This window comes from Streptomyces sp. NPDC055189, from assembly GCF_053606765.1.
In genome coordinates this window covers 56,172-96,698 of sequence record NZ_JBSGSG010000028.1, presented here as the reverse complement: position 1 = coordinate 96,698, position 40,527 = coordinate 56,172, and the positions used below count along the sequence as shown (strand labels likewise).

At 71.0% G+C, this 40,527-nt stretch carries 34 protein-coding genes, 1 pseudogene and 2 riboswitches; of the genes and pseudogenes, 13 read left to right on the top strand and 22 right to left on the bottom strand.

The features are described 5' to 3' along the window. Positions 1–56 precede the first annotated feature (56 nt). Positions 57–284: a type A2 lantipeptide gene (locus tag ACWFR3_RS21510; RefSeq protein ID WP_453736196.1), complete on the bottom strand. Its 228-nt coding sequence runs from the start codon at positions 282–284 to the stop codon at positions 57–59. Positions 285–639: 355 nt separating this feature from the next. Continuing rightward, entirely contained in the window at positions 640–1,647 is a 1,008-nt protein-coding gene (locus tag ACWFR3_RS21505; protein ID WP_453736195.1) for a TauD/TfdA dioxygenase family protein, read from the bottom strand. A gap of 552 nt (positions 1,648–2,199) precedes the next feature. Here ACWFR3_RS21505 and ACWFR3_RS21500 point away from each other — a divergent pair. Continuing rightward, positions 2,200–2,658: an RrF2 family transcriptional regulator gene (locus tag ACWFR3_RS21500; RefSeq protein ID WP_365861120.1), complete on the top strand. Its 459-nt coding sequence runs from the start codon at positions 2,200–2,202 to the stop codon at positions 2,656–2,658. Here the strand turns inward: ACWFR3_RS21500 and ACWFR3_RS21495 are convergent. Together ACWFR3_RS21495 and ACWFR3_RS21490 are read right to left on the bottom strand one after the other, a co-directional pair. Beyond that, entirely contained in the window at positions 2,615–3,067 is a 453-nt protein-coding gene (locus ACWFR3_RS21495) for a hypothetical protein (RefSeq protein WP_453736194.1), read from the bottom strand. The genes ACWFR3_RS21500 and ACWFR3_RS21495 overlap by 44 nt on opposite strands. Before the next feature lie 26 nt (positions 3,068–3,093). Continuing rightward, a complete protein-coding gene (locus tag ACWFR3_RS21490) occupies positions 3,094–3,315 on the bottom strand; it encodes a hypothetical protein (protein WP_453736193.1) in 222 nt (73 codons plus the stop codon). Positions 3,316–3,531: 216 nt separating this feature from the next. Here ACWFR3_RS21490 and ACWFR3_RS21485 point away from each other — a divergent pair, with 216 nt between their 5' ends. Beyond that, positions 3,532–4,761, top strand: a complete 1,230-nt coding sequence (locus ACWFR3_RS21485) for an acyl-CoA dehydrogenase (protein ID WP_453736192.1) — start codon at positions 3,532–3,534, stop codon at positions 4,759–4,761. A 135-nt stretch (positions 4,762–4,896) separates the two neighbouring features. Then, the gene (locus ACWFR3_RS21480) at positions 4,897–5,679 is read left to right on the top strand and encodes a thioesterase family protein (RefSeq protein WP_453736191.1); all 783 of its coding nucleotides are present in this window, start codon (positions 4,897–4,899) and stop codon (positions 5,677–5,679) included. Positions 5,680–5,718: 39 nt separating this feature from the next. Here the strand turns inward: ACWFR3_RS21480 and ACWFR3_RS21475 are convergent, their stop codons facing one another. Continuing rightward, positions 5,719–7,149, bottom strand: coding sequence for an aldehyde dehydrogenase family protein (locus tag ACWFR3_RS21475; RefSeq protein ID WP_453736190.1), 1,431 nt, complete (start codon positions 7,147–7,149; stop codon positions 5,719–5,721). A 103-nt stretch (positions 7,150–7,252) separates the two neighbouring features. Here ACWFR3_RS21475 and ACWFR3_RS21470 point away from each other — a divergent pair, with 103 nt between their 5' ends. Together ACWFR3_RS21470 and ACWFR3_RS21465 are read left to right on the top strand one after the other, a co-directional pair. Further along, entirely contained in the window at positions 7,253–7,849 is a 597-nt protein-coding gene (locus tag ACWFR3_RS21470) for a TetR/AcrR family transcriptional regulator (protein WP_453736189.1), read from the top strand. A gap of 184 nt (positions 7,850–8,033) precedes the next feature. Beyond that, positions 8,034–8,855, top strand: a complete 822-nt coding sequence (locus tag ACWFR3_RS21465; RefSeq protein ID WP_453736188.1) for an endonuclease I family protein — start codon at positions 8,034–8,036, stop codon at positions 8,853–8,855. 67 nt (positions 8,856–8,922) lie between these two features. Here the strand turns inward: ACWFR3_RS21465 and ACWFR3_RS21460 are convergent, their stop codons facing one another. Continuing rightward, positions 8,923–9,900 carry a 2-hydroxyacid dehydrogenase gene (locus ACWFR3_RS21460; RefSeq protein WP_453736187.1) on the bottom strand — a complete coding sequence of 326 codons (978 nt, stop codon included), beginning with the start codon at positions 9,898–9,900 and terminating at the stop codon, positions 8,923–8,925. Continuing rightward, on the bottom strand, positions 9,897–11,072 hold the full coding sequence (locus tag ACWFR3_RS21455; RefSeq protein ID WP_453736186.1) for a lactate 2-monooxygenase: 1,176 nt from the start codon (positions 11,070–11,072) through the stop codon (positions 9,897–9,899). The genes ACWFR3_RS21460 and ACWFR3_RS21455 overlap by 4 nt, the downstream gene beginning before the upstream one ends. Before the next feature lie 137 nt (positions 11,073–11,209). Here ACWFR3_RS21455 and ACWFR3_RS21450 point away from each other — a divergent pair, with 137 nt between their 5' ends. After that, positions 11,210–12,442 carry a PucR family transcriptional regulator gene (locus ACWFR3_RS21450; RefSeq protein ID WP_453736185.1) on the top strand — a complete coding sequence of 411 codons (1,233 nt, stop codon included), beginning with the start codon at positions 11,210–11,212 and terminating at the stop codon, positions 12,440–12,442. A 29-nt stretch (positions 12,443–12,471) separates the two neighbouring features. On the opposite strand, the gene ACWFR3_RS21445 is transcribed toward ACWFR3_RS21450, so the two are convergent. From ACWFR3_RS21445 to ACWFR3_RS21410, 8 genes are all read right to left on the bottom strand, one after another. Next, positions 12,472–13,269 (bottom strand): ABC transporter ATP-binding protein, encoded by a 798-nt coding sequence (locus ACWFR3_RS21445; protein ID WP_453736184.1) that lies wholly within the window; start codon positions 13,267–13,269, stop codon positions 12,472–12,474. Beyond that, positions 13,256–14,293 (bottom strand): taurine ABC transporter substrate-binding protein, encoded by a 1,038-nt coding sequence (locus ACWFR3_RS21440; protein WP_453736183.1) that lies wholly within the window; start codon positions 14,291–14,293, stop codon positions 13,256–13,258. The genes ACWFR3_RS21445 and ACWFR3_RS21440 overlap by 14 nt, the downstream gene beginning before the upstream one ends. A gap of 73 nt (positions 14,294–14,366) precedes the next feature. Next, on the bottom strand, positions 14,367–15,212 hold the full coding sequence (locus tag ACWFR3_RS21435; protein WP_453736206.1) for an ABC transporter permease: 846 nt from the start codon (positions 15,210–15,212) through the stop codon (positions 14,367–14,369). A 56-nt stretch (positions 15,213–15,268) separates the two neighbouring features. Continuing rightward, positions 15,269–16,378 carry an LLM class flavin-dependent oxidoreductase gene (locus tag ACWFR3_RS21430; RefSeq protein ID WP_453736182.1) on the bottom strand — a complete coding sequence of 370 codons (1,110 nt, stop codon included), beginning with the start codon at positions 16,376–16,378 and terminating at the stop codon, positions 15,269–15,271. Positions 16,379–16,864: 486 nt separating this feature from the next. Continuing rightward, positions 16,865–17,992 carry an LLM class flavin-dependent oxidoreductase gene (locus ACWFR3_RS21425; RefSeq protein WP_453736181.1) on the bottom strand — a complete coding sequence of 376 codons (1,128 nt, stop codon included), beginning with the start codon at positions 17,990–17,992 and terminating at the stop codon, positions 16,865–16,867. A gap of 14 nt (positions 17,993–18,006) precedes the next feature. Further along, positions 18,007–19,428 carry an NtaA/DmoA family FMN-dependent monooxygenase gene (locus tag ACWFR3_RS21420; protein WP_453736180.1) on the bottom strand — a complete coding sequence of 474 codons (1,422 nt, stop codon included), beginning with the start codon at positions 19,426–19,428 and terminating at the stop codon, positions 18,007–18,009. Between the two features lie 18 nt (positions 19,429–19,446). Then, positions 19,447–20,685: an LLM class flavin-dependent oxidoreductase gene (locus ACWFR3_RS21415; RefSeq protein WP_453736179.1), complete on the bottom strand. Its 1,239-nt coding sequence runs from the start codon at positions 20,683–20,685 to the stop codon at positions 19,447–19,449. Positions 20,686–20,780: 95 nt separating this feature from the next. Continuing rightward, positions 20,781–20,900, bottom strand: coding sequence for a putative leader peptide (locus tag ACWFR3_RS21410; RefSeq protein ID WP_453736205.1), 120 nt, complete (start codon positions 20,898–20,900; stop codon positions 20,781–20,783). 65 nt (positions 20,901–20,965) lie between these two features. Next, positions 20,966–21,078: riboswitch (SAM riboswitch) on the bottom strand. Between the two features lie 196 nt (positions 21,079–21,274). Beyond that, a riboswitch (SAM riboswitch) is annotated at positions 21,275–21,419 on the top strand. Between the two features lie 361 nt (positions 21,420–21,780). Between ACWFR3_RS21410 and ACWFR3_RS21405 the strand changes: the two genes are divergently transcribed. Next, a complete protein-coding gene (locus ACWFR3_RS21405; RefSeq protein ID WP_453736178.1) occupies positions 21,781–22,533 on the top strand; it encodes a glutathione S-transferase C-terminal domain-containing protein in 753 nt (250 codons plus the stop codon). A 93-nt stretch (positions 22,534–22,626) separates the two neighbouring features. Here the strand turns inward: ACWFR3_RS21405 and ACWFR3_RS21400 are convergent, their stop codons facing one another. Next, entirely contained in the window at positions 22,627–24,579 is a 1,953-nt protein-coding gene (locus ACWFR3_RS21400; protein WP_453736177.1) for a M13 family metallopeptidase, read from the bottom strand. Between the two features lie 60 nt (positions 24,580–24,639). Next, positions 24,640–26,904 (bottom strand): ATP-binding cassette domain-containing protein, encoded by a 2,265-nt coding sequence (locus ACWFR3_RS21395; RefSeq protein ID WP_453736176.1) that lies wholly within the window; start codon positions 26,902–26,904, stop codon positions 24,640–24,642. Between the two features lie 252 nt (positions 26,905–27,156). On the opposite strand from ACWFR3_RS21395, the gene ACWFR3_RS21390 reads away from it, so the two are divergent. Together ACWFR3_RS21390 and ACWFR3_RS21385 are read left to right on the top strand one after the other, a co-directional pair. Beyond that, complete coding sequence (locus ACWFR3_RS21390; protein ID WP_453736175.1) at positions 27,157–28,302, top strand: S1 family peptidase; 1,146 nt, start codon at positions 27,157–27,159, stop codon at positions 28,300–28,302. Positions 28,303–28,486: 184 nt separating this feature from the next. Continuing rightward, positions 28,487–29,467, top strand: coding sequence for a DUF3048 domain-containing protein (locus ACWFR3_RS21385; RefSeq protein WP_453736174.1), 981 nt, complete (start codon positions 28,487–28,489; stop codon positions 29,465–29,467). A 94-nt stretch (positions 29,468–29,561) separates the two neighbouring features. Here ACWFR3_RS21385 and ACWFR3_RS21380 read toward each other — a convergent pair whose 3' ends face one another. After that, on the bottom strand, positions 29,562–31,805 hold the full coding sequence (locus ACWFR3_RS21380) for an MMPL family transporter (RefSeq protein ID WP_453736173.1): 2,244 nt from the start codon (positions 31,803–31,805) through the stop codon (positions 29,562–29,564). A 368-nt stretch (positions 31,806–32,173) separates the two neighbouring features. Between ACWFR3_RS21380 and ACWFR3_RS21375 the strand changes: the two genes are divergently transcribed. Together ACWFR3_RS21375 and ACWFR3_RS21370 are read left to right on the top strand one after the other, a co-directional pair. Further along, positions 32,174–33,268: a hypothetical protein gene (locus ACWFR3_RS21375; protein WP_453736172.1), complete on the top strand. Its 1,095-nt coding sequence runs from the start codon at positions 32,174–32,176 to the stop codon at positions 33,266–33,268. A 176-nt stretch (positions 33,269–33,444) separates the two neighbouring features. Next, positions 33,445–34,473 carry a tetratricopeptide repeat protein gene (locus tag ACWFR3_RS21370; protein WP_453736171.1) on the top strand — a complete coding sequence of 343 codons (1,029 nt, stop codon included), beginning with the start codon at positions 33,445–33,447 and terminating at the stop codon, positions 34,471–34,473. Between the two features lie 10 nt (positions 34,474–34,483). Here ACWFR3_RS21370 and ACWFR3_RS21365 read toward each other — a convergent pair whose 3' ends face one another. The 3 genes from ACWFR3_RS21365 to ACWFR3_RS21355 all read right to left on the bottom strand — a co-directional run bounded on the left by ACWFR3_RS21365 (position 34,484) and on the right by ACWFR3_RS21355 (position 37,204). Beyond that, entirely contained in the window at positions 34,484–34,876 is a 393-nt protein-coding gene (locus ACWFR3_RS21365) for a PPOX class F420-dependent oxidoreductase (protein WP_453736170.1), read from the bottom strand. A gap of 147 nt (positions 34,877–35,023) precedes the next feature. Continuing rightward, positions 35,024–35,524, bottom strand: coding sequence for a hypothetical protein (locus tag ACWFR3_RS21360; protein WP_453736169.1), 501 nt, complete (start codon positions 35,522–35,524; stop codon positions 35,024–35,026). A 216-nt stretch (positions 35,525–35,740) separates the two neighbouring features. Next, on the bottom strand, positions 35,741–37,204 hold the full coding sequence (locus ACWFR3_RS21355; protein ID WP_453736168.1) for a helix-turn-helix domain-containing protein: 1,464 nt from the start codon (positions 37,202–37,204) through the stop codon (positions 35,741–35,743). A gap of 222 nt (positions 37,205–37,426) precedes the next feature. On the opposite strand from ACWFR3_RS21355, the gene ACWFR3_RS21350 reads away from it, so the two are divergent. After that, on the top strand, positions 37,427–38,779 hold the full coding sequence (locus ACWFR3_RS21350; protein WP_453736167.1) for a M64 family metallopeptidase: 1,353 nt from the start codon (positions 37,427–37,429) through the stop codon (positions 38,777–38,779). A 55-nt stretch (positions 38,780–38,834) separates the two neighbouring features. After that, positions 38,835–39,326, top strand: coding sequence for a GNAT family N-acetyltransferase (locus ACWFR3_RS21345; RefSeq protein WP_453736166.1), 492 nt, complete (start codon positions 38,835–38,837; stop codon positions 39,324–39,326). A 79-nt stretch (positions 39,327–39,405) separates the two neighbouring features. On the opposite strand, the pseudogene ACWFR3_RS21340 reads toward ACWFR3_RS21345, so the two are convergent. Further along, positions 39,406–40,442 (bottom strand): annotated as a pseudogene (locus tag ACWFR3_RS21340) (GlxA family transcriptional regulator). Positions 40,443–40,527 lie beyond the last annotated feature (85 nt).

Genomic DNA, 40,527 nt, shown 5'->3' with positions numbered 1-40,527 from the left:
CCCGGAACCAATGGTTCCGGGGCTCGCGAATCATGGCGTCTCAGTGAGCTGGATGCTCAGAGACCGGCGGTCAGGCCGCCGGCGAGGCCGGTGACGGCGCCGGTGTTGAGGCCGGTGGCACCCTCGACCGTGCCGAGGACGCCGCCGACGACGCCCGAGACCGGGGCGATGGAGTCAACGGTGTCCGTGACGTTGCCCGCGACACCGGCGACGAGGCCACCGGAGACGTTGTCGAGGTCGGCGTCGGAAATCTCGAGGGTCTCGACCTGGGGGGTGTAGTTCATGGTGTGAGCTGCCCTTCTCATGAATGTTGCAAAGGTGTTTCCAACACTGCGGAATCCGGGGTGCGAATTCCGCGGTGGCCAGGATCAAAGCACGTTCGCACGTCGCACATCCAATCGACGAGGCGACGCCCCACAGCACTTGCGACGACGAATCACCGCTGCGTGCAGGCATGTTCACCGCCCGGGAGCAGCTCCTTCACAATATTCACAGACGGAAATCCCGCGAGCGGAAGGACTCCTTCCAACAAAGCGGACACACGCGCACCAAAACGCAAGTTCTGTGGTCAATACACAAGAGCGCTATGTGCAGCGGACGCCGAATAGCGTGACTGGGCTGCGCATTCGATGTGCAGGTTTATTGAAGGCGTGCCGAATCCTGGCCGAAGGGGACACCGGACTCCCCCTCCGCGACCACGCCGTCGGCGGAGGCGCCGGAGGCGATTCCGTGCACGGGCTCCGGCACCGACTGCGGGGCGAGAAGCACCGAGCGGCGGCCGTCGACGCCGACCGGCACATCGCCGTCGATGGTGACGCGGCGCAGGGTGCGCTCGTGGTCGTCGGAGTCGTCGACTCCGTAGTGCTGCGTGGCGCGGTTGTCCCAGATGGCGACGTCACCCGCGCGCCACTGCCAGCGCACCGTGTTCTCCGGGCGCTCCACGTGCGACTGCAGTACGCCGATCAGGGCGCGGGAGTCGGCGCCCGTGAACCCGCTGAGCTTCTGCAGGAAGTTGCCCAGGATCAGGGTGCGTTCAGCGGTCTCGGGGTGGACGCGGACCACGGGGTGCTCGGTCTGGAACTTGACCGCGGTGAAGACCTTGCGGTGCTGTTCGAGCGCCGCCGAGGAGGCGCCGGGGCGGGTGGCGGCGTAGTCGTAGTCGTTGGTGTGCACGCCGCGCACGCTGTCGGCGAGGATGCGCAGCGGCTCGGGCAGGTCCTGGTACGCGGCGGCGGTGTTGGACCACAGGGTGTTGCCGCCGTACGGCGGGATGACCTCGGCGCGAAGGATGGAGAACGCCGGGTACGCGGGCACGAAGGTGACGTCCGTGTGCCACTGGTTGGCGCGGCCGCCGCGTTCGTTGTCGATGCCCAGGGCGTAACGGCCGTCCACGGAAGGCACGGTGGGGTGGGCGACGGGGGTGCCGAGCAGGCGGGCGAAGGCCTCGTGGCTCTCCGCGTCGAGGTGCTGCTGGTCGCGGAAGAAGACGACCTTGTGCTCGAGCAGCGCGGCGCGCACGGCGGCCACGGTCGCCTCGTCCAGGTCACCGCCGAGACGGACTCCGGACAGGACGGCGCCGATGCGGCCGTTCACTTTCTGGACGGTGAGGGTGGGGGTGGCCAGTGCGGGTGCGGATGCGGAGGTCATGGAGGCCCCTTCGGCGGGTTCGGTGAGGCGGACGTGAGGTGTGCTCGGAACGGAGAGGAGCGGGCGCGCCGCAGGGCAGCGCGGATGGCATCGCCGTCCGGACGGGGCCGGGCCCGTGAGGACGCGAAGAAGAGGTGGAGAGAAAGGGAAGGTCAACTACCCGCGCGGCGGCAGCGGCAGCGGCAGCGGCAGCGGCAGAAGATGAAGGCGGCGGTCAGGCCACGCGCAGACGACACGCCGCGGATGCGAGGCGGCCCAGGTCTACGTGGAGCCGCGGGACGAGGAAGGTCATCGCGGTCATGTCCAGGAGCATGGTCGCCCGCCGAAAGCGTGGCAAGCCCTTGCCCGCCCGCTTCACGACCCTGCAATGAGCCCGGCTTCGCGACCCTGCAATGAGCCCGGCGCCGGCCGGCTCCTCGATCCGGGGTGTCACGGAGCGGCTGGCTGAGATCCGCGCCGCCCGACCGGCCGCCCACGGGTCAGCTCCCGGCGACATCACCCCATGACCAGGGGCGATACGTTCCGTTCCGGGCGGTGCAGCATAATGCGGCCATGCGGATCTCAGCCAGGGCGGACTACGCGGTACGTGCCGCGCTGCAACTCGCCGCGTGCCAGGACGACGGGCCGCTGAAGGCCGAGGCCATCGCCGACGCCCAGGAGATCCCGCACAAGTTCCTCGAGGGCATCCTCAACGACATGCGGCGCGGCGGTCTCGTCCTCAGCCAGCGCGGCGGCAACGGCGGCTACCGCCTGGCCCGGCCCGCCGCGGGCATCAGCATCGCCGACGTCATCCGGGTCGTGGAGGGCCCTCTGGTGTCGGTACGCGGAGTGCGCCCTCCGGAGCTTGCCTACAGCGGGCCGGCGGAATCACTGCTCCCTTTGTGGATCGCGCTGCGGGCGAACGTGCGCCAGATCCTTGAGGGCGTATCGCTGGCCGATGTCGCGGGCGCCGAACTGCCGACCCCCGTCACGGAGCTTGCCGCGGACCCGGCGGCCTGGACGAACCCTTGACGCCTCGGAGAAGAGCGGGCCGCATGAGGTCGAGGCACAGCTCGTTCCCCCAGTCGTTGACGAAGACGGCGGACGTTCCCTCGTACCGCACGGCCCGGAACGGGTTGGAGCAGAACATGAAGGCGACCCACCGCAGGGAGCGGTCGGCGTCGAGCCGGGCGAGATAGCCGATGTTGCCCATGCCGCCGCCACCGCCGGACACCCACCCCGCTCCGTCGGGCAGCGGGCTCTCGAAGCAGGGATCCGCCTCGGTGACGCCGTACTCCTCTACAGCCTCAAGGACGTCGATCGGCTCTCCGAGACGGAAGGGGATCGGCTGCCCGGCGTCCGGGTGATAGGCCCCCGGCCCCTCCACGTGCACCGCGAGGCCGGTGTCGTCCGGCCGGTACAGGCCGTCGTGGCAGGGCATCTCCCCCACCGCCCACAACCGCGCGATCAACGCCGGTTGCGCGGGTGGTTGCGTGCGGTGCGCTCATTGCCGTGCTTGTACGCGCCCGTCCAGCGGGCCATCACCAGCTGGGCATCGCCCGACTCGACCTCGGCGAGGAACTTCTCGGCCCGCGCACCGCGCAGCGTCCCGGCCGCGCGGCCCTGGTGGGTAATGCTCACGCCGGCGTCGGAGTGCTGCTCGTAGGTGAATCCAGAAGGTCTTGGCATGGTCGGATGCTAGGCATCCGGACCGCGGTTCCGGAACCGAATTTCGGTGCGCCCCCAGGGAGATCGGCGGAGCAGACCCCCGGCCGTCCACCCTTCGGAGTCCCATACAACGAGACGCGGCCGTCCGCCCCTTGAACACCCTCTTGCCGCGTCAGGAGTTCGTGACCAATATTCCTATCAATCAGGTAGGGAAACTAGGAAACTGTGAGGCGTCCCGTGACAACGCTGTCCTCTTCCGCCTCGCCGCGCGTCGTCCGGGAGCTCGCCGACGACCTCGCGGTCGACGCGGACCTGCGCGACCGGGCGGGCAAGCCCCCGTTCGACGAGGTCTCGCGGCTGCGCGAGGCAGGACTGCCCGCGCTCCTGACCCCGTCCGCCCAGGACGGACCGAAGGGCACGGACGGCGCGGACGACCGGGGCAGCGACTGGCGCACGGCGTGTACGGCGGTCAGGGACATCGCGGCGGCGGACAGCTCCATCGCCGAACTCCTCGCACACCACCACTCCCTGTCGTGGAGCCCGCGCCTCTTCGCCGCGCCGGAGAACGCCGCCGCGCTCGAACTGCGCGCCGCGCACGAGCAGTGGCTCTGGGGCGGCGATATCGACCTGCCGGACGCGCAGACGGGCACCGACCTGGCCCTGACACCGGCCGCGGACGGCTATGTCCTGCACGGTCGGCGGCCCCTGACCGCGGGCGTCGCCGTCGCGGACCGGCTCGTCCACACGGCGCGGCGCACGGACAGCGGCGAATGGGTGGTCGTCCACGTGAACCCGGCCCACCCCGGCGTCTCCACCGAACCCGCGCACGACCTGCTGGGCCAGCGCCTCAGCGGCGCGGGCGCCGTCAGCTACGACGACGTACCGATCGCCGCTCACCAGGTGCTCGGCACGGTCCCCGTCGACGAGCACGAGATCTCGCCGTTCACCGCGCTCGCACCGCTGACCCGCCGCCTCCTGCTCGTCCAGGTCGGTCTGGGCAACGCGGAGGGCGCACTGTCCGAGGCCCGCGACATCAGCCGCGCCCTGCCACGCCCCGCCCTGGTCGGGGCTCTCGACACCGGCGCGGACTGCGGGCCGCCGCCCACGGACCCCTATCTGCTGCTCGCCTACGGGGAGTTGGCGACGGCGGCGCACACGGCCGCAGCGGTGGTCGAGCGCGCGACGGACGCGTTGGCCAGGGGCCTGGAGACGGGGGCCGCGCTCGGCGCCGGCGAACGGGCCGACATCGCGTTCCTGGTGGGCGCGGCCGAAGCGGTCACCGCCAAGGCCGCCCTGCACATCACCACCCGCGTCCTCGAACTCACCGCCGACACGCCAGCGCCCTCCCCTTCGGCCGACCCCGGCCTCGACAGGTTCTGGCGCAATGCCCGCGCCCTGACGGCCCGCAGTTCCGCCGAGCACCGCCTGCGCGACATCGGGGAGCACTACCTCAACGGGCTGAATTAGCCGTCCGCCCCGCCCTCGACAGCCATCCGCCCCGCCCTCGACTCCGGCCAGTACGATCTTCGGATACCGGACCCCGGACAGCTCAGCAGCCCGTGGCCGACCCGTTCCGCACCCGCAAGGCCGAGAGGGACCCCGTTGAACACCGGCAGCTACTTCGAGCCCATCGACGAGCGGCGCTACAAGCCCACGCCCCACGCCGGCGGTGCCTGGGACACGGACGAGATGCACTTCAGTCCGCTCGGCGGGCTCATCGTGCACGCCATCGACCGGTACCTGGCCGACCGGCCGGACAACGGTCTCGTCATGGCCCGGATCAGCTTCGACATCCTCGGGCGCCTCGCACTCGACGAGTGCGAGATCCGGGTGGAGACCGTCCGGCCCGGCCGCACCATCGAACTGATCGAGGCCGTCGTGCTCATGGCCGACCGCCCGGTGGTGCGGGCCAGGGCCTGGCTCCTCGCCTCCGGTGACACCGGTGCCGTAGCGGGCGGCGGTGCGGACAGGCTCACCCCGCCCGGGGAACTCGCTCCCTGGCACATGGCTTCCGTGTGGCCGGGCGGGTACATCGCCTCCGTGGACGTCCGCCCGGTCGCTCCCCCGCAGCCCGGCCGTACAACCGCCTGGATCTCCACCCCTCTCGATCTCGTCGCCGGGCAGACCGCGAGCCCCCTCGCGTCGTACGTCGCGCTCGTCGACACCGCCAACGGCATCGCCGTACGCCAGTCGCCCACCGAGTGGATGTTCCCCAACGTCGACCTCACCGTGCACCTGCACCGCCAGCCGGAGGGCCGCTGGACCGGGCTCGACACCACGGTGACGTTCGGCCCCACCGGCCAGGGCATCACCAGCACCGTCCTGCACGACGTCAACGGCCCGGTCGGCCACGCACAACAGATCCTCACTGTCAGGCCCATGTAGCCCGGCCCCTGCAGACCGGCCCTTGTCGACCGGCCCGGGTCACATGAAGCGGCGGATCAGTCGCTCCCCGGCCGCCGTGAAGGGCGGGTAGAGGGCCCGGACGGGGTCGGGGAACAGCGGTTTGTCGAGGACCGCCTTCGTGTGGCTGAAGGTCTCGATCGAGTACTGGCCGTGATAGCTGCCGAAGCCGCTCTCGCCCACGCCGCCGAACGGCAGGCCGGGCAGGGTCAGATGGGCGTTGGGGAGTCCGAAGCCGACCGCGCCCGACGATGTCTCCCTGAGCAGCCGTTGCCGGGTCTCCCGGTGGGGCGTGAAGGCGTAGAGGGCGAGCGGCTTGGCCCGGGCGTTGACGAAGGCGATGGCCGCGTCCAGGTCGGCCACGGAAAGGACCGGCAGTACGGGGCCGAAGATCTCCTCGGTCATCACAGGGGCGGCGGGGTCGACGTCGGCGACCACGGTGGGCGCGAGATAGCGCGAAGCGCGGTCGTGGGTGCCGCCGGTGACCAGGCGTCCGTGCCCGAGGAGGGCGGTGAGCCGGTCGAAATGGCGGTCGTTGATGATGCGGCCGTAGTCGGGGCTGCGTGCCGGGTCCGTGCCGTACATCGACGTGATCGCGTCGGCGAGGTGGTCGGCCAGCGGTCCCGCCGTGCCGCCGATGGCCAGGACGTGGTCGGGGGCGGTGCAACTCTGGCCCGCGTTGAGGAACTTGCCCCAGGCGATCCGTCGCGCGGCGGCGGCCAGGTCGGTGCCCGGCTCGACAAGGACCGGGCATTTGCCGCCCAGTTCCAGGGTGACGGGGGTGAGGTGGCGGGCGGCGGCGGCCATCACGATGCGGCCCACGGTGCCGTTGCCGGTGTAGAGGATGTGGTCGAAGCGCTGCTCCAGGAGGTGTCCGGTCTGCTCCGCGGCCCCCTCGACGACCGCGACGGCGTCCGGATCCAGGTAGCGGGGCAGGAGGCGGGCCAGCGCGGCGGAGGTCGCCGGTGCCAGTTCGCTCGGCTTGAGCACGGCGCAGTTCCCGGCGGCCAGGGCACCCACCAGCGGCGCGAGTCCCAGCATCACCGGGTAGTTCCACGGGCTGATGACCAGGACCACGCCGAGCGGTTCGCGCACCGTCCGCGCCCGGGCCGGGCGCAGCATCAGGGGGACCGGGACGCGGCGCGGGCGCAGCCAGCGTTCCAGATGGCGCAGCGTGTGGTCGATCTCGTTGACGACGAAGCCCAGCTCCGAAGTGTGCGTCTCCACCGGGCTCTTGCCGAGGTCGGCGGCGAGTGCCGTGGTGAGCGCGGGCGCCTGTTCGGTCAGCAGCGCGCGCAGGGCACGCAGTTGCCCGCGGCGCCACGCAGCCGGCCGGGTCCGGCCCGCGTCGAAGGTCGCGCGCAGCCGGGCGACCGTCCCGGCGGCATCCGGCCCTCCGGAGCCGGCCGCGCCCAACTCCCCTGCCCCGCCCGTGAGTAGTTCCTGCCGCATGATGCCCCTCCCTACAAATGCAACGGAGCGTTGCACTTCAGCGACCGTAGCTCGCCAACCGTCCGTATGCAACGCACCGTTGTGTTGCATTAGGCTCCGGGACATGACGACGAACCCCCGCCCGCAGTCCACCACCGCCCCGGGAGGCGGCCCGCGCCGCAGGCAGCAGATCTTCGACGCCACCCTGCGGGCCCTGGCGCGTGACGGCTTCGAGTCCATGACGATCGAGGGCATCGCGGAGGAGTCCGGCGTCAACAAGACGACGATCTACCGCTGGTGGCCCTCCAAGTCCGCGCTCCTCGGGGCCGCCCTGATCGACGCACCGCTCCTGGATCTGCCCGTCCCCGACACCGGGCATCTCCGCGGCGATCTGGAGCACCTCGTCGACAGTCTCGTCAGGCTGCTGACCACAGAGCCCTCGGGCGCGGCGGCCCGGGCGGTGCTGGGAGCGGCAGTCGGCGATCCGGGGCTCGCCGACTACACCCGGGGCTTCTTCGCCGACCGCCTCGCGCGCGAGCAGTCAGTGATCGACCGCGCCGTCGCGCGCGGCGAACTGCCGTCCGGCACCGACACGATGCTCCTGATGGACCTGCTCGCCGGTGCGGTCTGGCTGCGCGCGGTCTTCCGCCGCCTGCCGCTGGACGAGGACTTCGCCCGTCGTACGGTCGCCGCCGTGCTCGATGGTGTGCACCCGTCATGAGATCGACCCATTCGCCGCGCATGTCGTGTCCACGACATCGTCACAGTACCGACGCGCAACGTTCATACAGTGATGTGCCCGCCCGTGCCACTCTCCCGGTTGACCCACTTGTCAACTCGCGTAGAACGCTGGTCCTGTTGGAAGGATCCGCGCCGCGCGAGCCTCCGGGAGAGGACACCCCCACATGCCCGTCCCTCACATACGCCGCTGGAAACCGCTGGCCATGACGGCCGCCGCACTTCTCGTCGGGATCACCGTCCCGGCCGCCGCCGACGCCGCGACCACGGACCCCACTCCGTCCGCGGCAGCCGCCGGCGCCTATGACGACACGTACTACAAGGACGCGCTCGGCAAGACCGGCCCGGAGCTGAAGAGCGCCCTGCACACGATCATCAGCGACCAGACCAAGCTGTCGTACTCCCAGGTCTGGGACGCGCTCAAGGTCACCGACCAGGACCCGGACAACAGCGGCAACGTGATCCTGCTCTACACCGGCCGCTCGCAGAGCAAGGACAGCAACGGCGGCGACCCGGACCAGTGGAACCGTGAGCACGTGTGGGCCAAGTCCCACGGTGACTTCGGTACTTCGACCGGCCCCGGCACCGACATCCACCACCTGCGCCCGGAGGATGTCTCGGTCAACAGCATCCGCGGCAACAAGGACTTCGACAACGGCGGCAGCGCGGTCGGCGAGGCGCCGGGCAACAACACCGACTCGGACTCCTTCGAGCCCCGTGACGCCGTCAAGGGCGACGTGGCCCGCATGATCCTCTACATGGCCGTGCGCTACGACGGCGAGGACGGCTTCGCCGACCTCGAGCCCAACGACAAGGTCTCCAACGGCAGCGCCCCCGCCATCGGGCGCCTGTCCGTGCTCAAGCAGTGGAGCGACGAGGACCCGCCGGACGCCTTCGAGAAGAACCGCAACGACGTCATCTACGACCAGTTCCAGCACAACCGCAACCCGTTCGTCGACCACCCCGAGTGGGTCGGGGCGATCTGGTAGATCACGGCCATCGGTTGTGGCAGCGGCGGCCTGAGGCACGCTGCCACAACCGCTGGCTGATGCGGCGTCAGGAGACGACGTCGCCCAGCGGCTTGCCCTCCAGGTGGCCCACGACGTTCTGGATCGCCGCGAGACCGATGCGCACGAGCGTCTCGCGGGTGACGCCCGCGACATGCGGGGAGAGCACCACGTTCGGCGCCTTGAGCAGACGCAGGGCGGCCGTGGGCGGTTCGGGGTCGAAGACGTCGATGCCCGCCCCGGCCAGCGTGCCGGCCGTCAGCGCGTCGGCGAGGGCGTCCTGGTCGATGAGCGCGCCCCGCGAGGTGTTGACGACGAAGGCCGTCGGCTTCAGGAGAGCCAGACGCTCGGCGTCCAGGAGGTGGCGGGTGTCCTGCGTGAGCGGGGCGTGCAGGCTGACGTAGTCGGAGGTGCGCAGGAGTTCGTCGAGTTCGACGTGGCGCGCGCCGCCCAGCCGGGCCTCCGTCTCCGCTGCCGCCGGCCTCGGCCCTGCGTAGACGATGGTCATGTCGAACACGACCGCGCGGCGGGCCACTTCCTCGCCGATGTGACCGAGCCCGACGATGCCGAGCGTCTTGCCGGAGAGCTCCGTGATGGACTGCTGGAGGCGGGGCAGCGCCCAGTCGGCCTCGGTGAGGGCGGTGTGCGCCGGGATCAGCTGCTTGGCGAGGGCCAGCATGAGGGCGAAGGTCTGCTCGGCGACGTTCTGCTTCTCGGCGCCGCTGGAGCCGATCGAGCAGACGTGGATGCCGCGTGCGCGGGCCGCGTCCAGGTCCACGTAGTCGAAGCCGTGGCTCGCGCACTGGACGACTTCCAGGTCCGGGGCTGCGGCGATGTGCTCGGCGGTGACGGGCGCGAGGCCGGTGATGATGACGTTTGCCGTGCGCAGGGCCGCGGGGTCCTCGTCGGCCGACTCGACGACGGTGACGTGCGCCGATCCGGGAAGCAGCCCGGCGAGGGCGCCTCCCGCCGCGCGGCCGCCCACGTGGGGCGAGACGATGGCGAGGACGTTCTTCACGGCGGTCATGCGGTCTCCTCGATCAGGTCGTCGGGGGTGAGGGTGGCGGGTCCGGCGTGGCCGGACAGGCCCAGGGTGAGGTCGAGTTCGGCGAGCAGGCAGCGGATCACGTGGTCGACGCCCGCCTGGCCGTCGAGGCCGAGCCCGTAGGCGTACGGCCGTCCCACGAGCACGGCCTCGGCGCCGAGCGCGAGCGCCTTGAAGATGTCGTCACCGGTGCGGATGCCGCTGTCGAACAGGACGCTGAGCCGGTCGCCGACCGCCTCCACCACGCGGGGCAGCGCGTCGGCCGCCGCGACGGAGCCCGCGACCTGGCGCCCGCCGTGGTTGGAGACCACCACGCCGTCCATGCCGGCGTCGGCGGCGCGGCGCGCGTCGTCCGGGTGCAGGATGCCCTTGAGCACGATCGGGCCGTCCCAGTTCTCGCGCAGGAACGCCAGGTCCGGCCAGGTCTTCGCGGGATCGGCGAACATGCCGACGAAGTGCATCACGGCCGCGTTCGGGTCCTCGTGCACCGGCTTGGCGAGCCCGGCTTGGAACGCCGGGTCGCTGAAGTAGTTGGCGGTGCCCACGCCGTGCAGGAACGGCAGATACGCCTGGTCGAGGTCGCGCGGCCGCCAGGCGAGGAGCGGGGTGTCGAGCGTGACGACGAGCGCCGTGAAGCCCGCGGCCTTGGCCCGGTCCAAGAAACTCTTGGTGACGTCACGGTCCTTGGCCCAGTACAGCTGGAACCATCGCTGCGCGTCCCCCATCTCCTTGGCGACCTGCTCCATGGGGGTGCTGGAGGCCGAGGACAGGATGTACGGGACGCCGCGGGCCGCGGCCGCGCGGGCGGCGGCGGACTCGCCCTCCGGGTGCATGATCGACAGGACGCCGACAGGTGCGAGGGCGAGCGGCGCGGGCAGCCGGTGGCCGAGCACCTCCACGGACAGATCGCGTTCGTGTACGTCGCGCAGCATGCGCGGCACGATGCGGCGCCGCTCCAGTGCCTCGCGGTTGGCGCGGGCGGTGCTGCCGTTGCCCGCGCTCCCGGAGACATAGCCGACGGGGCCGGGACCGAGCCGCTGCTCGGTCAGCTCCTCGAGGCGGGTCAGATCGGTGGGAAGGCGGGGTACGGCGCCCGTCATACCGTTGAGATAGATCTCGTACTGGAAGTCCGCCCAGTTCGGCGTCGTCGTCATGTGGTGGTCCCGTCCGGTGGCCGTGAGACTGCGTGATGAGACTGCGTGGGACAGCACTCTCTACCCGACGATCCTTGCCACAGTGACAAGCCCCGTCCATGGTCGTACGCACCCTTTTCCGATGGGACTATCACCTTGTGACAAACAAGCGGGAACTCGTCCGGCAGGAACTCCTGGCCGACCCGCGTCTGGTCGAGGCGATCGTCGACGCGGTGCACGAACAGGTTCCGGCCTACACGGCGCTCGACGGCAGCCGGTTCCCCGAGGTGCGGGCCATCGCGGCCTGGGCGACGGACCGCCTCCTGGACCACTGGGCCACGGACGGTGCGATCGACCCCGCCGATCTGCGGCGCTTCCGCGGCATCGCGGCGGCGCGGGCGGCGGACGGCCGCCCCCTGCAGGCCGTCCTGCGCGCCTACCGGGTGGCCGCCGCCGTACTCGCGGACGAGGTCGCCGCCCGCGCGCCCCAGCTGTCCGCGCAGGACGCCTTCGCCCTCGCACAGCTCCTGCTCACCGCCATGGACACCATCTCCGAAGAGATGACGACGGCGTACGCGGCCACCAGCGAGCGCCTCTCGGGGGACCGCGACAGATCACTCCAGCTGCTGCTCGACGACCTGATCGCGGGCCGGCACGCCTCGCTGGGTGCACTCGGCGCGCGGGCCTCACGTCTGGGCGTGCAACTCCCCGAGCGCTACAGCCTCCTGGTGGCAGAACCCGCTGAACCGGCGGAGCTCGCGGAACCAGCGGAACCGGCGGATGCCACCGCCCCGGACGGCACCCCGTCCGACATCTCCCTCACCACCTCGACGGCGCTGCTCGCGTCCCTGGGCGGCGGCGGGGCGCGCGGGACGTCCCTGGCGACGACGCACGGTTCGCGGGCCGTACTGCTCGTTCCGGTTGTGTCCGCCGACGCCGTACCGGAGGTCCTGCGCCGCCACGCCTGGCGCGGCTGCGTGATCTCGGGCGAGAGCCTGGACCGCGTCGCGATCGCCCACCGGCTCGCCGCGGGCGCCCTGGACACCGCTCCCCCGCACGCCCACCGCCCCGACCGGGTCCTGACCGACGCCGACGCACACGTCCTCGCACTGCTCGCGGGCCACCCCGTGGCGAGCCCCGACCAGATCGGCCGCACCGTCCTCGGCCCCCTCGTCGACAACGCACAGCGCCACCTCCTGGAAGCCCTCACCGCGTACATCGACACCGGCTCCGCCAACGCCGCGGCCCGTGCACTGCACCTCCACCCCCAGTCCGTGCGCTACCGCCTGCGCCGCGTCCGCGACATCACGTCCCGCGATCCACGGGACCCGTGGCAGCGGCTCACCCTGGACATCGCGCGGACGATCGTGCTCGGAGGCCGGAACGGCTGAGGCCACCAGGACCGCACGGGGCGGCCCCGCTAGGCGGTCGCCGCCTCCCTCGTGGCCTCCGCCAGTTCCGCGCGCAGGGCGGCGAACCGAGGGGTGCCGCGCAGGGCGGCCACGTCGGTCGCCGCCTCGCGCGGCAGCGGGACCGCCACCTCGTCGATCACGCGCCCCGGCCCCGCCGCCATCACCAGGACCCGGGAGCCGAGTAGCACGGCCTCCTCCGCGGAGTGCGTGACGAACAGGACGGTGGTGCCCGTGACGGCGGCGAGGGTCCTGACCTCTTCCTGGAGGCGTTCGCGGGTGAGCGCGTCCAGCGCGGCGAAGGGCTCGTCCATGAGGAGGACCTGCGGTTCGGCGGCCAGGGCCCGCGCGATCGCCACGCGCTGCTGCTGTCCCCCGGAGAGCTCCCAGGTGCGCCGCCCCGCCATGCCGGGCAGCCCCACCAGGGCCAGCAACTCCGCGACGCGGGCTGCTCGTTCGGCCCGTACGACACCGTGGCGGGCCAGGGCGAAGGAGAGGTTGCCGCCGACCGTGCGCCAGGGGAACAGGCGCGGCTGCTGGAAGACGACGCCCACCTTCCTGCGCACCTCCACCGTGCCGGTGGCGGGCCTCTCGAAGCCCGCCACCAGGCGCAGCAGTGTCGTCTTGCCGCACCCGGACGGGCCGACGAGGACCACGAACTCGCCGGGCTCCACGGTCAGGGACACGTCCGACACCGCCGTCACCGCGGCCTTGGCCGGACCGAAGCGGACACTGACACCCGCCAACTCAATGTCGGATTGCGGCAGTTGGCCGCCGGGTGCCGTCTCAGCGACCTCAGCCCGCGACACGGGAGAGCTCCTTCACGGCGAGGTCCTTCTCGAAGGCCGAGCGGGCGGGAACCGCGTCGATGGCCTTCTGCGCCTTGAGGAACCCGGCCGCGTCGTGCAGGCTCCCGGCCAGCTTGCCCGGAGCGCCGGGCTTGCCGATGTACTCGGCTCCCTGCTGCTCCTTCGCGGTGAGCAGCACCAGTTGGGCGAGCTGCTTCTTGGCGTCGGCGGGGCTCAGGTTCAGTTCGGCGCCGATGGCGGTGGCCGCCTTGTCCGGGTCGCTCTTGGCGAGCTTCACGGCCTGGTCCTCCGCCTTGAGCCAGGCGTCCACGATCTTCGGGTGCTTGGCCGCGAAGTCCTCGGTCACCACGCCCAGGTCGGCGGTGGGCTTACCCTGCTCGGCGATCTCGCGGCTGGTGACCAGGACCTTCCCGTCCTTCTTCAGCTCGGTGAGCGAGGGCGTCCACACGTACGCGGCGTCGATGTCCCCACGCTGCCACGCGGAGAACGCGTCCTGCGGCTGGAGGTCGACGAGCTTCACGTCGGAGGCCTTGAGACCGGCCGACTCCAGTGCCGCAAGGAGCGAGTAGTGGGAGGTGGATCCGAAGGGCGTGGCGATCTTCTTGCCCTTGAGCGCCTTGACGGACGAGATGCCCTTCTTGGCGACGAGCGCCTCGTTCTCGCCGATCAGGTCATGGATCCACAGCACCTTGTACGGGATGTCCAGCGGCTCGGAAAGTCCCTTGGCGACGGGGCTGGAGCCGGCCAGGGCGAAGTCCACCGCCCCGGAGATGACGGCGGTGTTGACGTCGGCGCCCGAGTCGAACTTCACCCACTTCACCTCGGCGTCGGGCAGCGCCTTCTCCAGCAGCTTGTGGTTCTTCACCACGAGATCGGCGTTGGGTATCGACTGGTAGGCGATGCGCACCTGTGTCTTGCCGCCCCCGGTGGCGGCGTCGGCGCCATCGCCGCAGGCGGTCGCGGTCAGGGCCACCAGGGCGGTCGCGGCGGCGGGCAGGGCGATGCGGCGGAGATGAGAGGGCACGGCGGTTCCTTCGTACGGAGAGATGGGGAGTAGGGAGGGACGGGGGACGCGGGAGGGACGGGGAGGGCGGGTCTCAGACGCGGCCGCGCCACGGCACGGCGATCCGCTCCACCCCTTTGAACAGGGCGTCGAGGAGGATCCCGGAGATTCCGATGGCGATGATCCCGGCGATGACGACGTCGGTCTGGTTGTAGCGCTGGGCGTCGCGGATCATGCCGCCGATGCCGGGCACGCCGTTGACCGTTTCCGCCGCGACGACCGAGGTGTACGCGATACCGACCGCGATCCGCACGCCGGTGAGGATCTCCGGCAGGGCGGCGGGCAGCCGCACGGACAGGAGCAGCGCCACGGGCCCGGCGCCGAGGGCCCGCGCGGCCTCCACGAGATCGCCGGGCACCCCGCGGACGGCCGCGGCGGTCGCCGCCGCGATGGGCGGCAGCGCGGCGATGACGAGCAGCCAGATCTTGGGGGTCTCGTCGATGCCGAACCAGATGACGAGCAGGGAGAGGTACGCGAGCGGCGGCAGCGTCCTGAGGAAGGTGACCGCCGGTTCCAGGACCACGGCGAGCGGTTTGATCACCCCGATGAGCAGGCCCAGCGGGATCCCGGCGAGGGCCGCGTACGCGGTGCCGATGCCGATGCGGCGCAGGGAGACGCCCAGGTGCTCCAGGAGGAGGTGGCCGCTGTAGCCGCGCACTCCGTCGTGGACGGTCGACGCCTGGACGAACGCGTGCCACACGTCGCCCGGCGACGGGACAAGGACGCGCGGCCAGACCCCTGCCGCGACCACCGCCTGCCAGGCCGCGACGAGCACGGCGAGGGCCACCAGACGCAGCGCCGTCCAGCGCAGGGCGGCGGCGGTGACCCACGTACGCCGTGCGCGACCCGGTTCCGCCACCGGCAGGGGCGCGCCGGGTATCCCGGTGCTCTTCGTTGTCCCGGTGTTCTTCGAAGTCCCGGTGTTCTTCAGCAGAGTCACGCCGCCGCCTCCGCGAGTGCCTTCAGCCGGGGGGCGACTTCTTCGCCGACCCGGTAGGCCTCTTCCAGGTGCGGATAGCCGGACAACACGAACTCGTCGATGCCCAGGCCCCGGTATTCGTTCAGCCGCCGGGCGACCTCGTCGTGCGAGCCGACCAGGGCGGTGCCCGCGCCTTCGCGTACGAGGCCGATGCCTGCCCACAGATTGGGGGCGACGGTCAGGTTCTCCGCCGAGCCGCCGTGCAGGGCGGTCATCCGGGCCTGGCCGGTGGAGTCCATGCGGGCGAAGCGCTCCTGCGATGCGCGGACCGCCTCGGGGTCGAGCCCGGCGAGGATGCGGTCGGCTTCCGCCCATGCCTCGGCGGCGGTGTCGCGGGTGATGACGTGCAACCGCAGACCGAAGCGCGGGGTGCGGCCGAGCCGTGCGGCCTTCTCCCGCACCCTGATGATGCGCTCGGCGAGCGCGGCCGGGGGCTCGCCCCACAGGAGCTGCACCTCGGCGTGGCGTGCCGCGACGTCCTCGGCCTCCGGTGACGCGCCGCCGAAGTAGAGGGGGACGGGCGAATCCGTGGCGGGCGTGTCGAGGCGGGCGCCCTCCACCCGCACGTGCCGGCCGTCCAGGTCAACGGGCTTGCCGTCTAGCAACTCCCTTACGACCTGCATGAGTTCAGCGGTTCTGACGTAGCGCTCGTTCTTGGGCAGATGGTCGCCGTACGCCCGCTGCTCGGCCGGGTCTCCGCCGGTGACCACGTTCAGGGCGATGCGGTCGCCGAACAGGCGGCGGAAGGTGTCGGCCTGCTGGGCGATGAGCGTGGGCCGGGCCAGGCCCGCGCGGAAGGCCACGAGGAACCCGATCCGCTCGGTGACCGCGGCGAGCGCCGGGGTCAGCACCCAGGGATCCACGCAGCCGAGCCCCACGGGGGTCAGCAGCTTGGCGAATCCCGACTGCTCGGCGGCGCGGGCGACTTGGGCGAGATAGCCGAGGTCGGCGTCGCGTCGGGTGGCGGTGGCGGTACGGCCCTGGACGGCGGTGACTCCGCCGGGGTCGCGGCCGTCGCCGCCGGTGGGCAGGAACCAGTGCAGCACGGGGGCGGCAGGGGAGGACATGCTGGGGCACCTCGGAGGGGAGCGGACACGGGCGGCCCCGCCCCTCGCGCCGGGCGCGGGGGTGTGGCCGGCTGCCCTGGAGGCCAGGGATGTGTCCGGGAGGGAGAATTCAGGAGCGGCGACGGCCGCCGGTCGCCGCGAGGGCGCCGTCAGCGGCGTGTGATGTCGTCAGCGGCGTAGCGTTGCCGTCAGCGGGGCGAAGGGGTGCTCAGGCTCGGTGGAGCGCTCAGCAACAGGCCGCGCGACAACAGGAGGTGACCCGACACAGCATCCCCGAGACACGCAGAAGGTCCACGTGGCGGCGGGATACGAGGGCGGGGTTCATGCGTGCATCCTGACCGGGGCGCCGTGTCACCGACAAGCGGGTTCCGCCATGTGGACAGCATCGTCTCGTATCCCGGCAGTCGTCTCCCGTGCGACTCCCGTGTGACTCCCGCGTGACGCCTGGTGTCCGCCGGGCGTGGGGGCGCCCGGCGGACGGTCCTGTCACCTGCGCCGCCACTCCTCGGCCAGCAGCTCGTAGGAGCGCACCCGGTCGGCGTGGCCGTGGGTGATGGTGGTGATGAGCAACTCGTCGGCGCCGGTGGCTTCCTGGAGCTGTTCCAGGAGGTCCGCGACGCGCCCCGGGGAGCCGGTGAACTGGGTCTCGGTGCGGTCTTGGACCAGGGCGCGGTCCGCGTCGGTCCAGTGGTGCGCGCGTGCCTCTTCCGGCGTGGGGAACTGGATGGCGCCCTCGGCCGTGCGGATGCTGCGGACCCAGGGGCCGTAGCCCGCGGCGAGTTCGCGGGCGGTCTCGTCGTCCTCGGCGACGACGACGTCCGCCGAGACACTGACGTAGGGCTTGTCGAGTACGTCGGAGGGCTTGAACGCGGCGCGGTACCCCTCCGCGGCTTCGAGCACCGTGCCCGGACTGACGTGGTAATTCGCGGCGAAGGGCAGGCCGTTGCGCCCCGCCACGTCCGCGCTCTGCCCGCCGCTGCTGCCCAGGATCCACACCTGGATGTCGGCGCCCTCACCGGGGACGACATGCGCTTCGATGCCGTCCTCGGACCGGTAGGTACCCGCGAGGAGCGCCAGGATGTCGTCGATCTGCTCCCCGTAGTCCTGGGATGTGGCATTGGGCTGCTGGAGCAGTTTGCGCTGGAGGGCGACGCGGGGTGAGCCGAGCAGGTGCTCGTAGGAGAACCGGGGCGGGATCCGCAGCCCGTTGGGGGCGCGGCCGTCGACGACCGGCGTCGCGGAGGGCGGCGCGGCGGCCGGCGCGGCGGGCGGCTTGCCGCCGGAGCGGCCGAGCCCCAGGTCCAGGCGTCCGGGATGCAGCGCGTCGATCAGGCCGAACTCCTCGACCGTGGCGAGGGCGGTGCGGTGACCGAGCTGTACGGCACCTGCGCCGAGCCGGATCGTCGAGGTGGCGGCGGCGGTCAGGGCGAGGACGACAGCGGGCGAGGTGCCGGCCACGCCCGGATTGAGATGGTGCTCGGCGAACCAATAGCGGGAGTAACCGAATTGCTCGGTCCGCCGGGCCAGGTCGATGGAGTTGTGCAGCGCCGCACTCGCGGTGGAGCCGGAAGAGACCGGAACCAGATCGAGGACGCCGAGAGGGATGGCAGGCATGTGGGTGGTCCTCCTCAGTGGTCGGCCGACGCGGGCACGGGCGTGGGTACGAACGCGGGCTCGGGGTCACTCGCCCCGGCGTCAGGGTGAGCGAGCCCGAGGTGGTCGCGCAGGGTGGTGCCCTCGTACTCGGTGCGGAACACGCCGCGCTCCTGGAGCAGCGGGACCACGGTGTCGGCGAAGGCGTCGAGGCCGCCCGGGGTGATGTGCGGGACGAGGATGAAGCCGTCGGACGCGTCGGCCTGGACGAAGGAGTTGATCGTCTCGGCGACGGTGGCCGGGGAGCCGACGAAGGACTGGCGGTTGCCGGTCTCGATGACGAGGTCGCGGATGGACCACTTGTTCGCGGCGGCGAGCTCACGCCACTCGCGCGCGGTGGCCAGCGGGTCGCGGTACATCCGCACCTGGGCGCGCCCGCGGGCGATGGTGTGCTCGCCGACGTCCGGATCGATGTCGGGCAGCGGGCCGTCCGGGTCGTACGCGGAGAGGTCGCGGTTCCAGACGAACTCCAGGTGCTTGATCGCGGTTGCGCCGCTGACCTGCTTGCGCCGCACCTCCCGGGAGAGTTCCTCCGCCTCGGCGTCGGTGTCCCCGAGGACGAACGTCGCCGCGGGCAGGATGAGCAGCTGGTCGTGCGTGCGCCCGTGGCGGGCGAGGCGCCCCTTGACGTCCGTGTAGAACGCCTGGCCTTCCTTGAGCGTGCTGTACCTGCTGAAGATCGCGTCCGCGCCTTCGGCGGCGAACTCGCGCCCCTCCTCGGAGTCGCCGGCCTGGAAGATCACCGGTCGCCCCTGGGGGCTGCGCGGGACGTTGAACTGCCCCTGGATGTCGAAGTGCTGCCCCTGGTGGACGAAGGCTCCCGCCTTGGCGTCGTGCAGGAAGGTGCCGCTCTCCCGGTCGGCGGCGATCTCGTCGCCGCGCCAGGAGTCGAAGAGTTCGCCCGCCGTGCTGAGGAATTCCTTCGCCCTGGAGTACCGCTCCTCCTGCGGGAGGAATCCGCCGCGGCGGAAGTTCTCGCCGGTGAAGGCGTCCCAGGAGGTCACTACGTTCCAGGCGGCGCGCCCGCCGGAGAGGTGGTCGAGGCTGGCGAACTGGCGGGCCACTTCATAGGGCTCGTTGAAGGTGGAGTTGATGGTGCCCGTCAGGCCGAGGCGCTCGGTGACGGCGGCGAGCGCAGTGAGTACGGCGAAGGTGTCGGGCCGGCCGACGACGTCCAAGTCGTAGATCTGTCCGCCCTGTTCGCGCAGCCGCAGGCCCTCGGCGAGGAACAGGAAGTCGAATTTGGCGCGCTCGGCGGTGCGTGCGAAGTGCGCGAAGGAGCTGAACTCGATGTGGCTTCCGGCTTCGGGGTCGCTCCATACGGTGGTGTTGTTGACGCCGGGGAAGTGCGCCGCGAGGTGGATCTGCTTGAGCGGCTTGTCCGGTGACTTGCTCATGTCGGGATTCCTTCCGGCTCAGGCGGTGGCGGCGTAGCGGTTCGCGGGGCGAGCGAGGCCGAGGAGGCCGCGCAGGGTGTCGGCCTCGTACGCGTGCCGGAAGGCGCCGCGGCGCTGGAGTTCGGGCACCAGACCCCGGGTGATCGCCGGGAGGTCGTGCCCGACGACGGCGGGGCGCAGCCGGAATCCGGTGAGCCCCGACTCGCCCAACTCCTGCAACAGATCTGCCAGTTGCACGGGCGTGCCGGTGAAGACGCGCGCGTCGCTGGTGTACGGGTGACCGGCGAGGGCGTCCAGCCGCTCCCGGCGTGCCGCGGCGGCGGCCGGGTCGTCGTCGAGGAACACCACCAGGTCGCCGAAGAGGTGCAGGCGCTCGCCGGTGCGCCCGGCCGCGTCCTGCTCGGCGCGGACCGCGGCAACGATGGCGCGGGCGTGCCCGGCGTCGCGCGGGGTGACGTATCCGATGTCGGCGGAGCGGCCCAGGAGCCGGAACGGGGCCTCGGTCGGGGTCTCGTGGGCGAGCGCGCTGACCACGGGCAGCCCCTGCGGTGGCCGGGGCGTGATCGAGGGGCCCTTGACGCTGAAGTGCTTGGACTCGAAGTCGATGTAGTGCAGCTTGTCGCGGTCGATGAAGCGGCCGGTGGCGACGTCCCGGATCTCCGCGTCGTCCTCCCAGCTGTCCCAGAGCCGGCGCACGGCTTCCACGTAGTCGGCCGCCTCGTCGAAGAGGTCGAGGGTCAACTCCCGTACGTCCGGCCTGCCGAGGTCCTCGACGGCGTCGAGGGCGGGAAGCGTGCGGCGTCCGAAGTGCGCGGCCTCGTTGCGGCGCGCGGACACCTGGACCCGTACACCCGCGCGGCCCGTGCTCACGTAGTCCAGCGTGGCGATCGCCTTGGATATGTGGAAGGGCTCCGTGTGGGTGGTCACCACGGTCGGCACGAGGCCGATGTGGCGGGTCAGGGGGGCGACACGGGCGGCGATGAGGACGGCGTCGAGCCGTCCGCGCACCTGGTCGGTGCGTCCGTCGGGTTCGGTGAAGTGCGAGGACTGGAGCCCGAGCCCGTCCTCGATCGTCACGAAGTCAAGCAGTCCGTGTTCGGCCTCGGTGACCAGGTCGGTCCAGTATCCGGCGGTCAGCAACTCCGCGGGCCGGGCCACCGGTTCACGCCAGGCGGCCGGGTGCCAGCCCGCGCCGTCCAGCGCGACGGCGAGGTGGAGCGGGGCAGAGGGAGTAGACGAAGGTGACGAATGGGGCAAAGAAGGTGATGACGACACGAAAGGTGTGCCTTCCTGATCGACCGTACGAGATCACCGGCCCCTCGGCTCCGAGGGTGCGGCGGCGGGGTGACGGGTCAGGAACAACAGAGCGCGCCGGCGACGCGCTGCAGATCGATGTGCGGCCGGGAGTACAGATGCACCCGCGGGCTCGGCGCGATCACCTTGACACGGGGTGCGGACGACGCGGACAACATGGGCGGTGCCACTGGCACGTCCCCCACCTCCGCCCTTCCGGCCCGGCGGGCCGGGGGCCTCGCCGGTCTCGCGCTTGCGGAGCCCTGATCGGGCCCGCCTGGTCCTCACCTGGAGCACCCCGCCGCGTGGGAGGGTTGCCGGTCAGCAAGCCAGGGCTTGACGCTGACACTCGTAACCTGCTCGGGACGTTACGTGAGGCCGGAGCGGTGCGCAACGCCCGTGGATCATGGGCGTGCTCACATCTCCGTACGTGCCTCGCCGTCCGTCTCTCCCAGGCACAACCGCCGGGCCCCGCCTTCTGTTCCGCTTCCCGGCCACGAGTTCTCCCGCCTTCTTGACGGCGCCGGGCACCCGGACCCAGACTTCCCGAGACGGTCACGATTGTCAGCGCCCGCCCGGCAGGGTTCCTGCCCGAGCAGGTCATCGGCCCCGGCCCGCTGGCAGGCAACCCTTCCTCCGCGACGGGGTGCCCCGGGTGACGACCGGGTCCCGCCGCGGCGGCGGGGCAAGCGCGGCCCCGGATGCAACGGGCCTCGACGGCAGGGCTGGTGGACATGTCCAGGGCGGTCGGTGAGAGGAACAGCAGTCGGCGCCCTCTCCTGTCCACGCCCCGGCCCCGGCCCCGCGTCCTGACCAGACGTCTGCACATCGACCTGCTGCGCGTGTGCAGCGCATCGGTTCCAGCCGTCTGACGTCCACGCGGAAGACCTGACGTCCGCGTGGACGGGACGTACCACGAGACGCACACGGAGACGAAGCGTCATCGCTGCTGCCCTCTGAGGGCCTCCGAGGCCCTCTGAGGGCACGAAACACCCTCTCCCCCGCTGTGCCACCGTCGCCGAGCGCGCGGTCGGCGCCCCTTCACCTGTCTGGAGAGCCATGCCCGAGATCACGTCGCACCGTTCCCGCCGCCCGGTCCTGGAGGCTTCGCGCTCCCCGCACGGCACGTGCCCCGCCCCGATCCGCAGCCGTATCGGCGCCGACCTCGCCGGCGGCTTCTATCCGGCACCCCACCGCTATCACCTGTATCTCTCGGCCGGATGTCCCCGCTCCCTGTGCGTCTCGATCACCCTCGACCTGCTAGGACTCAGGGACTCGCTCACCACGACGCTCCTGGCACCGGACACCACGGACACCACCGCCGCGCTCGACTCCCTGCGCCGCTTCTACGAGGCCACCGAGTACCACTTCGACGGCCCGCTGACCGTTCCCGCCCTGTGCGACCGGTGGAGCGGGCACGTCGTCAGCAACCACACGCCCGACATTTTGCGCGACCTCGCCTGCCGCCTCGCCGCGCACGGCAACGGCCCGCGCCGCCTCCTGCGCCCGCCGGCCCTCGCGGCACAGATCGACACCTGGCACGATCTCGTCGCCGGCTCCCTGACCCCCGCGGCACTGGACCACCTCAACCGCCGGCTGGCCTTTGGCTCCTGCCTCGTCGGCGATGAACTCACCGCGGCGGACGTCGACTTGTGGGCGAGGCTCGTCCACCTCGCCCCCGACGAAGCCGGGGCCGTGCACGCCTACCCCCACATCCGCGCCTACGTCCGCCGCCTGCACGACCACCCGGCCTTCTACGCCAACCACCCGCGTACCGTCGATCCGGACCGGCGGTCGGACACCCCCGCCTGAAACCGCTCTCCGCGCGCAGCCGGTCTGCGGTGACCCGGGCAGGAGGGGACGGGGCACGGCCGCGGCACGAGTACCGCGGCCGTGCCCGGCGTTTCACCAGATCCGGACGCGCTCCGCACGGTCCAGCCAGAGCCCGTCGCCCTCCGCCGTCTCGAACGCCTCGTGGAACTCGTCGAGGTTGCGCACGATGTTCGCCCGGAACTCGGGCGGCGAGTGCGGGTCGATGGTGAGGTACTGCTGCTCCTGCTCCTTGCGGCGCTTGGTGCGCCAGCAGTAGGCCCAGTTCATGAACAGCCGCTGGGAGCCGGTCAGGCCGTCGCTCGTCGGCATCGGGGCGCCGTCGAGCGCGATGCGGTAGGCCGTGTGCCCGATGGTCAGACCGCCCAGGTCGCCGATGTTCTCGCCCACCGTCAGCGAGCCGTTGACGAACTCGTCGGGGAGGTTGCGCGGCGAGAAGGCGTCGTACTGCTTGACCAGCGCCTTCGACTTGGCCTCGAACGCGGTCTTGTCGTCCGCGGTCCACCAGTCGTTGAGGTTGCCCGCGCCGTCGTACTGCGCGCCCTGGTCGTCGAAGCCGTGGCCGATCTCGTGGCCGATGACCGAGCCGATGCCGCCGTAGTTCTCGGCCGGGTCGGCGTCGGGCGAGAAGAACGGCTTCTGCAGGATGCCGGCGGGGAAGCAGATCTCGTTCGTGCCCGGGTTGTAGTACGCGTTGACCGTCTGCGGCAGCATGAACCACTCGTCGCGGTCGACCGGCGCGCCGATCTTGGCCAGTTGCCGGTCGGACTCGAAGGCGTCCGCCGCGTGCGCGTTGCCGAGCAGGTCGTCGCCGGAGACCTCCAGGGCCGAGTAGTCGCGGAAGGTGTCCGGGTAGCCGATCTTGGGACGGAAGGTGGCGAGCTTCTCGTACGCGCGCTCCTTCGTCTCGTCCGTCATCCAGTCCAGACGGGCGATCGACTGGCGGTAGGCCTCCAGGAGGTTGGCGACGAGGTCGTCCATCATCGCCTTGGAGCTCGGCGGGAAGTGCCGCGCCACGTACTCCTTGCCAACGGCCTCGCCGATGGAGCCCTCGACGAACGCGACCGCCCGCTTCCACCGGGCGCGCAGCTCCGGAGTGCCGTTGAGGGTGCGGCCGTAGAACTCGAAGTTGTTCTGCACGAACGCGTCCGTGAGGTAGGGCGCGCACGAGCGGAGCACCCTGACCAGCGCCCAGTCCTTCCACTGCTCGATCGGCACCTCGTCAAGGACCGCGGACAGGTGACGGAAGTAGGACGGCTGGCGGACGCACGTCTCGGCGATGGTGGCTTCCGAGCCGCCGAGCCCCTCGGCATAGCCGCGCCAGTCGAAGTGCGGGGCCAGGGTGGCCAGTTCGTGCAGCGTGAGGAGGTTGTAGGTCTTCTGCACGTCACGCGTCTCGGCCCGCTCCCAGTGACCGGCGGCAAGCCGTGTCTCCAGGGCGAGCACCGTCTGCGCGGCCTCGGCGGGCGAGGCATGCTTCCCGAGCGTGAGCAGCTCGGTGAGGTAGGCGAGGTACTTCTCGCGGATGTCGGCGAACTTCTCTTCGCGGTAGTACGACTCGTCGGGCAGGCCGAGCCCGCCCTGCAGGACGTTGAAGAGGTAGCGGTCGGAGTCGCGGTCGTCCGAGTCGATGTAGGAGCCGAACAGACCGGAGCCGCCGGTCCGCTCGAAGCGGCCGAGGAACGCCGCGAGCTCCCTGGTGTCCCGCAGCCCCGCGACGGCGTCGATCAGGGGCTGCGCGGGGGCGAGCCCGCGGGCGGCGATCGCCTCCTCGTCCATGAAGGAGGCGTACAGCGTGGCGATCTTGCGCGCGTCATCCGAGCCGGCGCCGTCCGACGCCAGCTCCTGGATGATCACCTTCACTTGTTCCTCGGCCGTGTCGACCAACTGCACGAAGGGGCCCCAGCTGGAGCGATCCTCGGGGATCGCCTCGGTCTGGAGCCAGTGACCGTTGACGTGGCCGAACAGGTCGTCCTGGGGTCGGATCTCGGGGTTCATGCCCGCGCGGGCGTCATCCAGCATGCTCATTCACGCACCCTACGCGGACACCGTGCCCGAGCACGATCGGCTTACGACCCCGGCCCGACCTCAGCTAGCGACGTACTCCCGCAGATGCTGCGCCGTCACGGTCCGCGCCTCGGCCACCAGGGTCGCGGGCGTGCCGGTGAACACCACCTGACCGCCGTCGTGGCCGCCGCCTGGCCCCAGGTCGATGATCCAGTCGGCGTGCGCCATCACCGCTTGGTGGTGCTCGATGACGACCACCGAGTTGCCGTCGTCCACGAGCCGGTCCAGGAGCGCGAGCAGCTTGTCCACGTCGGCCAGGTGCAGTCCGGTCGTCGGTTCGTCCAGGACGTACGTCGACGACTTCTCGGCCATGTGGATGGCGAGCTTGAGGCGCTGGCGTTCACCGCCGGAGAGGGTGTTGAGGGGCTGGCCGAGCCGCAGATAGCCGAGCCCGACGTCGCTGAGGCGGCCGAGGACGGCGTGCGCCTGGCCGGAGGGGAAGAAGTCGAGCGCCTCGGCGACCGGCATGCCGAGTACCTCGCTGATGTTCTTGCCGCGCAGCCGGTAGGTCAGGACCTCGGCGGTGAACCGCTCGCCCTCGCACGCCTCGCAGACGGACGCGACCCCGGGCATCATCGCCAGGTCGGTGTAGATGAGCCCGATGCCATTGCACTTGGGGCAGGCGCCCTCGGAGTTCGCGCTGAACAGCGCCGCCTTGACGCCGTTGGCCTTGGCGAACGCGGTGCGGATGGGGCCGAGCAGCCCGGTGTAGGTCGCCGGGTTCGAGCGGCGCGAGCCGCGGATCGGCGACTGGTCGGCCACCACCACGCCCTCCTGTCCGGAGAGGTAGCCGTGGATCAGCGAGCTCTTGCCGGAGCCCGCGACCCCGGTGACCACGGCGAGCACCCCGAGCGGGATGTCGACCTCGACGTCCTTGAGGTTGTGCCGGTCTGCGCCCTTGATGGACAGCTGTCCCTTGGGCACGCGCACCTGCTCGCGCAGCCCGGCCCGGTGCTCCAGGTGCCGCCCGGTCAGCGTGCCCGACGCGCGCAGCCCCGCCACGTCGCCGGTGAAGCAGATCTCGCCGCCCGCCGTGCCGGCCCCGGGCCCGAGGTCCACCACGTGGTCGGCGATCGCGATCACCTCGGGCTTGTGCTCCACGACGAGCACCGTGTTGCCCTTGTCGCGCAGCCGCAGCAGCAGGTCGTTCATGCGGCGGATGTCGTGCGGGTGCAGGCCGATGGTCGGCTCGTCGAAGACGTACGTCACGTCGGTGATGCTGGAGCCGAGATGGCGGACCATCTTCACGCGCTGCGCCTCGCCGCCGGAGAGGGAGCCCGATGTCCGGTCCAGGCTCAGATAGCCGAGCCCGATCTCGACAAGGGATTCGAGCAGTTCGTGCAGGCTCGTGATCAGCGGGGCGACGCCGGGGTCGTCGAGTCCGCGTACGAACGCGGCGAGATCGCTGATCTGCATCGACGAGCAGTCGGCGATGTTCAGGCCGTCGATCCTCGACGACAGCGCGGCCGCGGTCAGGCGCGTGCCCTCGCAGAGCGGGCACCGGGTGAAGACCACGGCCCGGTCGACGAAAGTCTTGATGTGGGACTGAAGGGATTCGCGGTCCTTGGCGAGCCAGGTTCGCTGCATCTTGGCTATCAGGCCCTCGTACGTGAAGCCGTTCGAGCCCACCTTCACCTTGGTCGGGGCCTTGTGCAGGAGGTCGGCCCACTCCTGCTCGGTGTAGTCCTTCAGCTTCTTGTCCGGGTCGTGGAAGCCGGAGTTGACCATGATCTGCCAGCTCCAGGAGTCCACCGCGTAGTACGGCACGGCGATGGCGCCCTCGTTCAGCGAGAGCTCGCGGTCCACGAGCCGGTCGACGTCGACCGTGGATGCCTCGCCGGTGCCCTCGCACCGGGGGCACATGCCTTCGGGCAGGTTGAAGCTGAAGGCGCCCGACGTGCCGATGTCCGGCACCCCGAGGCGGCTGAAGATGATCCTGAGCATGGTGTACGCGTCGGTGGCGGTACCCACCGTGGAGCGCGAGTTGGCGCCCATCCGCTCCTGGTCGACGACGATCGCCGCGCTGAGGTTGCGCAGGCCGTCCACGTCGGGGCGGCCCTGGCTCGGCATGAACGACTGGATGAACGCGGTGTACGTCTCGTTGATGAGCCGCTGCGACTCGGCGGCGATGGTGCCGAAGACGAGCGAGGACTTCCCCGAGCCCGAGACTCCGGTGAAGACGGTGAGCCGCCGCTTGGGGATGTCGAGCGAGACGTTGCGCAAGTTGTTCTCGCGGGCGCCTCGCACCTGAATCACGTTGTGGCTGTCGGCGGGTGTGACCGTCACTGATGCTCCTTGGCCTGAACCGGGCGGAAGGAAAAGAGTACACCGTACCCAGTTCTGCGCGTACACCGTACCCAGTATCGGCCCGCCGTCAATTTTCCGACACCAATTGCCTCCCGTTGGCGCTTAGTTGGTATGGACATGACCGGCGGGCCGCTCTTATGCTCCGCCTGAACTCACAGTGAGAGCGCTCTCATCACCCTGTTCCTCCCTGTTCCTCCCCACCCCCGATGGAACGACAGAAAGGGCACTGCCATGAGACGCAGAACCGGAGCCCGCATCGCCTTCTCCTCCCTGCTCCTGGTCGGCACCTGGGCAAGCGCCTCCCTCACCTCCACCGCGGGCGCCGCCCCCGCCCCCACCCCCGCACCGGCCTCCGCGGGCATGCTCACCGCCATGCAAAACGACTTCGGACTCACCGAAGGCCAGGCGCGCGAGCGCCTCGCCTCCGAGAAGACCGCGATACGCGTCGACCGCGCGGCGCAGAAGACCGCCGGATCGACGTACGCCGGCTCCTGGTACAGCGCGAAGACCGGCAAGCTGACCGTCGCCACCACCAGCGCGCACAAGACCAAGGCCCTGCGCGCGACCGGCGCCACCGTCCGCGTGGTCCGCCACAGCGAGAAGGAACTGAACGCGGCCAAGGCACGTATCGACGACCTGTCCGCGCCCAAGGGCGTCAGCAGTTGGCACGTGGCGCCGCGCGACAACAAGGTCGTGGTGAACGTCGTCGCCGGTCAGCGGAACGACAACGATGTCCGACGCTTCGTCGACCGCGCCCGCAAGGCGGGTCCCGTCCAGGTCGAGACGGTCGCCGAGGCGCCGAGCACCTTCGCCGCGGGGACCGTGGGCGGAGACCCCTACTACACCGGCAACGTCCGCTGTTCCATCGGCTTCTCGGTGCACGGAGGGTTCGTCACCGCGGGCCACTGCGGGCAGACGGGCGCCTCGGTGCGCGGCTGGGACAACTCGGCCATCGGCAACTTCCAGGGCTCCTCGTTCCCCGGCAACGACTACGCCTGGGTCAACGTGGGCAGCGGCTGGTGGACCGTCCCGGTGGTCCTCGGCTGGGGCACCGTCTCCGACCAGCTCGTGCGCGGCTCGAACGAAGCACCCATCGGCGCCTCGATCTGCCGCTCCGGCTCCACCACGCACTGGCACTGCGGCAACGTGCTCGCCAAGAACGAGACCGTGAACTACAGCCAGGGCGCCGTCCACCAGATGACCAAGACCAGCGTGTGCGCCGAAGGCGGCGACTCCGGCGGCTCGTTCATCAGCGGCGACCAGGCCCAGGGCGTCACCTCCGGCGGCTGGGGCAACTGCAGCGGCGGCGGCGAGACCTGGTACCAGCCGATCAACGAGATCCTGAACCGCTACGGCCTGACCCTGCACACCGCCTGACGGCGAGGGCGTGCGCGCCGGGCCCGCGGGAGGGTCCGGCGCGTACGCCGCTGCGGTGAGTCCTGGCGGCTGGATGGCCCTAAAGCGGGTTCACCGCCCGCGCCCCGGAGGAAGGACTGCGGCTGCCACTGCCAGGAACGACTGGTCCCGGAACCGCGCGTTCGGGGATGAACGGAGAACCGCGATGACAGCAAGGTCAGCCGGGACCCGGCGCCGCACCCGCATCGGCACCAGGCTCCTGGCCACGATCGCCGTGGGCGCGCTCACCATGGGAGCCGCGCACGAGAGCGCACCGGCGGACGCCGCACCGCCCGGCGACCGGTCACCCTTCACCGGCCGTGCGGCGCAGAAGGGCCCGGTGCTCGCGGTGAAGTTCGACAACGCGCCCGGGGCACGCCCGCACACCGGTCTCGCGCAGGCGGACATCGTCTACGTGGAGAAGGTCGAGGGCGGCATGAGCCGCCTGATGGGGGTGTACTCCAGCCGCCTCCCCGAGGCCGTCGGCCCGGTGCGCAGCGCACGTGAGTCGGACATCGAGCTGCTGCGCCAGTTCGGGCGCCCGGCCCTCGCCTACTCGGGGGTGCGCAGCTCGCTCAACAAGGTGCTCAAGGAAGCACCCCTGTACGCACGGCCGTTCGGCAGCTTCTCCGGGGCCTACTTCCGCAGCGGCAGCCGTCCCGCCCCGCACAATCTCTTCGTCCGTCCCGAGTCCGCGCTGCGCACGGCGCCCAAGGCCAGCCACCCCGGCGACATCGGCTTCCGCTTCGGGGCTGCCCCGGCCGGCGGCACCCCCACCGCGACGCGGACCGTGCGCTACTCCGGGGCCAGCCACACCTTCCGCTGGTCGTCCGGTGAGCGCCGCTGGCTCGCGTCCTTCGACGGGGCCCCGGCCCGCAGCTCCTCGGGTGCGCAGCTCGGCGCGCGGACGGTCGTGATCCAGCACGTGGACATGCCGCCGTCGCGCTACAAGGACGTCAACGGCGCGGCGACCCCGTACATCAAGACGGTCGGCAGCGGCCGGGCGACCGTGCTGCGGGGCGGCAAGGCGTACAAGACCCGCTGGAAGCGTTCGAGTGCCGAGAGCGGCACGACCTTCACGCTCGCCGACGGCCGGCCGATGCCCTTCGCGCCCGGCCAGGTGTGGATGGTCTTCGCGGACCGCTGAGCCGCACCGGCAAGGAGCCCCCACAGGCGTCAGCCCGGTGACCGTGATCGGTCACCGGGCTGACGGTGTTCATGCCTGACGGAAGGTCAGGGGCTCAGCCGCGTACGGTCTCCAGCTCCCGGTCATGGTCCTGACCGTCCTGGTCGTCCTGGCGTGCCGTCGGGAAGTCGCCGAGCTGCTTGTGCAGCTTCTCGCCCTCCACGTCGACGTTCGGCAGCGCGCGGTCCAGCCACTTCGGCAGCCACCACGCCTTCTTGCCGAGCAGGGCGAGCACGGCCGGGACGATCGCCATGCGGACGACGAAGGCGTCGAAGAGGACGGCGATGGCCAGGCCGAAGCCCATCATCTTGATCATGTCGTCGTTCTCCATGATGAAGCCTGAGAAGACGCTGATCATGATGACCGCCGCGGCGGCGACGACCCGTCCGCCGTGCGTGAAGCCGGTGACGACGGACTCGCCGGGGCGTGCCCCGTGGACGTAGGCCTCACGCATGCGGGTCACGAGGAAGACCTCGTAGTCCATGGCGAGACCGAAGACCACGCCGATCATGAAGATCGGCATCATGCTCATGATCGGGCCCGGCTGGTCCACGCCGACGATGTCGGCGAGCCAGCCCCACTGGAAGACCGCGACGACGGCGCCGAGCGCGGCGGCCACCGACAGGAGGAAGCCGAGCGCCGCCTTGAGCGGTACGAGGATGGAGCGGAAGACCAGCATCAGGAGCAGGAAGGCCAGGCCGACGACGAGTCCCAGGTAGGGAAGCAGCGCGTCGTCCAGGGTCTGCGAGAAGTCGATGGTCATGGCGGTCGCGCCGGTGACCAGGACTTCGGAGTTCGTCTTGTCCCCGAGCCCGTCGACCGTGGAGCGGATCTCCTTGACCACTTCCTCGGTCTTGTGGTCGCTGGGACCGGTCTTCGGTACGACGTTGACGGTCGCGGTGTCGTCGGACTTGTTGCCGTGCGCCGGTGCGACGGCGGCGACGCCGTCGATCTTGGCGATCTCCTTGCCGACCGTGCCGGCCGCCGCGGCCGCACCCTTGTCGGCGCCCGTGTCGACGGTGACCATCAGCGGGCCGTTGAAGCCGGCGCCGAAGGACTCGGACAGCATGTCGTACGCCTTGCGCTGCGTGGTGTCCGGTGCCGACGTGCCCTCGTCGGGCAGGCCGAGCTCCAGGCTGGTGGCCGGTACAGCGACCACACCGAGGCCCACCACGGCGAGCAGCAGGACCGGGACCGGGCGGCGCAGCACGAAGCGTGCCCAGCGGGTGCCCAGCTTCGGCTTGGCGTTCGGGTCGTGCAGTGCGCCGGCCGGCTTCTTGCGGTCCTTGCGGCGCAGCACCTTCTTGCCCGCGAAGCCGAGCAGCGCGGGGATCATGGTGAGGGCGATGAGCACGGCGACGGCGACCGTGCCGGCCGCGGCCAGGCCCATCTTGGTGAGGATCGGGATGTTGACGATCGCCAGCCCGGAGAGCGCGACGATGACGGTGAGTCCGGCGAACACCACGGCGGAGCCGGCGGTGCCGGTGGCCCGGCCCGCGGCCTCCTCCGGTTCCCGGCCGTCGGCGATCTCCGCCCGGTAGCGGGAGACGATGAACAGCGCGTAGTCGATGCCGACGGCGAGGCCGATCATCATCGCGAGCGTCGAGGTCGTGGCGGAGAGGTCGAGGAGGCTGCCGAGGGCCGCGATGCCCGAGACGCCGATGCCCACGCCGATGATGGCGGTCAGGAGCGGCATGCCCGCGGCGATCATCGACCCGAAGGTGATGATCAGGACGACCGCGGAGACCGCGATGCCGATGAGTTCGGCGGAGCCGCCCATCTCCTGCTCGGCCATGACGGCGTCGCCGCCGGTCTCGACGGTGTAGCCCGCCTTGCGGGTGTCGTCCGTGGCCTTGGTCAGCGCGTCACGCGACTTGTCGGTCAGCTCGGTGGCGGCGACCTTGTACGTGACGGACGCATACGCGGTGGTGCCGTCCTTGCTGACGGCGTCGGCCTTGAAGGGGTCGGCGACCCCGGAGACCTGCGGCCCTGCGCCCAGGGTCTTGACCAGCTTCTCGACGTCGGCCTTGGGGCCGGACTCGGTCAGCTTGTCGCCCTCGGGGGCGCGGATGACGACCCGGGCCGTTGCCCCCTCGGCGCTGGCCGCCGGGAACTTCTCGTCGAGGAGGTCGAAGGCCTTCTGGGACTCCGTGCCCGGCATGGAGAAGGAGTCTTCGGGCGGTGCGGGCGCGGCCGACGCGGAGAAGCCGACGCCGGCCAGCAGCACCACCCACATCAGTGCCACATAGCGGCGTCGCCGGAAGGCGAGGCGGCCCAGTTTGTAGAGGAACGTAGCCACGGCGAAGGGGCTCCCGTCGGTTTCGGCAGGCAGGGTGACACCCCCCGCGGCACGATCAGCGCACGTCAGGGCGGTCAGCAGATTTCATTTCAATAGTCCAGGGGTCGACCGCCCCGGAAGTCAGACTCAGAGCCGGACTCTTGGCCCACGGGCGCTGTAGTGCCGTGCACGCAGGGTCATCCTCGGGGAGGAGATGTGGTCAGGATGTGTAGACCCCACATCGCGCCCTTGATCACCGGAGGCTTTGGCTCCGTACCGTGGGGCACCTGTTCACCGCAGAACAACTCGCCCTCATAACGCCTCAATAGGAGCGATAAGGTGTCGAGTCAGCTCTCAGATACTTGTCATCACCATCCAGGAGAACCTTCGTGACTCTTGCCACCGCGCCGTCCGAAACCACCGACTCCTCCGGCGACACCACGGCGGACGCGCCCTCCTCGCAGGTCACCCCGGACAGCGTGCCCGAGTCGGTGGCCCGCGACGCCCGCGAGTTCGGTGCCTACGCCCGCACCGGCGGCTGGACCTTCGCCTTGATGGTCGCGCGCAGTGTGCGCCCCGGCGGACAGGGGGCCGACGAGACGCCGAAGGTCTCGGCGAAGGAGTTCAGCGAGCTGGCCGGCTGCTCGGCCGACCGCGTCATGCGCTACTACAAGGCGTGGGACAAGGCCGCCGACGACGGCCTCGTGCCCCACTTCGAGGCCCTGACGCCGGGCGAGGACATCGAGCTGCCCGACTCGGACGTCTGGCTGACGTACTACGCGTCGCGCTCCAGCGCCCTCACCCCGCGGGGTAACGCGATCACGGAGGCCGCCGAGGCCGAGGGCATCCGCCCGACCAAGGCCCTGGAGGTCGCCGAGAACCCCACCGCGCTGCGGGCCGCGATCCTCGCCGACCCCGGCACCGCCGAGGCGGCGCGGCGCGCGCTGATGGACCGGCTCGACGAGGACCCGGCGCTGCGCACCGAGCTCGTGCGCGACATCGTCAGGACCGACGACCTCAAGAAGGCGGTCGCGGCCGAGGCCAAGGCGGGCGACCGCGTCGACTACGTACGCCAGATCGTCGACAAGGGGCAGGTCAAGACGCCCGCGGGCCAACTCATCGACGCGCCCGCCGAGCTGAAGGAGGAGGCCGAGCGCCACCTGTCCCTCATCGACGAGCTCGACGAGGGCGAGGACTCCGGCGAGTGGGCCCGCGAGGCGTACGACACCGTGAAGGACCTGGTCGCCCAGACCGTCCAGAGCGACCCGCAGCTGCGGGTGCAGGAGCGGCGCGCGAAGTTCTACAGCAGCCTGCAGAAGGCGACGAAGGTCTTCGAGGAGCTGACCTTCGACGACGCCGACGACACGGACTTCTACGAGGACGACATGGTGCGGCGCCTGGAGGATCTGCAGCAGTCGATCGCCGCGTGCATCACGGCGCTGCAGGCGGCGACCGCGGGCTCCCCTTCCCCGGAAGGCAGCTGACAGTCGCCCGGCTCCCTCCCCGTACATCCCGATGATGACCATGGACTCGTCCGTAGCCCTTGAGTCGTACGGCATGACCCATATGCGGAGGGATTCGCCGCACCCCTCCCCGCTCGTAACTTCTTGATCAACGTACGGAGACCGGCGTACGGAGTTGATCGAGAGGTCATGGATCTATGCACGGCAAGGCATTCGCGCCCGAATATCAAGGCGAGTTGGGTTCGGCGCTCGGGGTGAACTCCTCCTACGAGGAGGTGCTCACGGCGGCGGGCCGCGCCCTCTCCGAGGCGGACACCGCGCTGGAGAGGGCGCGGGCGGCGCTCGCGCTGGCCGAGGCCAACCGGCGGCTCGGCCAGGTGGACGACGCGGGCACCGCCTGGCGGCAGAGCTATCGCAGCGCACGTCTCGCGGGGGAGGCGGGCGCCATGGCCTGGGCGCTGTGGAGCGGCGGTACGCTCGCCCGCCAGTGCGGGCAGCTGCGGCTCGCCAGGCGGCTGCTGAACTGGGGAGTCGAGCTGGCCGCCGGGAGCGGGGAACGGCTCGCGCACGGCTACGCGCTCGCCGGGCTCGCCGAGACCGGACGCATCCAGGGGGACTACGCGGCGGTGGCCGCCCTCCACGAGCAGCTGCTCGAACAGGGCCGCAAGCACGGTGAGGCGCGGCACATGGTGTGGGCGATGTCCGGCATCGCCCAGATGCGGCGCAACACCGGCGACTACACCGAAGCGCTAGAGCTGTTCGAGGAGTGCGTCCGGATCGCGACCGACGCACAGGACGCGCGGGGGCGCGCCTGGTCGCTGCGCGGAGTCGCCGACGTCCTCTCGCTGCGGGGCGAGGTGGATCAGGCACTCGCGCTGCTCTCGGAGGCGGAGGTCATCTGCCGCGCCATGGACCTGGCGAGCGCGCTCGCCTACAACCACAAGATGCGCGGCAACGTCCTTTACCGGGACGGGCGTTACGAGGCGGCGCGCGAGATGTACGCCATCGCCCTGGAAGAATTCAGCGCCATGCGGGAGCCGCGCGGCGAGGCCCTGTCCCGCCTTGGCCTGGCCAAATCGCGCGCTCGCCTCGGTCGCACCCGCAGCGAAACACTGGCCGAACTCGCCGAGCTGGAAAGGGACTTCACGCGCATCGGACTGCAGGGCGCACGGGATGGGGTCATCGCCTTCCGGAACGAGATGACCGCCGAGCCGAGCCTGACGTGACGCGGGAGGGTCACCCGGCCGCCGTCGGTGTGATGCGGATGCCCACCGTTCCGCTGGTGCCGCGCCGGAGCTTGCTGCCGAACAGGGTGAGGCGGCCGACCACGCCGTACTTGCGGGCGATGAGGGTGCGATAGCGCGCCGTCGTCTCCGGGTCGCAGATCTCGGCGGTGGCGGGGATCTGCTCGCCGGTCGGGTTGCCCCGCAGGTCGCAGGGGCCGATCAGGACGTCGGCGCGGTTGCGGATCCGCTTGACCTTCCAGGAGTCCGCCGCCGTCCAGACGCCGAGCGCCGCGCCGTCCTCGACGAACCAGACGGGGCTTGGCACCGGGGTGCCGCTCTTGCGGTAGCTGGTGACCAGCAGATATTTTCCGGCGCCGAGCTCGGCTTGCGCTGCCTCGTCCACCTGACTGCTCCAGACGTCGTACTGATGCGTGCTGACTCGAATTCGATCAGCCTACGTCGCGGATGCCACTGGTGACGGAAACAGACGCGCCTCCGGGGCCCGGAAGGATCCGGGCCCGGAGGCATGGGTCGTGCGAGGGCGCGAGGGTCAGGCGCCCCACGTGCCCTGGTTCACGGCGCAGTTCCAGCCGGTGCCGTGGACCTTGAACTTCACCTTGTAGGACCTGGTGCTCAGCAGGCGCGACTCGACCCGGACCCCGAGGCTGGCCTTGCCCGCCAGGCTCTTGTCGTAGACGGAGACGGTCTTCGAGGTCTTGTGCGTGACCTTGCCGCCCTTTGCCTTCGCCGTGCCGAAGCGGACGTTCTTGACGTTGCTGACGGTGAAGGTGACCTTCTTGAACGTCTTGGTGCTCTTGTTCTTGAGGCCGAAGTAGAGGCCGTCACCCGTCACCCAGCCACCCGAGCCGACATTGAAGCGGGACGTGTAGACGATGTCGATCGGGCAACCGGCGCTCTGCGCCGAAGCGGCCGACGCCTTGGGCGCCTTCGGTGCGTCCGCGGCGGACGCGGCTCCGGCCAGGCCGAGCTGGCCGACGGTGAGCGCCCCTGCCGTGGCCAGTACCGCGGTGGTCATACGTGCGTGCTTCATCAGGCTGCTGCCTTTCCCCCTGCGGCCCTCCCGGGCCAACTTTCGAAATAACGCGATGCGTTCACACAAGACGGTCCTCGTCCCTGTGCCGCCCGTATTTTTAGCAGGCGGAGGGACATGAGAGGACATCAGTTGCGTGAGCACACAGCACCGTGACAAAAGCCGGACAATCACTCAGTCGAACGGAATTAGGACTTCCATACACGGCCTCGTGACTCACATCGGCGGTGGCACGGGCGCGGGTCCCAGCGTGGTCGTGCCCGGCGTGGTCCGGTGGGCGAGACCGGTGCGGTAGGCGTCCAGGGCGGCCTCCGTACGGCCCGTACGCCGGAGCAGATCGCCGAGGAGGCAGCACAGACCGGCCACGTCCCCGGCGGCGCCCGCGCGTTCGAGCAGCGGCAGTCCGGCGCGGTAGTGCTCCTCGGCTGCCTTCGTGTCACCGCACTCCTCCGCGATGAGGCCGAGCAGGCGGTGCGCGGCGCCCACATGTACCGCACCGCGTCCGGCCCGCAGAGCCGGGGCCTCCGCGGGTGCGGCAATTCCGGCGGGTGCGACGGGTCCGGGGGGTGCGGCGGGTCCGCTTGCCTCGCCGGTTGAGCCGGTCTCCGTGCCGCCGGCCAGCAGCGGCCTCAGCAGCGCCTCGGCTTCCCCGGCCCTTCCGCGCCGGCGCAGCACATCGGCGAGTTCCACCTCGACCTGCGCGGCGAAGAGCGCGGCCCGCTTGGCGGTGAGCATGTCGTGCGCGGTGCGCAGTTCGTTCTCGGCGCGTTCCAGGTCGCCGTCCTGCGCGTGCACATAGCCGCGCATCCAGTGGCAGTGGGCGAGTTCGGTGCGGATGTGCAGCTGCTGGTAGAGGTCTTGGGCCCTGGCCAGCGACGCGTCGGCCTCGGCGATACGCCCCTGGGCGATGAGCGTGCGGGCCACCCCGCGGTGCATTCCGGCGAGCAGCGCCGGATCGTCCACGCGGGGCGCGAGCGCGAGGGCCAGTTCGGCTGCGTGCGCGGCGCGCTCGGGTGCGCCCATGTCCATGTACGGGGCGATGGACGCCGAGTACAGCAGGAGCAGCGCGTCGGGGTCGTGCAGGCCCGAGGCGTTGAGCTGGTCGAGGGCGGTCTCCAACAGGTGGCAGGCATAGCGGAGTTCACCCGTCAGGCGGTGGGCGTTGGCGCGGCCGCGGATGGCGGGGACACGGCGGGGCAGCGGCTCGTCGGCGAGCAGCCGCTCCACCGAGGCGAAGCACTCGTGCGCCTCGTCCAGGTCGCCGGACTCCAGGAGGCATTCGCCGAGCCCGAGCAGCGCGGCGGCCTCCTCCCCCGGCAGCGCGTGCTCGACGGCTTCGGCGCACAGGGCGCGGAAGAGAGCGGCGGCGTCCTCGGGATCACCCGTGGCCAGGGCGCGCCGCGCGTCGGTCAGGCGCAGACGCAGCTCGGCGGCCAGACGTGCGGGGCGCCCCGTCGCGAGCTCCCCGGGGGTGACGCCCAGGCGTTCGGCCAGGTGCCGGAGGGCGGCCTCCGAGGGCCGCACCTTGCCCGACTCCAGCGTGGAGACGTACGCGGGCGTATACGCGGGTTCGGCCAACTGCCGCTGTGTGAGCCCGAGTTCCGTGCGCAGCCGCAGGACGCGCCGCCCGACCGCCGCGGGCTCGTCGAGCCGCCCGGCCCCAGATCCGCTCTCCGTCATCTCTTCCTCTCCAGATCCGAGCCAGGCCCAACCGGGCGCCAGCCAAGCCAACTTGGCAGCAAGTGGCGCGAACCCACCTTTCCCTGAATCACCTTGTGTCTCGGGCATTGCCTGGCTTCCCCGCAACCCCTACATTGAACCGCGCCTTAACCTCCCTTAACCCCCCACTTATGTCGCGGACTTGCCGACCCCGAGCCCGCGCAGAATCCCGGGAGTTCTTCCATGCGCAGACACGCATCCCGCATATCCCGCATATCCCGCAAGCGTCTCACCGTGGCCATCGGCGTCGCCCTGGCCGGCGCGCTCGCCGCGACCGCGCCGGTGGCCGCGGACCAGGTCCGGGACGGCCACGCCCCGGTCGCACCGAACGCCAAGAGCGACGGCTCAGCCGACCACGTCGAGGTCGAGTACTTCACCGGCCCCGGCAGCCACCCCCGCCGCACGGAGATCCCCGCCTCATCCCCGCTCACCAGGAAGGAGCGGTCCACGATCAAGAACGACGGCGACGTCCTGCCGATCGTGGAGGCCGGAGCGAGCGACACCAAGGTCGACGTCGTCTTCATCGGCGACGGGTACACCGCGGCCCAGCAGGAGGACTTCCACGCCGACGTACGCACCAAGTGGAAGGAGATGGCCGCCGTCCAGCCGTACGCCGAGTACGAGGATCTCTTCAACGTCTGGGCCGTCGACGCGCACTCGCAGCAGTCCGGCGTCTCGGGCGACCCGACGAGCGACGTCCGCAAGAACACCGCGCTGAACTCGGCGTTCTTCTGCGACGGCATCGAGCGGCTGCTGTGCGTCGACACCAACAAGGTCGAGGCGTACGCAAGCAAGGCCGCCGACCCCGATCTGGTCATCGTGCTCGGCAACTCCACCAAGTACGGCGGCGCGGGCTACAACGCCATCAGCTCCCCGTCCGGGTACGACGGCATAGGCACCGCCTCATCCGACCACCCCGACTCCGACCAGGTCGCCGTCCACGAGACCGGCCACTCCTTCGGCAAGCTCGCCGACGAGTACTGGTACGACGAGAGCACCTACTCCGGCCCCGAGCCCGGCGAGTCCAACCTCACCAAGCTCAGCGCCGCCGAGATGGCCGCACAGAAGACGAAGTGGTATCGCTGGCTCGGCCAGGATTCACCCGACGGCGGCAAGATCGGCGCGTACGAGGGCGGCGGCTATCACGGGCACGGCCTCAACCGCCCCACCGAGGACTCGATCATGCGCACGCTGGGGCGCGAGTTCAATCTGCCCGGACGCGAGGCGATGATCGCGGGCTTCCATCAGCACGCGCCCGTCCTCACCGGTGTCACACCCGCCGACCGGAAGGTGAGCGGAACCGAGCGGATGCGCGTGGAGGCGTCTTCCCACGCGCGGGTGCGCTGGTACGTCGACGGCCGCGAGGTACGCCGGGCGCGGGACGCGAGCAGCGTGACCCCCGCCTCGCTCGGTGTGCCCGCCGACGGCCGCGCGCACACCGTCACGGCACGTGCCACCGACCCGAGCAAGGCGGTCCGCGACCCGGAGCTGCGAAAGCTCCTGTCCGGCTCGCTCAGCTGGCAGGTCACGCGCTGACGTACCGAAGGACCCACCCCGTACCGCCCGGCGGTGACCAGGGGATACTTCGGCGATGACCACGCATGTGAAGCAGTCGCGGCAGGCCGCGGCGCCCCTCCCCGGATCCGGATGGGCGCTGCGGGCCGCGGAGCCCGCCGATCTGGAGACCATCGTCGAACTGCGGGCGATCGTGATGCGCCCGGACCTGGAGCGGCTCGGCCGGTTCGACGAGCACCGGGTGCGCCAGAGACTGCGGGACGCCTACATACCCCGGCACACATGGGTCATCGTCGTCGACGACGCCTTCGCGGGCTGTGTCGCCCTGCGGCCGGCGGAGGACGGGCAGTGGCTCGAGCACTTCTTCCTCGATCCCGCCCTCCAGGGCCGGGGCCTCGGCTCGGCCGTGCTGCGTGAACTCCTCGACCGGACCGACGCCGAGGGTGCCCTCGTCCGCCTGAACGTGCTCCAGGGCAGCGCGGCCAGGCGCCTCTACGCGCGCCACGGTTTCACCGTCGAGAGCGAAGACCCCGTCGACGTCTTCATGGTGCGCCGACCGGGAGATTGACCCACAGGTCCCGCGGTGCGGTAAGCCGAGCGCACGCACGGCGCCGCGCACCACCGCGTTCCGGCGGACGCCTGACGGCTCACGCACCCGCCCGAGTCGTACGGAAGCGCGCGGCGTACGCGGACGGCGTCGTCCCCAGGTGGCGGGCGAAGGCCCTGCGCAGTGTCTCGTCGCTGCCCAGGCCGCTGCGCCCGGCCGCGTCGGTGACGCTCGCGCCGCTTTCGAGGAGCATGCGGGCGGCTTCGAGCCTGAGGGACTCCACGTACGCGGCCGGGGTGGTGCCGAGCTGCCGCGTGAAGAGCCGGGTCAGATGCCGGGGACTCACGGCGGCCCGGCCCGCGAGGACCGCGAGGCGGTGGTCGGCCGCCGGGTCGGCGGCGATGGCGTCCAGGAGCGGGCGCAGCACCGGATGACTGGTCGCCGGGGTGCGTGAGGCGCGGAGAACTGGGACTGCCCGCCGGGCCGCTGCAGGAAGACCACGAGGTCGCGGGCGACCCGCCGGGCGGTGTCGGGGCCGTGGTCCTGCTCCACGAGAGCCAGGCAGACGTCGATACCGGCGGTGACCCCGGCCGAGGTCAGGACGGTTCCGTCCTGGACGTGGATGGCGTCGGGCGTCACGGTGATGTCGGGGTACAGCCGGGCCAGCCTCGCCGCGTGCTCCCAGTGCGTCGTCGCCCGGCGCCCGCGCAGCAGGCCCGCCGCGGCGAGGGCGAACGCGCCGGTGCACACGGAGGCCACCCGCCCCGCCCCGCTCGCCAGTTCGGCCACGAGCTCGACGAGGTCGGGCCGTTCGGCGAACGTGACGAGCTCGGCGTGGCCGGGAACGACGAGCGTGTCGGCGGCGCCCGCATCGGCCGCCGGCAGATCGGCCGCGATCCGCAGCCCGGTGGAGGTCCTGACGTCCCGCCCGTCGGGGGTGCAGACCCGCACGGTGTAACCGCCTCCTGTGTAGCGGGCCGCGGTGTCGAAGACCTCCAGGGGAGCCGCGACGTCGAGCAGGCGCACGCCGTCGAAGGCGAGGACGCAGACGTGGTGGGGGCGGGGGCCGTCCGGCTTCTTTGGCACGGGACCACGGTAGCGGCAGGGCGTGTCCAGATGTGTGGGGTAGCTGTCCATAGGGACATGGCCGGCGGACCCGTACGTCGAGCAGGCTTGATCCAGCAGCAGCCAGGGCCCCGCATCCCGCCCTCCTCCTCCACGA

Coding starts and splice junctions, on each gene's coding strand:
- ACWFR3_RS21425 (WP_453736181.1), bottom strand. CDS start 17,992: ATGCCTGCCATCCCTCTCGGCGTCCTCGATCTGGTTCCGGTCTCTTCC.
- ACWFR3_RS21490 (WP_453736193.1), bottom strand. CDS start 3,315: ATGCCAAGACCTTCTGGATTCACCTACGAGCAGCACTCCGACGCCGGC.
- ACWFR3_RS21505 (WP_453736195.1), bottom strand. CDS start 1,647: ATGACCTCCGCATCCGCACCCGCACTGGCCACCCCCACCCTCACCGTC.
- ACWFR3_RS21345 (WP_453736166.1), top strand. CDS start 38,835: ATGACCACGCATGTGAAGCAGTCGCGGCAGGCCGCGGCGCCCCTCCCC.
- ACWFR3_RS21465 (WP_453736188.1), top strand. CDS start 8,034: ATGCCCGTCCCTCACATACGCCGCTGGAAACCGCTGGCCATGACGGCC.
- ACWFR3_RS21510 (WP_453736196.1), bottom strand. CDS start 284: ATGAACTACACCCCCCAGGTCGAGACCCTCGAGATTTCCGACGCCGAC.
- ACWFR3_RS21385 (WP_453736174.1), top strand. CDS start 28,487: ATGACAGCAAGGTCAGCCGGGACCCGGCGCCGCACCCGCATCGGCACC.
- ACWFR3_RS21400 (WP_453736177.1), bottom strand. CDS start 24,579: ATGAGCATGCTGGATGACGCCCGCGCGGGCATGAACCCCGAGATCCGA.
- ACWFR3_RS21390 (WP_453736175.1), top strand. CDS start 27,157: ATGAGACGCAGAACCGGAGCCCGCATCGCCTTCTCCTCCCTGCTCCTG.
- ACWFR3_RS21405 (WP_453736178.1), top strand. CDS start 21,781: ATGCCCGAGATCACGTCGCACCGTTCCCGCCGCCCGGTCCTGGAGGCT.
- ACWFR3_RS21370 (WP_453736171.1), top strand. CDS start 33,445: ATGCACGGCAAGGCATTCGCGCCCGAATATCAAGGCGAGTTGGGTTCG.
- ACWFR3_RS21355 (WP_453736168.1), bottom strand. CDS start 37,204: ATGACGGAGAGCGGATCTGGGGCCGGGCGGCTCGACGAGCCCGCGGCG.
- ACWFR3_RS21430 (WP_453736182.1), bottom strand. CDS start 16,378: ATGTCCTCCCCTGCCGCCCCCGTGCTGCACTGGTTCCTGCCCACCGGC.
- ACWFR3_RS21495 (WP_453736194.1), bottom strand. CDS start 3,067: ATGCCCTGCCACGACGGCCTGTACCGGCCGGACGACACCGGCCTCGCG.
- ACWFR3_RS21500 (WP_365861120.1), top strand. CDS start 2,200: ATGCGGATCTCAGCCAGGGCGGACTACGCGGTACGTGCCGCGCTGCAA.
- ACWFR3_RS21350 (WP_453736167.1), top strand. CDS start 37,427: ATGCGCAGACACGCATCCCGCATATCCCGCATATCCCGCAAGCGTCTC.
- ACWFR3_RS21410 (WP_453736205.1), bottom strand. CDS start 20,900: ATGTTGTCCGCGTCGTCCGCACCCCGTGTCAAGGTGATCGCGCCGAGC.
- ACWFR3_RS21460 (WP_453736187.1), bottom strand. CDS start 9,900: ATGACCGCCGTGAAGAACGTCCTCGCCATCGTCTCGCCCCACGTGGGC.
- ACWFR3_RS21475 (WP_453736190.1), bottom strand. CDS start 7,149: ATGCGGCAGGAACTACTCACGGGCGGGGCAGGGGAGTTGGGCGCGGCC.
- ACWFR3_RS21455 (WP_453736186.1), bottom strand. CDS start 11,072: ATGACGACGACGCCGAACTGGGCGGACTTCCAGTACGAGATCTATCTC.
- ACWFR3_RS21360 (WP_453736169.1), bottom strand. CDS start 35,524: ATGAAGCACGCACGTATGACCACCGCGGTACTGGCCACGGCAGGGGCG.
- ACWFR3_RS21420 (WP_453736180.1), bottom strand. CDS start 19,428: ATGAGCAAGTCACCGGACAAGCCGCTCAAGCAGATCCACCTCGCGGCG.
- ACWFR3_RS21470 (WP_453736189.1), top strand. CDS start 7,253: ATGACGACGAACCCCCGCCCGCAGTCCACCACCGCCCCGGGAGGCGGC.